The organism is Serratia sp. JSRIV004, assembly GCF_019968705.1.
GTDB lineage: Bacteria > Pseudomonadota > Gammaproteobacteria > Enterobacterales > Enterobacteriaceae > Chania > Chania fonticola_B.
Genome location: NZ_CP074140.1, coordinates 4479256 through 4535760 on the forward strand (window position 1 = coordinate 4479256; position 56505 = coordinate 4535760).

The 56505-nt window shown below is 51.6% G+C and carries 60 protein-coding genes, 1 other RNA gene and 2 pseudogenes (2 of these 63 cut by a window edge); 32 read left to right on the forward strand and 31 right to left on the reverse strand.

Annotated elements, in window-relative coordinates:
* Positions 1–2830: the 5' portion of a phosphoribosylformylglycinamidine synthase gene (gene purL / locus KGP21_RS21350; RefSeq protein WP_223501551.1), read on the reverse strand. 1064 nt of this gene lie to the left of the window's left edge; 2830 of the gene's 3894 nt are visible here — the first part of the coding sequence; its start codon is at positions 2828–2830; the stop codon falls past the left edge of the window.
* 275 nt (positions 2831–3105) lie between these two features.
* Here purL and mltF point away from each other — a divergent pair, with 275 nt between their 5' ends.
* Positions 3106–4563, forward strand: a complete 1458-nt coding sequence (gene mltF, locus KGP21_RS21355) for a membrane-bound lytic murein transglycosylase MltF (protein ID WP_037376561.1) — start codon at positions 3106–3108, stop codon at positions 4561–4563.
* 15 nt (positions 4564–4578) lie between these two features.
* Here mltF and tadA read toward each other — a convergent pair whose 3' ends face one another.
* On the reverse strand, positions 4579–5085 hold the full coding sequence (tadA, locus tag KGP21_RS21360; RefSeq protein ID WP_024484269.1) for a tRNA adenosine(34) deaminase TadA: 507 nt from the start codon (positions 5083–5085) through the stop codon (positions 4579–4581).
* Positions 5086–5413: 328 nt separating this feature from the next.
* Here tadA and yiaY point away from each other — a divergent pair, with 328 nt between their 5' ends.
* Positions 5414–6565 (forward strand): L-threonine dehydrogenase, encoded by a 1152-nt coding sequence (gene yiaY, locus KGP21_RS21365; RefSeq protein WP_059201549.1) that lies wholly within the window; start codon positions 5414–5416, stop codon positions 6563–6565.
* Between the two features lie 39 nt (positions 6566–6604).
* On the opposite strand, the gene yfhb is transcribed toward yiaY, so the two are convergent.
* Entirely contained in the window at positions 6605–7252 is a 648-nt protein-coding gene (yfhb, locus tag KGP21_RS21370) for a phosphatidylglycerophosphatase C (RefSeq protein WP_021178894.1), read from the reverse strand.
* Positions 7253–7482: 230 nt separating this feature from the next.
* Here yfhb and KGP21_RS21375 point away from each other — a divergent pair, with 230 nt between their 5' ends.
* The 4 genes and pseudogenes from KGP21_RS21375 to KGP21_RS21390 all read left to right on the forward strand — a co-directional run bounded on the left by KGP21_RS21375 (position 7483) and on the right by KGP21_RS21390 (position 9383).
* The gene (locus tag KGP21_RS21375; RefSeq protein ID WP_094982605.1) at positions 7483–8292 is read left to right on the forward strand and encodes a MurR/RpiR family transcriptional regulator; all 810 of its coding nucleotides are present in this window, start codon (positions 7483–7485) and stop codon (positions 8290–8292) included.
* Between the two features lie 100 nt (positions 8293–8392).
* Positions 8393–8726: pseudogene (locus tag KGP21_RS21380) on the forward strand (type II toxin-antitoxin system RelE/ParE family toxin).
* A 1-nt stretch (position 8727) separates the two neighbouring features.
* Entirely contained in the window at positions 8728–9045 is a 318-nt protein-coding gene (locus tag KGP21_RS21385) for a helix-turn-helix domain-containing protein (RefSeq protein ID WP_024484273.1), read from the forward strand.
* A 77-nt stretch (positions 9046–9122) separates the two neighbouring features.
* Complete coding sequence (locus tag KGP21_RS21390; protein ID WP_071683942.1) at positions 9123–9383, forward strand: YfhL family 4Fe-4S dicluster ferredoxin; 261 nt, start codon at positions 9123–9125, stop codon at positions 9381–9383.
* A 151-nt stretch (positions 9384–9534) separates the two neighbouring features.
* Here KGP21_RS21390 and acpS read toward each other — a convergent pair whose 3' ends face one another.
* The 7 genes from acpS to lepA all read right to left on the reverse strand — a co-directional run bounded on the left by acpS (position 9535) and on the right by lepA (position 16081).
* Positions 9535–9915, reverse strand: a complete 381-nt coding sequence (gene acpS, locus KGP21_RS21395) for a holo-ACP synthase (protein WP_059201551.1) — start codon at positions 9913–9915, stop codon at positions 9535–9537.
* Positions 9915–10646, reverse strand: a complete 732-nt coding sequence (pdxJ, locus tag KGP21_RS21400; protein ID WP_071683945.1) for a pyridoxine 5'-phosphate synthase — start codon at positions 10644–10646, stop codon at positions 9915–9917. The genes acpS and pdxJ overlap by 1 nt, the downstream gene beginning before the upstream one ends.
* Before the next feature lie 74 nt (positions 10647–10720).
* A complete protein-coding gene (gene recO / locus KGP21_RS21405) occupies positions 10721–11452 on the reverse strand; it encodes a DNA repair protein RecO (protein ID WP_021178899.1) in 732 nt (243 codons plus the stop codon).
* An 8-nt stretch (positions 11453–11460) separates the two neighbouring features.
* Positions 11461–12369, reverse strand: coding sequence for a GTPase Era (gene era, locus KGP21_RS21410; protein WP_094982606.1), 909 nt, complete (start codon positions 12367–12369; stop codon positions 11461–11463).
* Positions 12366–13046 (reverse strand): ribonuclease III, encoded by a 681-nt coding sequence (gene rnc, locus KGP21_RS21415; protein ID WP_021178901.1) that lies wholly within the window; start codon positions 13044–13046, stop codon positions 12366–12368. Before rnc ends, era begins: the two co-directional genes overlap by 4 nt.
* A gap of 226 nt (positions 13047–13272) precedes the next feature.
* Complete coding sequence (gene lepB, locus KGP21_RS21420) at positions 13273–14250, reverse strand: signal peptidase I (protein WP_209529348.1); 978 nt, start codon at positions 14248–14250, stop codon at positions 13273–13275.
* A 31-nt stretch (positions 14251–14281) separates the two neighbouring features.
* The gene (gene lepA / locus KGP21_RS21425) at positions 14282–16081 is read right to left on the reverse strand and encodes a translation elongation factor 4 (protein ID WP_166733180.1); all 1800 of its coding nucleotides are present in this window, start codon (positions 16079–16081) and stop codon (positions 14282–14284) included.
* A gap of 532 nt (positions 16082–16613) precedes the next feature.
* On the opposite strand from lepA, the gene KGP21_RS21430 reads away from it, so the two are divergent.
* Positions 16614–17438: a hypothetical protein gene (locus KGP21_RS21430; RefSeq protein WP_209529350.1), complete on the forward strand. Its 825-nt coding sequence runs from the start codon at positions 16614–16616 to the stop codon at positions 17436–17438.
* On the opposite strand, the gene rseC is transcribed toward KGP21_RS21430, so the two are convergent.
* From rseC to rpoE, 4 genes are read right to left on the reverse strand one after another with little or no spacing between them, the layout of a single operon-like run.
* A complete protein-coding gene (gene rseC, locus KGP21_RS21435) occupies positions 17435–17911 on the reverse strand; it encodes a SoxR-reducing system protein RseC (RefSeq protein WP_209529352.1) in 477 nt (158 codons plus the stop codon). The genes KGP21_RS21430 and rseC overlap by 4 nt on opposite strands.
* Entirely contained in the window at positions 17908–18867 is a 960-nt protein-coding gene (gene rseB, locus KGP21_RS21440; protein WP_071683948.1) for a sigma-E factor regulatory protein RseB, read from the reverse strand. The genes rseC and rseB overlap by 4 nt, the downstream gene beginning before the upstream one ends.
* Entirely contained in the window at positions 18867–19520 is a 654-nt protein-coding gene (gene rseA, locus KGP21_RS21445) for an anti-sigma-E factor RseA (RefSeq protein WP_065686636.1), read from the reverse strand. The genes rseB and rseA overlap by 1 nt, the downstream gene beginning before the upstream one ends.
* Positions 19521–19550: 30 nt before the next feature.
* The gene (rpoE, locus tag KGP21_RS21450) at positions 19551–20126 is read right to left on the reverse strand and encodes an RNA polymerase sigma factor RpoE (protein ID WP_012146382.1); all 576 of its coding nucleotides are present in this window, start codon (positions 20124–20126) and stop codon (positions 19551–19553) included.
* A gap of 213 nt (positions 20127–20339) precedes the next feature.
* Between rpoE and nadB the strand changes: the two genes are divergently transcribed.
* The gene (gene nadB / locus KGP21_RS21455) at positions 20340–21941 is read left to right on the forward strand and encodes an L-aspartate oxidase (RefSeq protein WP_021807681.1); all 1602 of its coding nucleotides are present in this window, start codon (positions 20340–20342) and stop codon (positions 21939–21941) included.
* 4 nt (positions 21942–21945) lie between these two features.
* Here nadB and KGP21_RS21460 read toward each other — a convergent pair whose 3' ends face one another.
* Positions 21946–22725 (reverse strand): tRNA1(Val) (adenine(37)-N6)-methyltransferase, encoded by a 780-nt coding sequence (locus KGP21_RS21460; RefSeq protein WP_209529354.1) that lies wholly within the window; start codon positions 22723–22725, stop codon positions 21946–21948.
* An 87-nt stretch (positions 22726–22812) separates the two neighbouring features.
* On the opposite strand from KGP21_RS21460, the gene srmB reads away from it, so the two are divergent.
* Positions 22813–24129, forward strand: a complete 1317-nt coding sequence (srmB, locus tag KGP21_RS21465) for an ATP-dependent RNA helicase SrmB (protein ID WP_021178910.1) — start codon at positions 22813–22815, stop codon at positions 24127–24129.
* 51 nt (positions 24130–24180) lie between these two features.
* Here srmB and KGP21_RS21470 read toward each other — a convergent pair whose 3' ends face one another.
* From KGP21_RS21470 to grcA, 3 genes are all read right to left on the reverse strand, one after another.
* Positions 24181–24936, reverse strand: coding sequence for an ankyrin repeat domain-containing protein (locus tag KGP21_RS21470; RefSeq protein ID WP_223536221.1), 756 nt, complete (start codon positions 24934–24936; stop codon positions 24181–24183).
* The gene (locus KGP21_RS21475) at positions 24929–25891 is read right to left on the reverse strand and encodes a phospholipase (RefSeq protein ID WP_209529360.1); all 963 of its coding nucleotides are present in this window, start codon (positions 25889–25891) and stop codon (positions 24929–24931) included. Before KGP21_RS21475 ends, KGP21_RS21470 begins: the two co-directional genes overlap by 8 nt.
* A gap of 176 nt (positions 25892–26067) precedes the next feature.
* Entirely contained in the window at positions 26068–26451 is a 384-nt protein-coding gene (gene grcA, locus KGP21_RS21480; RefSeq protein ID WP_021178913.1) for an autonomous glycyl radical cofactor GrcA, read from the reverse strand.
* 348 nt (positions 26452–26799) lie between these two features.
* Between grcA and ung the strand changes: the two genes are divergently transcribed.
* Positions 26800–27483, forward strand: coding sequence for a uracil-DNA glycosylase (ung, locus tag KGP21_RS21485; protein WP_021178914.1), 684 nt, complete (start codon positions 26800–26802; stop codon positions 27481–27483).
* Between the two features lie 52 nt (positions 27484–27535).
* Here ung and grpE read toward each other — a convergent pair whose 3' ends face one another.
* Positions 27536–28111: a nucleotide exchange factor GrpE gene (gene grpE, locus KGP21_RS21490; protein ID WP_021807677.1), complete on the reverse strand. Its 576-nt coding sequence runs from the start codon at positions 28109–28111 to the stop codon at positions 27536–27538.
* A gap of 124 nt (positions 28112–28235) precedes the next feature.
* Between grpE and nadK the strand changes: the two genes are divergently transcribed.
* The 3 genes from nadK (at position 28236) to bamE (ending at position 31304) form a co-directional block, all read left to right on the forward strand.
* Entirely contained in the window at positions 28236–29114 is an 879-nt protein-coding gene (nadK, locus tag KGP21_RS21495) for an NAD(+) kinase (RefSeq protein ID WP_021178916.1), read from the forward strand.
* 86 nt (positions 29115–29200) lie between these two features.
* The gene (recN, locus tag KGP21_RS21500; protein WP_218519014.1) at positions 29201–30862 is read left to right on the forward strand and encodes a DNA repair protein RecN; all 1662 of its coding nucleotides are present in this window, start codon (positions 29201–29203) and stop codon (positions 30860–30862) included.
* A 103-nt stretch (positions 30863–30965) separates the two neighbouring features.
* A complete protein-coding gene (bamE, locus tag KGP21_RS21505; RefSeq protein ID WP_021178918.1) occupies positions 30966–31304 on the forward strand; it encodes an outer membrane protein assembly factor BamE in 339 nt (112 codons plus the stop codon).
* 113 nt (positions 31305–31417) lie between these two features.
* Here bamE and KGP21_RS21510 read toward each other — a convergent pair whose 3' ends face one another.
* Together KGP21_RS21510 and KGP21_RS21515 are read right to left on the reverse strand one after the other, a co-directional pair.
* On the reverse strand, positions 31418–31702 hold the full coding sequence (locus tag KGP21_RS21510; protein ID WP_021807674.1) for an RnfH family protein: 285 nt from the start codon (positions 31700–31702) through the stop codon (positions 31418–31420).
* Positions 31695–32129, reverse strand: coding sequence for a type II toxin-antitoxin system RatA family toxin (locus KGP21_RS21515; protein ID WP_021178920.1), 435 nt, complete (start codon positions 32127–32129; stop codon positions 31695–31697). The genes KGP21_RS21510 and KGP21_RS21515 overlap by 8 nt, the downstream gene beginning before the upstream one ends.
* A 161-nt stretch (positions 32130–32290) precedes the next feature.
* On the opposite strand from KGP21_RS21515, the gene smpB reads away from it, so the two are divergent.
* From smpB to KGP21_RS21530, 3 genes are all read left to right on the forward strand, one after another.
* Positions 32291–32773, forward strand: coding sequence for an SsrA-binding protein SmpB (gene smpB / locus KGP21_RS21520; RefSeq protein WP_021178921.1), 483 nt, complete (start codon positions 32291–32293; stop codon positions 32771–32773).
* A gap of 48 nt (positions 32774–32821) precedes the next feature.
* Positions 32822–33185, forward strand: a transfer-messenger RNA (tmRNA) gene (gene ssrA, locus KGP21_RS21525).
* Positions 33186–33388: 203 nt separating this feature from the next.
* Positions 33389–34621: an integrase domain-containing protein gene (locus tag KGP21_RS21530; RefSeq protein WP_151426414.1), complete on the forward strand. Its 1233-nt coding sequence runs from the start codon at positions 33389–33391 to the stop codon at positions 34619–34621.
* A gap of 40 nt (positions 34622–34661) precedes the next feature.
* On the opposite strand, the gene KGP21_RS21535 is transcribed toward KGP21_RS21530, so the two are convergent.
* Positions 34662–35408 (reverse strand): hypothetical protein, encoded by a 747-nt coding sequence (locus KGP21_RS21535; protein WP_223536224.1) that lies wholly within the window; start codon positions 35406–35408, stop codon positions 34662–34664.
* A 133-nt stretch (positions 35409–35541) separates the two neighbouring features.
* On the opposite strand from KGP21_RS21535, the gene KGP21_RS21540 reads away from it, so the two are divergent.
* From KGP21_RS21540 to KGP21_RS21555, 4 genes are all read left to right on the forward strand, one after another.
* Entirely contained in the window at positions 35542–35754 is a 213-nt protein-coding gene (locus KGP21_RS21540) for an AlpA family transcriptional regulator (protein WP_151426416.1), read from the forward strand.
* A gap of 248 nt (positions 35755–36002) precedes the next feature.
* Positions 36003–36383, forward strand: coding sequence for a hypothetical protein (locus tag KGP21_RS21545; RefSeq protein ID WP_223536227.1), 381 nt, complete (start codon positions 36003–36005; stop codon positions 36381–36383).
* 520 nt (positions 36384–36903) lie between these two features.
* Positions 36904–37476, forward strand: coding sequence for a recombinase family protein (locus tag KGP21_RS21550; RefSeq protein ID WP_223536230.1), 573 nt, complete (start codon positions 36904–36906; stop codon positions 37474–37476).
* Between the two features lie 296 nt (positions 37477–37772).
* The gene (locus KGP21_RS21555; protein ID WP_223536232.1) at positions 37773–38375 is read left to right on the forward strand and encodes an inovirus Gp2 family protein; all 603 of its coding nucleotides are present in this window, start codon (positions 37773–37775) and stop codon (positions 38373–38375) included.
* 574 nt (positions 38376–38949) lie between these two features.
* Here the strand turns inward: KGP21_RS21555 and KGP21_RS21560 are convergent.
* The 9 genes from KGP21_RS21560 to KGP21_RS21600 form a co-directional block, all read right to left on the reverse strand.
* Positions 38950–40677, reverse strand: coding sequence for a UvrD-helicase domain-containing protein (locus KGP21_RS21560; RefSeq protein ID WP_223536235.1), 1728 nt, complete (start codon positions 40675–40677; stop codon positions 38950–38952).
* Positions 40674–42560 (reverse strand): ATP-dependent endonuclease, encoded by a 1887-nt coding sequence (locus KGP21_RS21565; RefSeq protein WP_223536237.1) that lies wholly within the window; start codon positions 42558–42560, stop codon positions 40674–40676. Before KGP21_RS21565 ends, KGP21_RS21560 begins: the two co-directional genes overlap by 4 nt.
* A 172-nt stretch (positions 42561–42732) precedes the next feature.
* Positions 42733–43284: a toll/interleukin-1 receptor domain-containing protein gene (locus KGP21_RS21570; RefSeq protein ID WP_121607601.1), complete on the reverse strand. Its 552-nt coding sequence runs from the start codon at positions 43282–43284 to the stop codon at positions 42733–42735.
* A 408-nt stretch (positions 43285–43692) separates the two neighbouring features.
* Positions 43693–43986, reverse strand: a complete 294-nt coding sequence (locus tag KGP21_RS29800) for a TIR domain-containing protein (protein WP_371824830.1) — start codon at positions 43984–43986, stop codon at positions 43693–43695.
* A 227-nt stretch (positions 43987–44213) separates the two neighbouring features.
* Entirely contained in the window at positions 44214–44801 is a 588-nt protein-coding gene (locus tag KGP21_RS21580) for a hypothetical protein (protein ID WP_223536240.1), read from the reverse strand.
* Between the two features lie 3 nt (positions 44802–44804).
* Positions 44805–45947 carry a toll/interleukin-1 receptor domain-containing protein gene (locus KGP21_RS21585; protein ID WP_223536243.1) on the reverse strand — a complete coding sequence of 381 codons (1143 nt, stop codon included), beginning with the start codon at positions 45945–45947 and terminating at the stop codon, positions 44805–44807.
* Positions 45948–45994: 47 nt separating this feature from the next.
* Positions 45995–46837 carry a toll/interleukin-1 receptor domain-containing protein gene (locus KGP21_RS21590; protein ID WP_223536245.1) on the reverse strand — a complete coding sequence of 281 codons (843 nt, stop codon included), beginning with the start codon at positions 46835–46837 and terminating at the stop codon, positions 45995–45997.
* A gap of 62 nt (positions 46838–46899) precedes the next feature.
* Positions 46900–48516, reverse strand: coding sequence for a CBASS cGAMP-activated phospholipase (locus KGP21_RS21595; RefSeq protein ID WP_223536247.1), 1617 nt, complete (start codon positions 48514–48516; stop codon positions 46900–46902).
* A 142-nt stretch (positions 48517–48658) separates the two neighbouring features.
* The gene (locus tag KGP21_RS21600) at positions 48659–49258 is read right to left on the reverse strand and encodes a TIR domain-containing protein (protein ID WP_121607605.1); all 600 of its coding nucleotides are present in this window, start codon (positions 49256–49258) and stop codon (positions 48659–48661) included.
* A 454-nt stretch (positions 49259–49712) separates the two neighbouring features.
* On the opposite strand from KGP21_RS21600, the gene KGP21_RS21605 reads away from it, so the two are divergent.
* The 12 genes and pseudogenes from KGP21_RS21605 to KGP21_RS21660 all read left to right on the forward strand — a co-directional run.
* Positions 49713–50588 carry a GTPase family protein gene (locus KGP21_RS21605; RefSeq protein ID WP_223536249.1) on the forward strand — a complete coding sequence of 292 codons (876 nt, stop codon included), beginning with the start codon at positions 49713–49715 and terminating at the stop codon, positions 50586–50588.
* A gap of 213 nt (positions 50589–50801) precedes the next feature.
* The gene (locus KGP21_RS21610) at positions 50802–51503 is read left to right on the forward strand and encodes a WYL domain-containing protein (protein ID WP_042526032.1); all 702 of its coding nucleotides are present in this window, start codon (positions 50802–50804) and stop codon (positions 51501–51503) included.
* Positions 51504–51508: 5 nt separating this feature from the next.
* Positions 51509–52156 carry a hypothetical protein gene (locus tag KGP21_RS21615; protein ID WP_223536251.1) on the forward strand — a complete coding sequence of 216 codons (648 nt, stop codon included), beginning with the start codon at positions 51509–51511 and terminating at the stop codon, positions 52154–52156.
* A gap of 137 nt (positions 52157–52293) precedes the next feature.
* A pseudogene (locus KGP21_RS21620) lies at positions 52294–52425 on the forward strand (DUF4339 domain-containing protein); the annotation flags it as partial.
* Between the two features lie 101 nt (positions 52426–52526).
* The gene (locus KGP21_RS21625) at positions 52527–52994 is read left to right on the forward strand and encodes a hypothetical protein (RefSeq protein ID WP_223536253.1); all 468 of its coding nucleotides are present in this window, start codon (positions 52527–52529) and stop codon (positions 52992–52994) included.
* Positions 52995–53229: 235 nt separating this feature from the next.
* Positions 53230–53676 carry an antirestriction protein gene (locus tag KGP21_RS21630; RefSeq protein WP_223536255.1) on the forward strand — a complete coding sequence of 149 codons (447 nt, stop codon included), beginning with the start codon at positions 53230–53232 and terminating at the stop codon, positions 53674–53676.
* Positions 53677–53695: 19 nt separating this feature from the next.
* A complete protein-coding gene (radC, locus tag KGP21_RS21635; RefSeq protein WP_115115199.1) occupies positions 53696–54175 on the forward strand; it encodes a DNA repair protein RadC in 480 nt (159 codons plus the stop codon).
* A 10-nt stretch (positions 54176–54185) separates the two neighbouring features.
* Positions 54186–54506, forward strand: coding sequence for a DUF5983 family protein (locus KGP21_RS21640; RefSeq protein ID WP_223536257.1), 321 nt, complete (start codon positions 54186–54188; stop codon positions 54504–54506).
* Between the two features lie 92 nt (positions 54507–54598).
* Positions 54599–54967: a type IV toxin-antitoxin system YeeU family antitoxin gene (locus tag KGP21_RS21645; protein WP_223536259.1), complete on the forward strand. Its 369-nt coding sequence runs from the start codon at positions 54599–54601 to the stop codon at positions 54965–54967.
* 60 nt (positions 54968–55027) lie between these two features.
* On the forward strand, positions 55028–55411 hold the full coding sequence (locus tag KGP21_RS21650; RefSeq protein ID WP_223536261.1) for a TA system toxin CbtA family protein: 384 nt from the start codon (positions 55028–55030) through the stop codon (positions 55409–55411).
* Entirely contained in the window at positions 55408–55629 is a 222-nt protein-coding gene (locus tag KGP21_RS21655; protein WP_050311462.1) for a DUF5983 family protein, read from the forward strand. The genes KGP21_RS21650 and KGP21_RS21655 overlap by 4 nt, the downstream gene beginning before the upstream one ends.
* A gap of 94 nt (positions 55630–55723) precedes the next feature.
* Positions 55724–56505, forward strand: the 5' portion of a protein-coding gene (locus KGP21_RS21660; RefSeq protein ID WP_223536264.1) for a DUF4942 domain-containing protein. It continues 70 nt past the right edge of the window; only the first 782 of its 852 coding nucleotides appear in the window; it begins with the start codon at positions 55724–55726; its stop codon lies off the right edge, out of view.

The following is a 56505-nucleotide window of genomic DNA, read 5'->3' on the forward strand; positions in this document are numbered from 1 at the left end:
CTTGCTGTACGGCTGCCAGTTGCGCAGCTGGCACCTGGATCACCGCACCCAGTTCCTCGTTGAACAAGGCAGCCAAGGCGTCGGAACCCAGCGCCTGAATATCGACTTCTACGCCGCAATGCCCGGCAAATGCCATCTCGGCCAAGGTGACCAACAGGCCGCCATCAGAACGGTCGTGATAGGCCAACAGCGCACGATCCGCCACCAGTTGCTGCATCGCGTTGAAGAAACCGGCCAATTGCTCCACGTTGCGAACATCGGCTGGCTTGTCGCCCAGTTGGCGATAAACCTGCGCCAACGCCGTTGCCCCCAGGGCATTGTGACCATTACCCAGGTCAATCAATAACAGTGCGCTATCACCCTTGTCGGTACGCAGTTGCGGCGTCACGGTGTGGCGCACATCTTCCACGCGAGCAAACGCGGTGATCACCAGCGACAATGGTGACGTCATTTCCCGCTGTTCATTGCCTTCCTGCCAGCGAGTTTTCATCGACATCGAGTCTTTGCCCACCGGAATGGTGATCCCCAGCGCAGGGCAAAGTTCTTCACCCACCGCCTTCACCGCTTCATACAGGCCGGCATCTTCGCCAGGGTGGCCTGCTGCGGCCATCCAGTTGGCAGAAAGTTTCACCCGCTTGAGCGAACCGATTTCCACCGCGGCCAGGTTGGTCAGCGCTTCCCCTACCGCCAGGCGGCCTGAGGCGGCAAAATCCAGCAATGCGACGGGAGCACGCTCACCGATCGACATCGCTTCCCCGTAATAGCTGTCCAGGCTGGCCGTGGTTACCGCACAGTCAGCTACCGGGATCTGCCACGGGCCAACCATCTGGTCGCGCGCAACCATGCCGGTGACGGTACGGTCGCCAATGGTGATCAGGAAGGTTTTCTCCGCCACGGCTGGCAAGTGCAGCACCCGCTTGACCGCATCGGCAATGGAGATATCAGCACGCTGCAACGCTTCGCCGCTCGCCTGTTGACGTTTCACGTCGCGGGTCATTTTTGGCGTTTTGCCCAACAGCACATCCAACGGCATGTCGATCGGCTGATTGTCAAAGTGGCGATCGTTGAGCGTCAGATGGCGTTCTTCCGTCGCTTCACCAATCACCGCAAAAGGTGCGCGCTCACGGCGGCAGATTTCCTCAAAGGTCGCCATCTGCTCAGGCGCTACTGCCATCACATAACGCTCTTGAGATTCGTTACACCACACTTCCAGCGGGCTCATGCCCGGCTCGTCGTTGAGAATGTCACGCAGTTCGAAACGGCCCCCGCGGCCACCGTCGCTAACCAGTTCCGGCATCGCGTTCGACAGGCCACCGGCCCCCACATCGTGGATAAACAGGATCGGGTTGCTATCGCCCATCTGCCAGCAGCGATCGATCACCTCTTGGCAGCGGCGTTCCATTTCCGGGTTATCACGCTGTACGGAAGCAAAATCCAGATCGGCATCAGACTGACCAGAGGCCATCGAAGAAGCCGCCCCGCCGCCCAAACCGATGTTCATCGCCGGGCCACCCAGCACCACCAGTTTGGCACCCACGGTAATCTCACCTTTTTGCACATGATCGGCGCGGATGTTGCCCAGGCCGCCTGCCAGCATGATCGGTTTGTGGTAGCCACGCAGCTCAACGCCGTTGTGGCTATTGACGCGCTCTTCATAAGTACGGAAGTAACCGACCAGCGCCGGGCGACCAAACTCGTTATTGAATGCCGCACCGCCCAATGGGCCTTCGGTCATGATATCCAGCGCGGTGACGATGCGATCCGGCTTGCCGAAATCCTGTTCCCAAGGCTGTTCGAAACCCGGAATACGCAGGTTGGAAACCGAGAACCCTACCAGGCCAGCTTTCGGCTTCGCGCCACGGCCGGTAGCGCCTTCGTCGCGGATCTCACCGCCAGAACCGGTCGCAGCTCCTGGCCAAGGCGAGATCGCCGTCGGGTGGTTATGGGTTTCCACCTTCATCAGGATGTGTGCTTCTTCCTGATGATAGTCATACAGGCCGCTTTGCGGCGCGGCAAAGAAGCGCCCTACCTGGGAACCTTCCATCACCGCTGCGTTGTCTTTATAGGCAGAAAGCACGTAGTCCGGCGTCTGCTCAAAGGTATTCTTGATCATTTTGAACAGCGACTTCGGTTGCTGTTCGCCGTCGATGACCCAGTCGGCGTTGAAAATCTTGTGGCGGCAATGTTCGGAGTTGGCCTGTGCAAACATGTACAGCTCAATATCCGTTGGGTTGCGCCCCAACTCGGTAAAGGCGGCCAGCAGGTAGTCGATCTCGTCCTGCGCCAGGGCAAGCCCCAGTTTGGTGTTGGCCTGTTCCAGCGCGCTGCGGCCCCGGGCCAGGATATCCACCGTCTGATACGGTGCGGGCTGATGATGAGAGAACAGTGTTTCCGCCTGTTGCAGCTCGCTGAATACCGTTTCCATCATGCGATCGTGCAGCAGGGAGGCAAGCTGTTGCCACTGGGCATCGGTCAAGGTCGGCGCTGTGACATAAAATGCCAGGCCGCGCTCAAGACGAACCACCTGCGTCAGGCCACAGTTATGGGCAATATCGGTGGCTTTGGAAGACCACGGCGAAATGGTGCCCGGGCGCGGCGTCACCAACAGCAGGCGGCCTTGCGGAGCATGTTCAGCGAGAGAAGGGCCGTACTTGAGCAACCGCTGCAGCTTGGCCTGCTCTTCGGCGCTTAGCGGTGCGCTGACATCGGCAAAGTGAACGTACTCGGCATAGATATCAACGATCGGCAGTTGAGCATCCTGGCAGCGGGACAGTAGTTTGGTAATACGAAAAGCCGACAAAGCGGGCGAACCACGCAGTATTTCCATAATCAAAGTTCTCTCGTCTTCGAAGCAACTGGGTTCAGCACTTCATTGGGCGCAACAGGGGGAAAACGCGCGCCATTATAGATAATCCGCGCCGCCGACGAAACCGTTTGCGTAGCTATTATTGATAAAAGCTATTCCCGCTGCCGAATTCTCATAACCTATCAATAAAGTTGCACGCTGGCGTAATGTTGCGCAAAATGCCCCGGCACTGGTGATTTAACCATGAAAAAATCCTGATTCCGGTCAATATAAAGCGTGCATCTATTTGAGATAACTATTTGAAACGCCTAAAAATAAATTACATTCTAATCGGTGTTGTGGCCCTGTTGCTGGCGCTAGCCCTGTGGCCCAATATCGCCTGGCGTGGTGGACAGGGAGGCCAACTCGAGGCGATCAAAGCGCGTGGGGAACTGCGCGTCAGCACGTTAAACTCACCGTTAACCTATTTCACTACCCCACAGGGGCCGAGTGGCCTTGACTATGAGCTGGCCAAAAGCTTTGCCAACTACCTGGGGGTCAAGCTGGTGGTGATCCCACACCAAAACATCAATGACCTGTTTGACGATCTCGATGACGACAATGCCGATATTCTCGCCGCCGGGTTAATCTACAACCGGGATCGCCTCAGCCGCGCCAGTACCGGCCCGGCGTACTATTCCGTTTCCCAGCAGTTGGTTTATCGGTTGGGTACCACGCGGCCAAAATCCTTTGCCGATATCAAAGGCAAGCTGGCGGTGGCCTCCGGTTCGGCGCACGTCAGCACGCTAAAGCAGCTAAAACAAAGCAAATACCCCGATCTCAGTTGGGAAGCGTCGAGCGATATGACGTCAAAAGAGCTGCTGGAACAGGTGGCCGATGGCAAGCTGGATTACACCATCGGCGATTCCGTGACCATTGCCCTGCTGCAGCGTATCCATCCACAGCTGGCCGTCGCTTTTGACATTACCGATGAAGAGCCAGTGACCTGGTATCTGAAGCGCAGCAATGACGATAGCCTGTACGCTGCGCTGCTGGATTTTTATAGCCAAAGGGTAGAAGACGGCACGCTGGCACGGTTGGAGGAGAAGTATCTGGGACACGTGGGCAGTTTTGACTACGTTGATACTAAAACCTTCCTGTCGGCCATCGACTCGGTATTGCCCACTTTCCGCTCGCTGTTTGAAAAGTATGCCAGCGAAATTGACTGGAAGCTGCTGGCCGCCATCGCCTATCAGGAATCTCACTGGAATCCTCAGGCGACCTCCCCCACCGGTGTCCGTGGGCTGATGATGCTGACCAGAGCCACTGCAGACGGCCTGGGCGTCACCGACAGGCTCGATCCGGAGCAGAGTATTCAAGGCGGGGCGCTCTATCTGCAGCGTCTGATGGCGAAAGTTCCCGACACGGTACCAGAAGATGAGCGGATCTGGTTCGCACTGGCCGCCTATAACATGGGCTGGGGCCATATGCTGGACGCGCGTAAACTCACCAAAAACCAGCAAGGCAACCCCGACAGTTGGGTCGACGTGAAACAGCGCCTGCCGATGCTTAGCCAGAAGCGCTACTATCCATCACTCACCTATGGCTATGCCCGTGGCCGCGAAGCCTATAACTACGTGGAAAACATCCGCCGTTATCAGGTCAGCCTGGTGGGCTATCTGTTGGAAAAAGAGAAGAAGGCGGTAGAAGCAATGAAACAGGCCGAACTGGCCAAAGGCTATCCTGCCGTGGAAGCCAAGCTGGCGCTCGCCCTGTAGTGATTCAATATGTAGTTATTGTGGGTCTTTTCCGGCCCGTTGCGCCAGCTTCAGCGCTTTTTTCTGCTCGCGACGCATGCGGAAAAAGTTGCTGAGGGTGGCGGCGCACTCTTCTGCCAGCACGCCCGAGACGATTTCTACCTGATGATTCATGCCCGGATGGCGCAGAATATCCACCAGCGAACCCACCGCTCCGGTTTTTTCATCGGCCGCGCCGTATACCAAACGACGGATGCGGCTGTGCACCATCGCCCCGGCGCACATCACGCAAGGCTCCAGCGTGACATACAGCGTGGCATTCAGCAGGCGATAATTCTGCAATACCGCTCCCCCCTGCCGCAGCGCCATGATCTCAGCATGAGCGGTGGGATCGTGGCGGCCGATCGGCCGGTTCCAACCTTCGCCAATCACCTGATTGTCCAGCACCAGCAGCGCCCCAACCGGCACCTCACCTTCTTCCTGCGCACGTTGAGCCAGGCTTAACGCCTGACGCATCCAATACTCATCACTATATTCATTCACCACATCAATCCTCGTGCGCATCGCGGCGGGCATTATACACACTAGTCCCTTTTGCCGCAGCCACTCGGCCTTGTTGATGCAAATAAGCTTGAACCGGCCACATTTGTCGATCGCTCAAAACGCCACCAACAAATCAATAACATCATATTTAATGATGATTAAATTTTATTCATTTCTTAAAATTTCAGATAAACGTTATAAACTGGTGGAAAATCAAGCTGCAGAATTAAGCAAATTTTTTCTAACTAAATTGTGATAGATCATATTCTCTTAAGCATTAGCACGATAATGTTTACCTCACGCAAAAAGCCTTTATAAGGAGTAGTTTATGGCTGCCTCAACATTCTTTATCCCTTCCATCAACATGATTGGTTCCGGCTGTCTGGAAGACGCGGCAAAAACCATGAAAGAGCATGGTCTGCATAACGCACTGATCGTGACCGACAAGGTTTTGAACGGCATTGGCGTCGTCGCTCAGGTGCAAGCCCTGTTAGCGGCACAGAACATTGAAAGCTGCGTCTATGACGGCACGCATCCCAACCCGACCACGGAAAACGTAAAACAGGGCCTGGAACTGTTGCGCGCACATCACTGTGACTGTGTCGTGTCTCTGGGTGGCGGTTCGCCGCATGACTGTGCGAAAGGGATTGCCCTGGTCGCCGCTAACGGCGGGGAAATCAAAGACTATGAAGGGGTTGATCGCTCAGCTAAGCCGCAGTTGCCGGTCGTTGCGATCAACACCACTGCGGGTACCGCTTCGGAGATGACGCGTTTTTGTATCATCACCGACGAAGCGCGCCACATCAAAATGGCGATTGTCGACAAGCACGTGACTCCGATCCTGTCGGTCAACGATCCTCACCTGATGGCTGGCATGCCAAAAGGCCTGACCGCTGCCACCGGTATGGATGCTTTGACCCACGCTATCGAAGCCTACGTCTCCAGCGCCGCCAACCCAATCACCGATGCCTGCGCGCTAAAAGCCGCCACCATGATTGCCGAGTCTTTACGTGATGCAGTCAACGACGGGCAAAACATGCAGGCGCGCGAGAACATGGCCTATGCCCAGTTCCTGGCCGGTATGGCATTTAATAACGCCTCATTGGGTTATGTGCACGCTATGGCGCACCAGTTGGGTGGCTTCTACAACCTGCCACATGGCGTGTGTAACGCCGTGCTGTTGCCGCACGTGCAAGAGTTCAATACTCAGGTTGCCGCAGGGCGTCTGAAAGACATTGCCGCCGCTATGGGCGTAAATGTTGCAGGCCTTAGCGATGAGCAAGGCGCTGCCGCTTGTATCGCCGCCATTCGCCAACTGGCGAAAGACGTGGGAATTCCTGCTGGCTTACGCGATCTGCAGGTCAAAGAAGAAGACTTTGCTACGTTAGCCACTAACGCCCTGAACGATGCCTGCGGATTTACCAATCCAATCCAGGCAAGCCACGAACAGATTGTGGCCATCTTTAAAGCAGCCATGTAACCGCTGCCAGGCTCCCTCGTTTGACTGGGGGAGCCTTATTTAATCCAACTGCTGTAACTCGCCTTCTTTACCCACCCGCCAGCGGTGTTCGCAAAAATAGAGCAAAGGGTTATCCTGCTTGCTATCGCTGTAGCCACTGAACAGTTTCAATGGCGCTCCCAGGCGCTGCTCCAGTTGCACCACCTTTTGAACGCCCAGGCAGCGCATGGGCAACACCCAGCCCCCGTAGCGACGCACAATGCTGCTCCCCACCAGCCGTACCCGTGGCAGGAACGCAGAATCCCGATAAACCTGCTCCACCAGCCGTTCCGGCGAGCCGGTGATCAACCACACTTGAGCATCCTGGGCATCCAGGTACTGGCGCAAACGCATCTGCACGACCGGAAAGGCGGTGACCTTACGGCGAAAATAGTCGACGAATTTCGCCTCGAGCGCTTTCAGCCTGGCCTCTGAACGACCAAAGGTCATTGCCCACAATAGCAGGCTCATGGGCCAGCGTGTCGCCCGCCCACCGATCAACAAACCCAATCCGATAATGGGTAACAGCGGCACCACCAGCACCAGGTTCAACGGCAGATGCCGTAGCAAAAAGCGCAGGAAACTGCCAAACATGTCTTCCTGATGCAAAGTGCCATCCAGATCGAAAAATACCACGCGCTGGGCCTGTGCAACCGGTTTGTCAGTCAAACGTTACTCCTCAGGATCGTTGACCCCATTATGCAGGTGAAAATACAACCGGCTATTATCGTAATCACTAGACCGACCAGATACAACCGACATTGGTCAACGCCACAGGCGCGTTAACTCATCAAGTCATAGTGTTGCTGCAAGCGTTTCAGCGGCCTGCTCGCAAAAATGATTGCTGCCCGTTTTGCCACCGGCATGGCAGAATGCTGGCTGGCTCAAAGGAAAAAACCATGAGTACCCTTCTTCGCATTCGTCAGATTTACCCATCGCTGGCACAAAACGATCGCAAACTGGCGGACTTTCTGTTGGATAACGCCGAACAGGCCCGCCACCTCAGCTCACAAAAGCTGGCCCAGTTGGCCGGTGTCAGCCAATCGAGCGTGGTCAAGTTCGCCCAGAAACTGGGCTACAAGGGATTTCCAGCGCTGAAGCTGGCATTGGGTGAGGTGCTGGCTCAACCGCAGGTCGCACCGGTGGTGACGGTCCATAATCACATCCTCAGCAGCGATCCGCTCAAAACCGTCGGTGAGAAATTGCTACTGGAAAAGCAGGCCGCATTACGAGCTACCCTGGATATCAACAGTGAACAGCGGCTGCTTACCGCCCTGGAGATGCTGCGCGCGGCGCGGCGGGTGATCTTGGTCGGCATCGGGGCTTCCGGGCTAGTGGCCAAAGACCTGTCGTTCAAGCTGCTAAAGATTGGCGTGATGGCGGTGGCAGAAGCGGATATGTACGTTCAACTGGCGACGATAAAGGCGCTGAGTAGGGAGGATCTGCTGCTGGCGATCTCGTTTAGCGGTGAACGGCGGGAGATCAACCTGGCTGCCGAAGAAGCGCGTGTTGCCGGAGCCAAGGTGTTGGCACTGACCAGCTTCTCACCTAATGGCCTACAGCAACGGGCCGATCACTGCCTTTATACCATTGCGCAAGAGCCCAATATCCGCAGCGCGGCAATATCTTCCAGCACCGCGCAGTTCGCCCTGACCGACCTGCTGTTTATGGCTCTGCTCCAGCACGAGCCGGTTGGACACGTGGTATGAACTAATCAAATCAACTTCTTTCGCTTTCTGAGTATAAATCGACCATTGGTCATGTTAAATTATATCCATATAGGTATAATTTGACGCATGGATAACGCGGATGAAGCCACTATATTGGGTTGGTAGCAGTAAGAAAGACCTCCAGTCATTACCCGAAGAGGTTCAGGATGTTTTCGGCTATGCTCTACACTTGGCGCAGGCAGGTGGTAAGCATTCCCAGACGAAACCCTTAAGAGGGTTTGGTGGGGCAGGAGTACTAAGACTTTCTTACTGATACTTATCGTGCAGTCTATACCGTTAAGTTTGGTGATGCCGTGTATGTTCTGCACGCATTCCAGAAAAAGTCTTCAGCCGGGATCGCCACACCGAAACCAGATATGGACAAAATCCGTGAACGACTGAAAGCCGCAGAAAATCATGCCAGAGGGACATAGTATGAGCCAAGATATCGAAGTCAGCAGCGGCAACGTTTATGCCGATATTGGCAGCGACGGCGCTGAAGAAATGCAGGTTAAAGCCCAACTTGCCAGCACAATTGGCGACATCATCAAAAGTCGCCGTCTGACACAAGAGCAGGCCGCAAAGCTCCTGGGGATGACACAGCCCAAGCTGTCTAATCTGTTGCGCGGCCAGTTCCGGGGCATCAGCGAAGCCAAAATGCTAGAATGCCTGACCCGCTTAGGGCGTGATGTACAAATTGTGGTAGGCAAGCCACGCCGGACACCCGGCAGTCTTAAAGTGGTGTTTGCCTGACAGTAATAAGCACCCCCGTTAAACCGGCTGACCGAACCAGTGCTTATTTTAAAAGATTAAATGAGTAACTTATTGATATGGCTTTATTGATTACCAAAAAATGTATCAACTGCGATATGTGCGAGCCGGAATGCCCGAACCAGGCGATTTCGATGGGGGATGAGATTTATCAGATCGATGCCAACCGCTGCACCGAATGTGTGGGGCATTACGAGACCCCAACCTGCCAGCAGGTGTGCCCGATCGATAACACCATCATTACCGATCCGCAGCACGTAGAGAACCAGGAACAGCTGTGGGACAAGTTTGTCGTGCTGCACCATGCCGATAGTTTGTGAGTCAATCGCCCCTCACCCTAACCCTCTCCCAAAGGGAGAGGGGATCGATCGAGTTCGCTGATTTTTCTGCGCAATACCCCACCATTCTTCCTTCTCGCACCCATTTCCCGAAGGTGCACAAGCCAACCAAGCGCTCCGGCCAGCTCCTTCCTTACCCCTCGATGATCACCGTAGCACAGGCATAGCGGCGTTCATCCGCCAAAGAAACGTGGATCGACTTGACCCCCATCTCCTGCGCCAGCTCGGCTGCACGTTCATGCAGCCGGATATTGGGTTTACCCAGGGCATCATTGAACACTTCGAACTGATTGAACGCCAGGCCGTTGCGGATGCCGGTGCCGAACGCCTTGGCGGCGGCCTCTTTGACCGCAAAGCGTTTCGCCAGGAAGCGTACCGGCTGCTGATGTTGTTGATACACCTCCCATTCGGCCGGGCTTAACACCCGGCGAGCCAGGCGATCGCCGCTGCGTTCCACCACCGCTTCGATACGCGCCATCTCCACGATGTCGGTTCCCAAGCCCAGTACCGCCATTAGCGACGCGCTTCCCGCATCAGCAGCTTCATGTCAGCCACCGCCGCCGGTAAACCGCTCATCACCGCCTGGCCAATAATGGCATGGCCGATATTCAGCTCATGCATCTCTGGCAGCGCGGCGATCGGCTGCACGTTATGATAGGTCAAACCGTGGCCCGCATTCACCTTCAGGCCTTTGCTGGCCGCGTAGGTAGCCGCTTTGGCAATACGCTTGAGCTCGGCTTGCACGGCCAGATCGCCCTGCGCTTCGGCATAGGCACCGGTATGGATCTCGATATAAGGTGCACCTACGGCTACCGCCGCGTCGATCTGACGGTGATCGGCATCGATAAACAACGAAACCAAAATGCCAGCCTGCGCCAGGCGTTCAACCGCCACGGCCATTTTGTCCTGCTGCCCGGCCACGTCCAGCCCGCCTTCGGTGGTCACTTCCTGACGCTTTTCCGGCACCAGACAACAAAATTGAGGTTTCAGCTCAATGGCGATATCCAGCATTTCATCGGTGACGGCCATTTCCAGGTTCATACGGGTCTGGATGGTTTGGCGCAGGATACGCACGTCGCGGTCGGTGATATGACGGCGATCTTCACGCAGGTGAACGGTGATGCCATCGGCCCCCGCCTGCTCGGCAATAAATGCCGCCTGCACCGGATCCGGGTAATTGGTGCCGCGCGCGTTACGTAACGTGGCAATATGATCGATATTGACGCCCAGCAGTAAATCAGCCATGACAACCCTCTACTAAGTCATTTTCAGTAGCAGCAGTTTACACGGGCGGGCAAAACGGCAAAAGCAGAAACCGCTTAGGCTTCGTCGACGGGGGTATCGGGTTGTTTGCGCACGAACTGGCGAAACAGTTCACGGCTCTTGAGCGGCTTACCGCCGAGATAGGGTTTTAGCGCCATGCGGGTAAAGCGCTTGGCTGCACGCAGGGTTTCTGCATCGGGGAATTGGCGTTCATCCAGGGCGCGGAGTTCACGGCCGGTAAAGCTGTAATGATCCACCACCAGGCTGGCGATAAAGCCTTTTTCTTCCCGATAGCGATAGGTCATGCCATCATCCACCGGCTCACCGCTGCCAGCACAATGGAGGAAATCCAGCCCGTAACCCAAGTGTCCTAACAGCGCCAACTCGAACTGCCGCAGGGCATGCTCCGGGGAGCTGTCTTCCGCTGCCAGGGCCTGTAAGCATTGCAGATAATCGAAGAACAATACCGAATAGTTGCCTTCCTGCTCCAGCACCCGTGACAACAGTTCATTCACGTAAAGACCGCTGTAAAGCATCATGCCGCTGAGGGGTAAACCGAGGGAGACCGCTTCGGCACCGCGCAGCGTTTTAACTTCGCCACGACCGCCCCAGCGTACTAACAGAGGAGTAAAGGGTTGCAAGCAACCCTTCAGATTGGAACGGCGACTGCGTGCGCCTTTCGCCAGCAAGCGCACCCGCCCATGACCTTCCGTGAACAGGTCCAGCATCAGGCTGGTTTCACTAAAGGGCCGCCCATGCAGGACGAAAGCGCGCTCCCAGCCATCCATAGGAGGTATTACTTCAGGTCGTCGGTATAGCCCAGGCTACGCAGCGCACGTTCGTCGTCCGCCCAGCCCGATTTCACTTTCACCCACAGCTCCAGATGCACTTTGGCTTCAAACATCTGTTCCATGTCCTGACGGGCTTCAATACCGATGGTCTTGATCTTCGATCCTTTGTTGCCGATCACCATCTTCTTCTGGCCTTCACGCTCAACCAGGATCAGACCGTGCACGTCGTAACCACCGCGCTCATTCGGTACAAACTGTTCGATCTCGACCGTCACTGAGTAAGGCAGTTCCTCACCCAGGAAACGCATCAGCTTTTCACGGATAATTTCCGACGCCATAAAGCGCTGGGAACGGTCAGTAATGTAATCGTCCGGGAAGTGGTGTTCCGCTTCCGGCAACACTTTGCGTGCGATAGCCGCGATAGTGTCCACGTTCATGCCTTTTTCGGCAGAGATCGGCACCACATCCAGGAAGTTCATCTGCTGGCTGAGGAACGCAATGTGCGGCAACAGCTTGGATTTGTCGGTAACGTTGTCGACCTTGTTGATCGCCAGCAGAACCGGGCTTTTCAGGCCGCGCAGTTTGTTGACCACCATTTCATCATCGGCAGTCCAGTTGGTGCCTTCCACGACGAAGATCACCAGCTCAACGTCGCCGATTGAGCTGCTGGCCGCGCGGTTCATCAAACGGTTGATGGCACGCTTTTCTTCGATATGCAGACCCGGGGTGTCGACGTAAATGGCCTGATAAGCGCCATCGGTATCGATACCCATAATGCGGTGACGGGTCGTCTGTGGTTTACGCGAGGTGATGGAGACTTTTTGCCCCAGCAGTTGGTTCAGCAACGTGGATTTGCCCACGTTGGGACGACCTACGATCGCAATAAAACCGCAGTATTGTTTTTCTTCGCTCATTCAAGCTCCAGCTTTTTCAGCGCTTGTTCCGCTGCCGCCTGCTCGGCTTTACGGCGGCTTGAACCGGTACCCACGACGGGCTCGCTCAAACCACTCACCTGACAGTGGATAGTAAACTCCTGATCGTGCGCCTCACCGCGAACCTGCACCACCAGATATGTTGGCAATGGCAGATGACGACCTTGTAAAAACTCCTGCAAACGGGTTTTCGGGTCTTTCTGCTTATCACCGGGGCTGATTTCGTCCAACCGGCTACGATACCAGTCCAAAATCAGGCGCTCGACGTTTTGAATATCGCTATCCAGGAACACACCGCCAATCAGTGCCTCCACCGTATCCGCCAGGATCGACTCGCGGCGGAATCCACCACTTTTCAGCTCGCCCGGCCCAAGACGCAAACATTCGCCCAGGTCGAATTCGCGCGCCATCTCCGCCAACGTATTGCCCCGCACCAGCGTGGCACGCATGCGGCTCATGTCTCCTTCGTCTACGCGAGGAAAACGCTGGTAGAGCGCATTGGCGATGACAAAACTAAGGATCGAATCACCCAGAAACTCGAGACGTTCATTGTGTTTACTGCTGGCGCTACGGTGAGTTAACGCTTGCAGTAAGAGCTCCTGCTGTTGAAAAGTGTAGCCCAGCTTCCGCTGCAGCCTGTTTATTACGATGGGGTTCATGAGTTACCAATAGATCAAGAATGCGTCAAAAACTTGCAGCATACGGAACAGGCCTGCTTTGCCAAAAGCCAATCCAAAGCTGTTTCGTTTGCAGTGGCGCCCAAAAGGGGCCAACTTTTATCGCTCGAGGGGCTATTCTACAACGAGTGGAAATATATTGCTGCGTTTATATAGACCCATTGCCTGTCAAACTGCAGCCTAATTGGCTGCAGTTTGTAAAACGCTATTAGTGAATACCACCGATACGGCTCAATCTGACGCCCGTTGGCCATTCACCTTCCTGCTTTTCAAAACTCATCCAGATCGCCGTGGCTTTACCTACCAGATTCTTCTCAGGCACGAATCCCCAATAACGGCTGTCTGCACTATTATCGCGGTTATCGCCCATCATGAAGTAATGGCCGGCGGGTACTACCCACTCGCCTAACGGCTGGCCTGGCTGCTGATAGTAAGCGCCGATCTGATCTTGTGCGCCGGGCACGGTCAGAATACGGTGAGTTACGTTGCCCAGAGTTTCCTTGCGCTCACCAAGGCGAATACCGCCCTGTGGCACGTTATCCGTCAGAGGGATCTGGAAGAAACCGTTGCTGGTTTCGCCCATGCCACTGCGGGTAAACATCTGCACAAAATCGCTCGGTTGCATATCGCTGTAGGTGACCGCCAATGCGGTATCACACGCCTGGCCACTATTACAGGACTCTTGCACCGTCACGCGCTTATTCACCGGATCATAGGTCACGCGATCGCCAGGTACGCCAATCACGCGCTTGATATAATCCAGTTTGGTGTCGCGTGGATATTTAAATACCGCAATATCACCGCGCTTGGGATGACCGGTTTCAATTAGCGTAGTCTGGGTGATCGGATCCTTTACGCCGTAGGCAAATTTTTCCACCAGAATGAAATCACCAATCAACAGCGTCGGCATCATTGAGCCTGAAGGGATCTGGAACGGTTCGTAAATAAACGAACGCACCACAAACACCAACAGCAATACCGGGAACACCGAAGCCCCGGTTTCAACCCACCCCGGCTGCCTTGCCACTTTCGCCAAGGCCGCTTCGTCGACCGTTCCGGCCGCCTGTGCATTGACCGCCGCGATTTTCGCCCGGCGTGCCGGCGCCCATTTAAAGCGCTCAAAGCACCAGATGATCCCGGTCACCAAAGTGGCAATCGCCAGGATCAAGGCAAACATATTCGCCATGCAAACTCCCTAGTTACGCGAGCTTTCGCTCTTACTTACCGTCTTTACCCACGTGCAGAATGGCCAGGAACGCTTCCTGCGGCAACTCAACGTTACCCACCTGCTTCATGCGTTTTTTACCGTCTTTCTGCTTCTGCAGCAGCTTCTTCTTACGGCTGACGTCGCCGCCGTAGCACTTGGCCAACACGTTTTTACGCAGCTGTTTCACCGTAGAACGAGCGATGATATGCGTGCCGATCGCCGCCTGGATAGCAATATCAAATTGCTGGCGTGGGATCAGCTCTTTCATTTTCTCGACCAGTTCACGGCCACGATACTGTGCGTTATCACGGTGAGTGATCAGCGCCAGCGCATCTACGCGTTCGTTGTTGATCAACACGTCAACGCGCACCATGTCCGAGGCCTGGAAACGTTTGAAGTTATAGTCCAGCGAGGCGTAACCGCGCGAGGTAGATTTCAAACGGTCAAAGAAGTCTAGCACCACTTCGGCCATTGGAATTTCGTAGGTCAGCGCCACCTGGTTACCGTGGTAAACCATGTTGGTCTGTACGCCACGCTTCTCGATACACAGCGTGATCACGTTGCCCAGATATTCCTGCGGCATCAGCATGTGACACTCTGCAATCGGCTCACGCAGTTCAGCGATGTTATTCAACGGCGGCAGCTTGGAAGGGCTGTCGACGTAAATGGTTTCATTGCCGGTGGTTTCGACTTCATACACTACCGTAGGTGCCGTAGTGATCAGCTCCAGATCGTATTCACGCTCCAGACGCTCCTGAATGATCTCCATGTGCAGCAGACCCAGGAAGCCACAGCGGAAACCAAAGCCCAACGCGGTAGAGCTTTCTGGTTCATAGAACAGGGAGGCATCGTTCAGGCTCAGCTTGCCCAGCGCATCGCGGAAGGCTTCATAATCGTCGGAACTGATCGGGAACAGGCCGGCATACACCTGTGGCTTCACTTTTTTGAAGCCTGGCAGCATTTTATCTGCCGGCTGGCGAGCCAGCGTCAAGGTATCGCCCACTGGCGCGCCGAGGATATCTTTAATAGCGCAGACCAACCAGCCCACTTCGCCACAGTTCAGCACGTCGCGATCGACACGTTTCGGGGTGAAGATCCCCAGGCGGTCGGCGTTATAAGTTTGGCCGGTGCTCATGACCTTAACTTTATCGCCCTTACGCAGGGTGCCGTTTTTCACGCGGATCAGGGAGACAACGCCAAGGTAGTTATCAAACCAGGAATCGATGATCAGCGCCTGCAACGGGGCATCCGCATCACCTTCTGGTGGCGGGATATCACGTACCAGACGCTCCAGCACGTCTGGTACGCCAACGCCGGTTTTTGCCGAGCAGCGCACCGCGTCAGTCGCATCAATGCCCACGATATCTTCGATTTCCTGTGCGGCGCGATCCGGATCGGCGGCTGGCAGGTCAATCTTGTTCAACACCGGTACCACTTCCAGATCCATGTCCAGTGCGGTATAGCAGTTGGCCAAGGTCTGGGCTTCTACGCCCTGCCCGGCATCCACCACCAGCAATGCGCCTTCACAGGCAGCCAGTGAGCGGGAAACCTCATAGGAGAAGTCAACGTGCCCAGGGGTGTCGATAAAGTTGAGGTGGTAAACCTGCCCATCATTGGCTTTATAGTCGAGCGTTACGCTCTGCGCTTTGATGGTAATACCACGCTCACGTTCCAGATCCATAGAATCCAGAACCTGTGCAGCCATTTCACGTTCGGTCAGGCCGCCGCAGATTTGGATAATACGGTCAGACAGCGTCGACTTACCGTGGTCAATATGGGCAATGATAGAAAAATTTCTTATGTGTTTCATTTAATTAGTTTTTCTGCCTTGGTATTTCTGAATTACTCGCCTATGGAACCCGCATGGACATAAAGCGACAGTGAATGGGTCGGCTATTTTTCGCCTGAATCGCAGCATTCTACATGCCACAACACTGAAAACCTAGCAATCGGTGTCGGGAAGCTATTCGATTATACGTAGTTTAGTGTTACAACGCGCCGCAGTTGATGAAAGCAGATATTAACGCGGCGAAGGCCTGATAAAAATTGTGGGTTAATTGCGCCAATCCTCTTGGCCAGACACTATTTACCCGGTGGTAATACATATTACGCGATTACGCAATAAACCCAATCTTAATTTTTTAATAAATAATATTTTTATCAATAACTTACAGTTAAATCGCAACGCAGAAGCTTTAGGATAAACCTGATATACGCTCCTTTGCCCCTCGGTTACAAGTGGCAAGAACTTTGGATAAAAACAGACTTCAGGGCACTACGACATCGGCAAGCCCACCAGAGTTCACCAGCATCTCCTCTGAACATTGATTGGAAGGTTTATCATGATCGATAAAGGGCAAATGCTGAGCCGGCACGATTTTTCCAAGGTCAACTGGGGCATTTTGGCAGCGGTAACTCTGCTGTTCACACTCGGTGCGGCGCTGTTATTAATGCCGTTATTGAGCAACATGGAAGATCCTCACGTTCTGGCCTTACTGCAAGCCGGCGCGGCTACCATTCTGTTAGGCACGACTTTGTTGGCATTGCGCCATTATCTGCGGCCAATGCTGACCTATCGCCTGTATGAGCACGGCGTGCGCGTGCTGGATCACCACAGTCATAAAGAACGGTTTATTGCGTTTGAAAAGATTGCCGATATCTACCATTCTCGCGGTAGCATGCTGCTTGGCGGGCTGAACGACAATATGGCGTTTCGCACCTCGGAGGCGGGGTTCTGGTACAGCATCAAGAGCAATATCTCTCACTCCCGGCAGCTGATTGAAACCCTGATCCAGCAACAGATCCAGCAACGCGGCCCGCTGGCATTAAATTCGCTTTATCAGGGGGAAATATTGACCTTCGGCTATCTCATTAGCGGTAGGGGCTGGCTTGGTTCGTGGCAAGAGAAGCCGACTCAAACATTACGGCTTAGCGCTACGACGCTGAGTATCGCCCAGGCGCAGGTTCAGATCGAAAAGATCCACCGGCTGGAAAGCAATCTGCAGCGAGGCACCCTTCGTTTGCTGGATCTACAAGGTAATGAGCTGTTTTCGCTGGGTTATGACTCGCTGTTCAGCGCCGATCTGTTTATTGCGCTGATGGAGCATATGATCAACAACCGCATCCCCGCCTATAACAACCCGGCGATGACGCGGCCGCCGTATTAAATCGGGGATTCGGTTTCAGTATTCAACCGCAAGGCACCGGGCGGCAAACCGATTTGTAGCACCACGGGTTGATAATTGGCCTGTTCGCCGAGGCGTTTTGCCAATGCGCGTGCGATCAGGAAAGCGAGGCAGCCCCCTAAAATCCCACCGAGTGCCGCCGCAGCGTCACTGCCCAACCACCATTGCAGCAGGCCACCGCCTAGCATCATGCCTAATAACGGGGTCAGATAGACCAGCATCGCCGAGCGCAACAGGCTGCCTTCGGCGATACCGACTTCGACGCGCTGGCCGGGTTCCAGAGGCTGGGCGATTGCCACCTGCAGGTGATGTTCACTTTCAGGCACCAGTTCGTCGAACGCGCGAGCACCGCAGCCAGAACGTGCGGTACAGCTGCCACAGCCGGCTTTAGGCTCACAACGCAGCTGTGCCACACCCTGTTGCCACGAGATCACCGTGGCCCACTCTTTCATCATTGCGGCGCTACCTTGAAAGTAATGCTGTCGGCAATGCGTTTCGCCGTTGAAGGAGGTAATTCCCCAACCACGGTAATTTCATTGCCATTACGAATTTCGGTTTGGATGGTGCGGCGGCCCTGACGATAAAACTGTTGGCTGGTATTGCTGCCCGAAGGGCTGACGTTAACCGAGAAGCTGAACAAGCCATCGCTATAAAGCCGCGATTCAACCGGCACCGCCACATTCGGTAACTTGCGGCGATTACGCGCCACCTCGTTAACGCCCGCGGGCAACCAACCGGCATTCCAGGCAAGCTTAACGTCTTCAGCCGCGGGTAAGGTCAATAGCGGTGGCAGATTGGCCTTGAGCAAAGGTTGCATGACGTTTTTCACCTGATCGCCCACCACGACCGAGATGACCCGATACTGTTCCAGCGTTTCGCCATCACGATCGAGTAAATCGACCCGCAGCGGCAGCTTGGTCTCCATATCCATCCAGACCACATAGCTGTAACGGGAGCCGTCACGAGCCACGACGCGGTAGACGTCACAAGGCCGATCGGAAATGCGGGTGCGACCAACGGAGATGAAGTCGTAGTATTTCGCCAGATAGTCAAAATCGGCAAACACGATGGCGGGCAAGGCGTCGACGATGTGATCGCCAGACAGCGTGAACGGTTCCAGACCAGGCTCAAAATAGCTGATCCCACCGCCACGTTGCAGCACTTCCCGACGAGGGCCGTCCATATGCAGCAACTGCCCAAGCGGCTGCTTATCGATCACCGCATGGCGATAGCGTAGCGACTCTATCCCCTGCTTGCTGATGCTGATATAGGCGAGTTCATAGTTGAGTGAACGGCTGGCACTGCTCATTTGTTGCAATAACGCCCCGGACGCAGGTTCCTGCGCCGAGGCGATATTTGAATTGAGCAGGCTGCCCGTTAAAAGACAAACGGAGAACCAGATTTGCTTCATTACTGCTGTTGCATTCCTAAAGACTGAGTTCCAGGAACCTGAACGGCGGCCTGCTGTGGCCTGCTTTGTTCAAGTTGCAGCTGATCGGAGTGCAAACGGCGTTGCAGCTCATAATCCTGCAGCATGGCATTGATACGCTTACGCTGTTCCTGCACCTGCTGCTGTTGACCGCTGCCGGTTGAGAAACTGTCTGCCGGGACGCCCAGGCTGACCGGGGAAGCTTGCCCCATGATTGGCAACGTATTGAACGCTGGTGCTTCAGCCGCGCCTGATTGGGCCGTTGGCTGATTGTACTGTTGCACACCCACGATCACTGCCAGAGAGACACAAGCGGCAACGCCGACTTGAGTGAGCTGACTAGCCCAAGGACGAACCTTGTGCCAGAACGGCAGTTTACCCCAGGTGTGAGGTTGCGGTTGAGATTCGGGAATTGCCGAAGGAACCAGACGAGCGGGCTCTTTTTCCAATGCGGCAGCAACACGGTCTGCGATATCGAAATGCATGACTTGCCCGATATCACCCCGTAACGTGTCACGGATTAGGTGATAGCTCTGCCAGCTTTGTTGAAGCGCCCGATCTTTACTCAATGAACTCAGCAGCTCATTGTCGAGCATTTCACCATCCATCAGAGCGGAAAGCTTTTCTTTCTGCATGCCTAAGTACCCTTCCAGTGTCCGCTATCGCTAACGTTGGATCAGCGGTTGAACTTTATTATCGATAGCCTCCCGAGCACGGAAAATACGTGAACGTACGGTTCCGACCGGGCAATCCATGATGGCGGCTATCTCTTCGTAGCTTAGACCATCCAACTCCCGCAGGGTAATCGCCATGCGAAGATCCTCTGGGAGTGACTCAATGGTACGGAAAACTATCTGTCTCAGTTCTTCTGACAACATTAAGTTCTCAGGGTTCGAAATTTCTTTCAGTGCACCCGCACTTTCGTAATTTTCGGCATCATTGGCATCCACATCGCTTGATGGTGGGCGCCGGCCCTGAGCAACCAGATAATTTTTTGCTGTATTGACAGCAATTCGATACAACCAGGTGTAAAAGGCGCTATCGCCACGGAACGACTCCAGTGCGCGATAAGCTTTAATAAACGACTCCTGCACCACATCCGGCACGTCGCCCTGTGGTACGTAGCGCGAAACGAGACTCGCCACTTTATGCTGGTAACGAATTACCAGTAAGTTAAACGATTTCTGATCGCCCTTTTGGACCCGCTCAACCAGAACCTGATCCGTTAACTGCTCGCTCATCCGAGGTAAATTCTCCCCAAATCTATCTCCACGCGTGAAATTGTACCGCCAGCCATACATTATTTTCCTGAGCAAGCACTCGCTTGGAGTTCATACGGAACGCTAAGTTCCATACCGCCATTGTTTTTTTGTTGATGTCACCTTGTCCGTGGCTTTTGCCCGGACAAGTAGGCTAACATGAATTTCACTCTTCTTCTGCACACATCATACGTTATGCAACCATCATCTGAACATGTTAGCGATGTATTGATCGTCGGTAGCGGTGCTGCTGGCCTCTCCCTGGCGTTGCGCCTGGCGCAACATTGCAAGGTTACTGTACTCAGCAAAGGTCCGCTCAATGAAGGCGCCACCTTTTATGCCCAAGGCGGGATCGCCGCGGTGTTTGATGAAACGGACAGCATCGCCTCGCACGTTGATGACACGCTGATCGCCGGAGCCGGCCTGTGTGACAAAGACGCCGTCGAGTTTATTGCCAGCAATGCGCGCCACTGCGTACAGTGGCTGATCGATCAGGGTGTGCTGTTCGACACCGAAACCAACTCCCAAGGTGAAGAACGCTATCACCTGACGCGGGAAGGCGGGCACAGCCATCGGCGCATCCTCCACGCCGCCGACGCCACCGGCAAAGAAGTAGAGACTACCCTGGTAGCGAAAGCAAGTGCTCACCCCAATATTTGCGTGATGGAGCGCCGCAACGCCGTCGACCTGATCACCTCCAACAAGATCGGCTTGCCGGGCACCAAGCGCGTAGTGGGCGCTTACGTCTGGAACCGTGAGCGGGAGCAGGTGGAAACCTACCGTGCCAAAACGGTGGTGTTAGCCACCGGCGGAGCGGCCAAGGTTTATCAATATACCACCAACCCGGACATCTCTTCGGGCGATGGTATCGCCATGGCCTGGCGCGCTGGCTGTCGTGTCGCCAATCTGGAATTCAACCAGTTTCACCCAACCTGCCTGTTCCACCCGCAGGCACGTAACTTCCTGCTGACCGAAGCGCTGCGCGGTGAAGGTGCCCATCTGAAACGCCCAGACGGCAGCCGCTTTATGCCAGACTTTGATCCGCGTGGTGAGCTGGCTCCGCGTGATATCGTCGCCCGCGCTATTGACCATGAGATGAAACGCCTGGGTGCAGACTGCATGTACCTGGATATCAGCCACAAACCGGCGGAATTTATCACCCAGCACTTCCCGATGATCCACGAAAAGCTGATGACGCTGGGCTTTGACCTGACGCAACAGCCGATCCCGATCGTCCCTGCGGCGCATTACACCTGCGGCGGCGTGATGGTCGATCAGCATGGCCGCACCGATCTGGACGGTTTGTATGCCATTGGCGAAGTGAGCTACACCGGCCTGCACGGGGCCAACCGCATGGCGTCCAACTCGCTGCTGGAATGCCTGGTTTATGGCTGGTCCGCCGCCGAAGATATTCTGACGCGCCTGCCTGCCATCAAGCTGGCCAAACAGTTACCGCAGTGGGATGAAAGCCGCGTGGATGACTCGGATGAACGCGTGGTGATCCAGCACAACTGGCACGAACTGCGGCTGTTTATGTGGGACTACGTCGGGATCGTGCGCACCACCAAACGCCTGGAGCGAGCACTACGCCGCATCAATACGTTGCAGCAGGAGATCGACGAGTATTACGCCAACTTCCGCATCTCCAACAATCTGCTGGAGCTACGTAATCTGGTGCAGGTGGCGGAACTGATTGTGCGCAGCGCGATGGAGCGCAAGGAAAGCCGTGGGCTGCATTACACGCTGGATTACCCGGACATGTTGCCGGAGCCAAAACCCACCATTCTGCAACCCTGAGGCTTCAGTAGTTCAGATAGAAATCGGTAATCAACTGGCGGAAATCGGTGGTGTAGCTGCCATCCGCCAGTTTTATTGCCAACTCCGCCTCTTCTTTTGCCACCGGTTTGCGCGCTAATGCCAGCATCAAGCGGTGCTTTGGCGTATCGGCCCGGTCGCTGATGTTCAGCCGTCGTGCGGTGTGCCAGCCACGTTGGTGGGCATTCACTTCAAAAGCTTCACCAATCTCGTAAGGCAGCACCACGCAGAAATGGCCCTCCGCAGTTATCAACCTTTCAGCGCTATCCAGCAAAGCGTCGTGAGTCAGCGTTTCCGTATAGCGGGCGTTGGTACGGGCCTGATCGCGGCAGGCAACAGAAGGCTCAAAATACGGTGGGTTGCTGACGATCAGATCGTAACAATGGGCATGCTGCTGGGCAAAATGATGGATATCCTGGCTGTGCACCTGGATCTTCTGCGGCCAAGGTGACTCAAACACGTTATCACGCGCCTGCAAGGCGGCGGCGTTATCCAGCTCAACCGCATCGATGGTGGCCTCGCCAGCCGTGCGCTGCGCCAACATCAGGGCGATCAGCCCACTGCCGCAGCCAATATCCAGCACCCGCTGCACGTTATCCACGCTAGCCCAGGCACCGAGCATAACCGCATCGGTACCTACCTTCATCGCACAACGATCGTGGCCGACAAAGAACTGTTTAAAGGTAAAACCGCCGCGGCGCGGGGTCGATTTTGTTTTATTTTGATTACTCACAATGGCCACCAGCAGACAAAACTGGCGTAGCATAAGGCAAACTGATTTAGGGTAAAAGTTAAAAAGGGTGAACCCTGCGGCCATCCCGTCTATAATCGGCGCCCCAAGTAGAGGTAGATAATGACAGCAACCAATTTTTCCGAACTCGAACTCGATGAGCGCCTGATCCTCGCTTTGCGTGATAAAGGCTACGATCGCCCCACCGCTATCCAGGCCGAGGCGATCCCGCCAGCCATGGACGGGCGCGACGTATTAGGTTCGGCACCGACCGGCACAGGCAAAACCGCCGCATTCTTGCTGCCGGTTCTGCAACATCTGCTGGATTTCCCACGCAAGAAGTCTGGCCCACCGCGCGTACTGATCCTCACCCCGACGCGTGAGCTGGCAATGCAGGTGGCCGATCAGGCTCGTGAATTGGCTGCGCATACCTCGCTGGATATCGCCACCATCACCGGCGGCGTGGCGTATATGAACCACGCCGAAGTCTTTAGCGAAAACCAGGACGTGGTGGTTGCCACCACCGGCCGCCTGCTGCAATACATCAAAGAAGAAAACTTTGACTGCCGCGCGGTAGAAACGCTGATCCTGGACGAAGCCGATCGCATGCTCGATATGGGCTTTGCGCAAGACATCGAGACCATCTCGGCCGAAACCCGCTGGCGTACCCAGACGTTGCTGTTCTCCGCAACGTTGGAAGGCGAAGCGATCCGCGAGTTTGCCGAGCGTATCCTGAAAGATCCGGTTGAGGTTGAAGCCGATCCTTCCCGCCGCGAACGTAAAAAGATCCTGCAATGGTATTACCGCGCCGATGACGTGAAGCATAAAACCGCCCTGCTGGTGCATCTGTTGCAACAGCCGGACGTGCAGAAGTCAGTGATCTTTGTACGTAAGCGTGAGCGCGTGCATGAGCTGGCCGCCTGGCTGCGTGAAGCAGGCATCAACACCTGCTATCTCGAAGGGGAAATGGTGCAGGCCAAGCGTAACGAAGCGGTAAAACGCATGATGGATGGCCGCGTCAACGTGCTGGTCGCTACCGACGTTGCAGCACGCGGGCTGGATATCCTGGATATCACCCACGTGTTCAACTTCGATATGCCGCGCACTGCCGATACCTATCTGCATCGCATTGGCCGTACTGGCCGTGCCGGGCGTAAAGGCACCGCCATTTCGCTGGTAGAAGCGCACGACCATCTGCTGCTGGGCAAAGTGGGGCGTTACCTCAATGAGCCACTGAAAGCCCGCGTGATCGACGAACTGCGTCCATCCACCAAGGTGCCTAGCGAGAAGAGCAACGGTAAGCCCTCGAAGAAGGTGCTGGCCAAGCGCATCGAAGACAAGCTGAAGAACAAAGAGAAGGCCAAGGTGAAGGTACGCCATCGCGACGCGAAAAACGTCGGTAAGCGCCGCAAGCCAAAAGCCAAACCAGACGCAGAATAATCTCTCTGCCATCAAAAAACCGCCATCACTTAGAGGGCGGTTTTTCTATTTTCAAAGCTGAGTATAGTGCTCAGCCAATTGCTGACTTTTGAGCCAGACCTCCAATTGGCGGTACTGTTCACGCAACTCGCTATTCTGCAAATGCATTGGCGTCTGGGCAAAATAATACTGGAACGTTCTCCCTTGCTGATTTTGTGCCTTGGCATCAGCCCCCGTTTGTAACAGCAGCAACGCCAACTCTGGTGCGTTGATTTTTGCGGCCAGGTGCAAGGGCGTATCCCCTACTCTGTCACTCAAGGTACTATCAGCCCCGGCATTCAACAGCATACGCACCTGCTCCTCCCGCCCCGCAAGCACGGCAGCGGCTAATGGCGTAGCACCAGTGACCAGATTACGCATATTAACCTGGGGAGCCTGTTGCAATAACAAGCGTAAATATTGCGCATCCTTAACCATCGCCGCCGTATGCAATGCCCCGTTGCCCTCCATACCAGGCTGCCCAATATCTGCTCCCGCCTGTATCAACGCCTGTACACTGCCTGGCCTCTGCTGCAGAATCGCCCACTGCAACAGTGTGATCTGCAAATCTCCCCGCACATAAAGCCGTTCAATCGTTGCTTGCTGGCTAATTTGCCAAACGTCATCTTCAGCCACCGCCTGTGATAAAGACAGGATATTGGTACCCGCAAATGGCGAAGTTTGCTGTTCCATATAGTGCTCCTTGGCTACCATCAATAACCCAGCGATCCCAAACAGGGGCACAATGAGAGCCGCTATCCCGCAGCCTCTGCACCATCTTTTAGGCATTCGCCTTGATCTCCCAAGGCTTCTGTTCCGCCATTGAACTGATTACCTTGTCGATACCATGGGCCGTCATGCTGCGATCGAAATATTTGCTCGGCCGCCAAGCATCAGTGCCGCTCAGAGTCTCATTGTTGGCAATGGTTATTTTATGCCCGATCGCATCGGGAAGCAGTGACGTCGACTCCTGCGTCCCCGTCAACATGTCGTATTGTTCGCTGTAACGACGGATCCCGCCAGCTTCTGCATCTTGCTTTGCCGCCGCGGGATTAATACCGAAACGGTTGAGAGTATGATCGGAAACCCCCACAGCGTTGAATGTTACTGCCAAAGAACCCGTTGCCAGCGCTGCCGTTGCTGCCAACCCTCCCCCCAACGAATGACCGGTGATCACCAATCCGTCACCAAACACCGCTTTGGCATTCTTGGCAATCGCCACAGCATGATTGTACTGCACATCGTCGTACCCCGTAGCCTGACGCACATTACTCAGCCAATCGCGCATGTCATTAGTACCGGCGAAGGCCAGCACATAGTGCTGCTTATTCGAATAAATACCCGCCTGTAACCCCGAGGCTGTATCCAATAAACTTGCGGGGTCAATGCCAAAACCCAGCAAATCGTTATCACTCATGCGCGAAAAACCCTCTGCACCCTGCCCCGTAAGGTTGTAGACATCCTTGGCCAATAGCGCCAAAGAGTAATCGCCCTGCTGAGACTCTTGCCCACGAGACATCTCCAGCTTTGGGGCCAAAGGTACCGCAGCAGAGAGGTCGCGAGTCAGTGAATCCAACAGGTTTTGTGCATTACGACTATTTTCAGAGGGGGGCGACACAGCAACGTTTGTCACCTGCGGCTCGTCGGTGTGGACTGGTTTTATTGCGTCTTGAGCCGGAGGTGCCGCAGCAGATACCGCGGTAATGGGCGTCAACGTCGAGATGAAACTCAAAGGCAAACTCATAAAGACTCCTTATCCATAGACAGCCCCAAATGGAACTGATTTAGCTATCGGCGAGTCCTACGAGTTCTGTAATGGGAATGATTATTTTTTGCAGCTAATGTGATCAAAATCTGTTTTCTGCCGTGAAGGCATTAAAAAAGGGAGCCGAAGCTCCCTTTTGTCTACCTAGCCGAAAATTACAGGCTTTCGGTAAAGGTACGTGCGATAACGTCACGTTGCTGTTCTGGCGTCAGTGAGTTGAAACGCACCGCATAACCAGAAACACGAATGGTCAGTTGCGGGTATTTTTCTGGGTTCTTAACGGCATCTTCCAGCGTTTCACGGCGCAGCACGTTCACGTTCAGGTGCTGACCACCTTCTACGCGCACGGTAGGTTGCATTTCCATCGGCACTTCGCGGTACTCGATCTGGCCCAGTTCGCTAACAGGCACGATCTGATCTTCCGCGTAATCCGCTTTGGCACAGACACAGCGCGCTTCTGATTTCTCTTCATCCAGCAGCCAGAAAGAGTTCACCAGTGCTTGATTGTTCGCTTTAGTGATTTGAATACCAGTAATCATTTTGTTGCCTCCGTAATAGGGCGAAAAATTTCTACGTCGCCGAAAACTCGATTGTGGTTTCCGGCCATTTGGTAAAACCAATGTTGTCTTGTTGTTCTGTATACCAGTCAAACCGGGTCAATTCTTTGACTAAAATCAATTTTTACGGGGTAGCCGAATGAGCAGCAGAGGCAAATTTATGTTTTATATCAATTTTACCTTTTTGCTCGTTAAAATTATTTTTGTAAATTTTCAAAAATATTTGTATATCTCGCTCACCATACCCATGGAAAAAGCGGGTTTCGCCGAGCGGAGGTTAACGGTAAGCTATGCACCATGAATTGCTAACAAAAACAAAGGAGAGTGCTTATGTCTACCTCCCTCACCTGGCACGACGTCATCGGCAAAGAGAAAGAGCAGCCCTACTTTCTCGATACACTCGCCTTTGTAGCTAATGAACGCCAGGCTGGTAAGACCATTTATCCACCGCAGAAAGACGTGTTTAATGCTTTCCGCTTTACCGAGTTGGCGGACGTCAAAGTGGTGATCCTGGGGCAAGATCCCTATCACGGCCCGAACCAGGCCCATGGCCTGTCGTTTTCCGTGCGCCCAGGCATCCCTGCACCGCCTTCACTGGTCAATATGTACAAAGAGCTGGTGACGGATATCCCCGGCTTTGAACGCCCGACACACGGCTGCCTGCAAAGCTGGGCCGAGCAAGGCGTACTGCTGCTCAATACCGTATTAACCGTTGAAGGTGGCCGCGCGCATTCTCACGCCAATCTGGGCTGGGAAACCTTTACCGACAAGGTCATTGCCGCGCTAAACGAAAATCGCGAGGGTGTCGTGTTCCTGCTGTGGGGGTCACACGCACAAAAGAAAGGGAGCTTTATCGATCGCCAGCGCCATCATGTGTTGAAAGCGCCGCATCCCTCCCCGCTTTCTGCCCATCGCGGTTTCCTGGGTTGCCACCACTTTTCGCAAACCAATCAATTACTGGAACAACAAGGCCTGGCACCGATTGACTGGGTGCCGCACCTGCCGCAGGAATGATCCAGCCACAAAAAAGGCACCACGAAGGTGCCTTTATCCTCAGCAGGTCTTATTAAGACTTGGCTTTGGATACCGCAACCATCGCAGGGCGCAGCAGACGGCCATTCAGCGTATAGCCTTTCTGCATCACCATCATCACATGGTTCGGCTGATGGTCGGCTGATTCCATCAGGCTCATCGCCTGGTGAACGTCTGGGTTGAATGGCACGTTGAGCTCGCCTACCACTTCGATGCCGTACTTGCGTACCGCGTCCAGCAGTGACTTCAGCGTCAGCTCAATCCCTTCGATCATCGCGACCAGTTCAGGGTTGTTCTTGTCCGCCAGCTCCAGCGCACGCTCCAGGTTGTCGATCACCGGCAGCAAATCACCGGAGAATTTTTCCAGCGCGAATTTGTGGGCCTTCTCGACATCCTGCTCGCTACGGCGACGAACGTTTTCCATTTCGGCCTTGGCACGCAGCACACTATCACGCTCGCGTTGCTGAGCTTCAGCCAGTTGGGCTTCCAACTCGGCAATGCGATCATCGCGCAGATCGGCGCCTGCCGCCATGGCTTCCTCGTGCTGTGCTTGCTGTTCCATTTCTTCCGAGGCTTGCTCGTTTGGCGTCTTCTGTTCTTTACTACTCATGAATATCTCCGCGTTTTAGCATTAATCTCGCAACTTGGCTTATTATGGGGATCAAAACCGGGGTTTCAAGTCAACCGGTCACAATGTGGGGCATAAACCGTCCCTGGTGAGGAAAATGGCAGCGATGAAGAAAAAATTTGCATCTATTGGCATTGTTGGGCACCCGCGTCACCCTTCCGCATTGGCTACTCATGAAATGCTGTTCGAATGGTTGGTTGCCCGTGGCTACAAGGTGATCCTTGAACGCCAGATTGCCCACGATTTGGGTATGAAAGACGTAGATACCGGCAGCCTGGCGGAGATTGGTCAACGGGCCGATCTTGCCGTCGTGGTGGGTGGTGACGGTAACATGCTGGGCGCAGCGCGCGTATTGGCGCGTTATGACATCAAGGTGATTGGGGTAAACCGTGGCAATCTCGGCTTCCTGACCGATCTCGACCCGGACAACGCACTCCAGCAGTTGGCGGACGTGCTGGAAGGGGAATATATCGACGAGAAGCGCTTCCTGCTGGAAACCATCGTCCATAAAGAGCACCAGCAATGCCGCGTCAGCACCGCGATTAACGAAGTGGTGTTACACCCTGGCAAGGTGGCGCACATGATCGAGTTCGAAGTCTATATTGACGATCGCTTCGCCTTCTCGCAGCGTTCCGATGGCCTGATCATCGCCACGCCAACCGGTTCCACCGCCTACTCGCTTTCCGCAGGCGGGCCCATTCTGACTCCGTCGCTGGAAGCCATCGCGCTGGTGCCAATGTTCCCGCACACGCTTTCCGCCCGGCCGCTGGTGATCAACGGTGACAGCACCATTCGCCTGAAGTTTTCCCATATCGGCAGCGATCTGGAAATCAGCTGCGACAGCCAGATCGCCCTGCCCATCCAGGAAGGCGAAGAGGTACTGATCCGCCGCAGCGACTTCCACTTAAACCTGATCCACCCCAAGGACTACAGCTATTTCAATACGTTGAGTACCAAACTGGGCTGGTCAAAAAAATTATTCTAAAAATGGCGCCAACCGCTTTACTGTATATAAAACCAGTTTATACTGTATGAAATCACAGTTATGTGTTTATGAACAGGAAGGTCCCTATGTTGGCGCAATTAACCATCAGCAATTTTGCTATCGTTCGTGAGTTGGAGATCGACTTTCAAGCGGGTATGACGGCAATCACCGGTGAAACCGGTGCCGGTAAGTCGATTGCTATTGATGCGTTAGGCCTGTGCCTCGGCAATCGCGCCGACGGCAACGTGGTACGTCTGGGGGCCTCCCGTGCCGATATCTGTGCCCGCTTCTCACTGGCAGATACCCCATCCGCCCGCGAATGGCTGGAGCAAAACCAGCTGGATGACAGCAACGAGTGCCTGCTGCGCCGCGTGATCGGGACAGATGGCCGCTCCCGTGGCTTTATCAACGGCACCGCCGTTCCCCTTTCCCAATTAAGGGAACTTGGCCAGCGCCTGATCCAGATCCATGGCCAGCATGCCCACCAATTGCTGCTAAAACCCGAACACCAAAAACAGTTGCTGGATGCCTATGCTGGCGAACCGGCCTTGCAGGCCGCCATGCACCAGGCCTACCACCAATGGCATCAAAGCTGCCGCGAACTGGCGCACCATCAGCAACAATCTCTCGAGCGCGATGCCCGCAAGCAACTGCTGCAATACCAGTTGAAAGAACTGAACGAATTCACCCCACAGGCCGGTGAGTTTGAGCAGATCGACAGCGAATACAAGCGCCTGGCCAACAGCGGCCAGTTGCTGACCCTCAGCCAGCAGGCCCTGCAACTGCTGGCCGATGACGAACAACACAACATGCTCAGCCAGCTCTACACCACCAAGCACCTGCTGATGGACCTGATCGGTATGGATGAGAAGCTAAGCGGCCTGCTTGACATGCTGGAAGAAGCCTCGATCCAAATCAGCGAAGCCAGCGATGAACTGCGCCATTACGCAGACCGCATGGATCTCGATCCCAACCGCCTGCATGAGCTGGAACAGCGCCTGTCGCGCCAAATCAGCCTGGCACGTAAGCACCATGTTTCACCGGAAGAATTACCCGGCCTGCATCAACAACTGCTGGATGAGCAACAGCTGCTTTCCCAACAGGCCAGCGATCAGCAACACCTGAGCGAAGCGGTCAACCTGCATCATCAACAGGCGCTGGCGCTGGCTGAGCAGTTGCACCAGAAGCGGCAGCACTATGCAGCCGAGTTAACTACCCTGATCACCGAAAGCATGAATGCGCTCTCGATGCCGCACGGCAAATTTAATATCGACGTCCGCTTTGAACCGGAATACCTGAGCAGCGAGGGGGCCAGCCGCGTTGAGTTCTGCGTCTCCACCAACCCGGGGCAACCGCTGCAGCCGTTGGCAAAAGTGGCCTCCGGCGGTGAGCTTTCCCGCATCGCGTTAGCCATCCAGGTCATTACCGCCCGTAAAATGGAAACCCCGGCGCTGATCTTCGATGAGGTAGACGTAGGCATCAGTGGCCCAACGGCCGCCATTGTTGGCCGCCTGCTGCGTCAGTTGGGTGAATCAACCCAGGTTATGTGCGTGACCCACCTGCCACAGGTCGCCGGTTGCGGTCATCAGCATTTATTTGTCAGTAAGCAAACCGACGGCACGGAAACCGAAACCCAGATGTCCCCCTTGGACAAACGTGCCCGTCTGCAAGAGCTGGCGCGCCTGCTCGGCGGCAGTGAAGTCACTAAAAATACGCTGGCAAACGCAAAAGAATTGCTGGCCGCATAACTTTTTTACTTTCCTGAGGTCATAATTAGGCCCTGTAAAGGTTCCCAACTGCTGCAAGGTCTATTATCATCGGCATCCTATGCCCTAAAGGAATGTGATTATTATGCGCTGTAAAATGCTGACAGCTGCCGCTGTGGTTCTTGTGATGCTGACCGCAGGCTGTTCTACTTTTGAGAAGGTGGTTTACCGGCCTGATATCAACCAGGGTAACTACCTGACACCAACCGACGTGGCAAAAATCCACAAGGGAATGACGCAACAACAGGTTGCTTACACATTGGGCACGCCAATGATGCAGGATCCGTTTGGTACCCAGACGTGGTTCTACGTGTTCCGCCAAGAGCCAGGCCATGAGAAGATCACGCAGCAAACGCTGACGTTGACGTTCGACAGCGCTGGCGTGTTGACGGATCTGCAGAATAAACCGGCACTGACCGAGTAAGCCGAGCCGGAGCTGTCATCCGGCCCATGGGGGAAGAGTGAAATCCTTCATGACAGTCGCAGGCTGCAACTCGGAAGACAACGTTCTGATGAAGATAAGGCGCATTCAGCGCCTTATTTTTTTGCCTTTTCCGCCCGCTGACGGCGCAGTTCTTTCGGATCGGCAATCAATGGCCGGTAAATCTCTACCCTGTCGCCATCATTGAGCACATCGCTCAGCTTGGCCGGTCGGCTGTAAATACCCACCTTGTTGCTGGCCAAATCGATATCGCTCCGTAGATCTAACAGCCCAGAAGCCAGGATGGCCTGCTCAACGCTGCTGCCTGCGGCCAACTTAACCTGGCGCACATACTGGCGTTCTGGCAACGCATAGACCACCTCAACGCGTATCTCAGACACTGTAGACCTCTTTGGCGCGCTGAGTGAACGCTTGCACCATGCTACCGGCCAGTTCTTTAAACACTTTACCGAAGGCCAGCTCGATCAGTTTGTTGGTGAACTCAAAATCCAGGTGCAGCTCTACCTTGCACGCCTCGGGGCTTAACGCGGTGAACTGCCAGCCGCCCATCAGCTTGCGGAACGGGCCATCGACCAGCTGCATATTGATGCTTTGGTTATCCAGCAGCGTATTGCGCGTGGTAAAGGTTTTGCTGATGCCGGCTTTTGCCACCTCTACCGCGGCGGTCATTTCATTTGGGGAAGCGGCAATCACCCGGCTGCCGGTGCATCCTGGCAGAAAATCGGGGTAAGAATGAACATCGTTAACCAACTGATACATCTGCTCAGCGCTGAATGGCACTAAGGCAGAACGACTGATCTGGGGCATATCATTTCCTGAGAGGCAAAAAACGTACAGATAATACCATTTATCTGGCGCCAAACAAAAAATCTGCTACGCGCGGCACGGATCCAAAATGCGAGAAATTGCGCAGGTGCTGAGTGGGAAAGGATTTCTTTCGCTGCGTCATCCAGTATAATGAGCGCACTATGACAAAGAAAAAAGCATACAAACCCGGTTCCGCGACCATTGCACAAAACAAGCGAGCACGTTTCGAATACTCCATCGAAGAGGAGATCGAGGCGGGTTTGGCCCTGCAAGGTTGGGAAGTAAAATCACTGCGTGCTGGCAAAGCTAACATCAGCGACAGTTATGTGATGTTCCGCGACGGTGAAGCCTATCTGTTTGGCGCCACCATTTCGCCGCTGAACGTCGCTTCAACTCATGTGGTATGCGATCCAACACGTTCCCGTAAACTCCTGCTGAAAAAACGTGAGCTAGACTCACTGATCGGCCGCGTTACCCGCGATGGTTATACCGTCGTCGCCCTCTCCATGTATTGGAAAAATGCCTGGAGCAAGGTGAAGATTGGCGTAGCCAAAGGTAAGAAAGAACACGATAAGCGCGATGACATCAAAGATCGTGAGTGGCAGACGGCGAAAGCCCGTATCATGAAGCATGCCAATCGTTAAGCCGCTGGCTTAACAGGGTAATCTTCTGTTATACTGCACAAAGTACTTGGGGCTGATTCTGGATTCGACGGGATTTGCGAAGCCCTAGGAGCATGCCGAGGGGCGGTTTGCCTCGTAAAAAGCCGCAAAAAAATAGTCGCAAACGACGAAAACTACGCACTAGCAGCTTAATACCCTGCTTAGAGCCCTCTCTCCCTAGCTTCCGCTCTTAAGACGGGGATAAAGAGAGGTCAAACCCAAAAGAGATCGCATGGAAGTCCTGCCTGGGGCTAAAGTGCTAAATCTAATCAGGCTAGTTTGTTAGTGGCGTGTCCATCCGCAGCTGACCGGCGAATGTAAAGATTGGACTAAGCATGTAGTGCCGACGGTGTAGTAATTTCGGACGGGGGTTCAAATCCCCCCAGCTCCACCAAATTCTTGGTTGATGGTTACCAGAGCCATCCAACGAAGTCCTAGAAGCCCGCATGGCGCAAGCCCTGCGGGCTTTTTTGTACCTTCAATTTGTCCCTCGAAGTCTGAAGCCACCTAATTAAATCCGAACCTTTTAGGCACCTTGTTAGGCACCTCGTAAAGCATTATTGTTTTTGAGGTGCCTAAAACTATGGAAACCCTGCAATGGCAAGACAAACCAAACCTTTATCCGTCAAGGAAATCGAATCCGCCAAACCCAAGGAAGCGGACTACGTTCTCTATGATGGCGATGGCCTCGAGCTACTCATCAAATCAAGCGGCAGTAAGATCTGGCAGTTTCGCTACATTCGCCCTGTCACTAAGAAGCGTGCGAAAAAGAGCATTGGCCCTTATCCGTCAGTCACCCTTGCCGATGCTCGAAGCTACCGGGCAGAAGCTCGTGCTCTCCTGACAAAACAGATCGATCCTCAGGAGCACCAGCAAGAACGACTCCGCAGCACTCTTGAAGCCAAAACCAATACTTTCAAACTCGTAGCCGAACGTTGGTGGAATGTGAAGAAAACCAGCGTAACAGAGGACTATGCGGTAGATATCTGGCGCTCACTTGAAAGAGATGTTTTCCCAGCGATTGGCGATATGAGCATCACTGATATTAAAGCACATACTCTGGTCCAAGCAATTCAACCTGTTCAGGCTCGCGGAGCATTGGAAACTGTCCGTCGCCTGTGCCAACGCATCAATGAGGTCATGGTTTATGCTCAAAACACAGGTCTGATTGATGCAGTCCCCAGCGTCAATATTGGTAAGGCATTCGAGAAGCCTCAGAAAAAGAACATGCCCAGCATCCGTCCGGACCAGCTACCGCAACTCATGCAGACGATGCGTACCGCCAACATTATCCTACCAACACGGTGCCTGTTCATGTGGCAACTTCTTACTATCACCCGCCCTGCCGAAGCGGCTGAAGCCCGCTGGGACGAGATAGATCTGGAAGCACGAGAATGGAAAATCCCCGCATCACGCATGAAAATGAACCGTGATCACACTGTTCCATTGTCAGATCAAGCAATGGCCGTTTTAGAAACGATGAAACCGCTATGTGTAAATCGAGAGTTTGTCTTTCCCAGTCGAATCAAACCGACTCAATCAATGAACAGTCAAACGGTGAATGCGGCACTAAAACGCGCCGGGTTAGGTGGCATACTCGTGTCTCACGGCTTGCGATCTATTGCTAGTACTGCACTCAATGAAGAAGGCTTTTCGCCTGACGTGATTGAAGCTGCACTTGCCCATGTCGATAAGAATGAGGTTCGTCGTGCGTATAACCGCAGTGATTATCTTGAGCAGCGACGACCTATGATGCAATGGTGGGCTGATTTCGTAACTAACGCTGAGGACGGGAAAGCGCACAAGGGAACGTTGCGATTGGTCGGATAACATCGCATTAACAACGCAAAAATGGAGTGCCCCCAGCGCTTCATTTTTTTTTCTTAGTCCGAACCGTATTATTAAATGCTTCTCGAAGCAGCTCATCTTTGTAGGCCCATTGTTTTAAAGTAATAACTAAATTCTCATACTTTAAGTCAATTTTTTTCCCAAGATGATTCTCACTCTCAATAAACTCCCAAAGCTTATCCGCAATCGCCCGTGCTGCAATATCTCTTTTTCGCCACCCTCCATCAGATGGTACATTTTCGTACAACAACTTTACAGCCTGCTCTTTCACTGGAATATTCAGCGCGGCCTTAGCAATACCGCCTTTGGCAGCCCCCTGTGCTCTATACCAATCAGACAATTCCATTTTTATTGTTTGGCTGAGTGTCATACACATTCCTCTCGCAACCTCAATATGACATACCGCCTTAAAAAGAGCTTCGAGTGATTCGCAATCATTTACATTGCGCAAATATATTCCTTTCTGACGCTCCCTAAGAGCACTCTCTAGCTTTCCATAAAAAGATCCGAAAGCACTAGGCCACCCATCAGTATTTTTTCGGTTGAGCCCAGGATCTAAAGAAGTGAATGAAAGTTCCACTCTGAAAAAAGGGTCCGCCGATGTGAATTCATCAGTGAGCTGTTCCAGAAAAAGCTGAATGTCAGGATTTTCGTAGTCCAGCATGGGCCACGCTGATTCCCACGGCGTATTTTGCACCCAATCTGGTATCGTTCCACGTACATCGTCGAAGCTTTTAATCAAAAAATCGTAAGTTTCTTTGAAGTTCATATTCAATAAAATCAATCAGTTAAGTTATTTGTGATTCAAATAAAAAAAAACGAGAAGGCACAGATATTTTCTAAAAACGACCACGCCCCTAATCTGCCTGCATCCAAACCAACATGATTCAGGAGAAAAAGCAATGACATCATCTAATGTTAAAGTTCTACGCTTACCCGCTGTCGCGCTCAAAACAGGTCTTTCCAGGTCCACAATCTATGACTGGATGAACCCAAAATCTCCCCGCTTTGACTCAACGTTTCCAAGACCAAGGTCTTTGGGGAGTCAGTCAGTGGGATGGCTAGAAGCTGAACTTGATGAATGGATTCTACAACGAATCCACTCTGTTCCATGAAGATTTATTTCACAGCGGGTGGATAGATTAGTGTGTATACCCTAAATAACCCGAGTTGCAGGAAGGCAGCAACTAAGCAAATCCCCAAGAGCTTACACAAGTAAGTGACAGGGGTGAGCAAAAGCAGCCGACGCACATGCAACTTGAAGTATGACGGGTATATGTCTTTTTACACTGCTATTTCGCTACTAATAGCAGAATAGCTGCCAGTTCGTAATCCCTTCGTTAAAAATTTTATTGGAGAACGCATGTCAAAAAAAGTCACCACCAACTTTAAGGATGAGTCTCTTATTGTTGATATAGATAATTTTTGTTACGTGAAAGATATTTCACGCTCTACTGGTATTGAATTAGGAATGAAAATAGTAATTCCCTTTTTTAACAAAATCACATCATGTCATTATGAAGCAAAGCAGATTGAAGAAATATTATTAAGACAATCGATAAATGAGCATATTTCACAGGTTCGCGGCACCCCTGAAATCACATATGAGGAGTTTTTTTTGACTGTTTGGAATACTCACATTAAAAGTGCGCTTTGGATACCATCGATTGAAAATTTCCAAAAAAAAAACCAACGATGGTTCGATGGGGAAATTGGAGAAAAAAAGTATAACAGAGAGACTTGAAGTCCTGGTAGATGCAAACAGAGCGAAAGCAGCCATCCACATTCATACAGACCGAATAACTGATGATAATAGCCAGTATGTTAAGGGGTATTCAAATACTATTCTCCTTAAAGAAACCTCATATGAGGGATACCACTTTGATATTAACAACATCGTAGTATTACCTATTTCTGAGCTGATAATATTCGGGGTAAAAGAGGTATTAAAAAGAAAGAATATCTATTTCCATTACCCTCATATTTGTTGGATAAACATTTACCACACCAATAATTTGGCAGTCATGCTCCCGATTATTTGTGAAGCTAACCTGCCACAGTGCACCAGAAATGAAATGAAAATCATTCTCATTAATCCATTCGCTATAGGGAGAAATAAATAATAAATGACACCTGAATTATGCAAAAACGGCAAAGTGATTAACGATGTTATCCAAATCGCAATGCCGAGTGATTCTCATTCTCTATTATGACTTTATAGTAATGATTCTATCGTGTATTACTCTCTGAAATGGGGTTAAAAAATGGTATTTCATTTTTATTTGGCTTGCTCGGATACGAAGGCAGCAAGCCATATCAGACAGGATGTTACCTTTAAGGAGATATGCAAAGAATTTCCCATTTCACCTGATAATGTGGTGATTGAGATTGTTGATGAAAAACAGTCCGTATTACATCAACGACTATTGAAAGAATTGATAAATCAGAAAGCGAACAAAGGTGACACCATCATACTGACCGGCTTAAGTAGCCTGGGAAGAAATGTTGAGGATATACTGGATATTTTATTTTTTTGTTTCAAAAAAGACATCAATATCTATTGCTACCATCCTTACACTAGAATAGAGCCCTCTGTTGAAAGCTGTATGTCTTTTCTGATATCGGTACAAACAGGGGTAGATATTCAGAGTCTTAAATCAAGCAGAAGTAAGCACCGGAGAATCAAGAAACCGCTTGGACGAAAAGAAGGTAGTCAGCATAAACTCAGTATCTACACACTCAAGTTGAGAGGGTATAAACAATCAGAGGTAGCAAAAGAATTAAGAGTCAGTTTATCGACAGTTAAACGACATTGGAATAACGAAATTTTCGGTTAATTCAGCAAGTTAATTGCAGAGTAACTTTTAAACAGTCATCGCAGGCTGGGGCTGCCCTCATCTCAATTTTAGATGTTGGATAGGTATTATAATGGCCATCTACTCTTAGTTCTAACTAATGACCATCTAAGGGTAGAATTACTTAACAAGTAATTATCAGATCACAACAGCATGGGGATACTAAGATCTGACGCCAGTATATACCTTAATCATCGGTAAGGTACAGCCCTGCCTGCGTGGCAATAACTAATACGGTTTCTGACAGACTGTAGGCCTAATCACATAGGTATATTGATATGAAATATGTACAGCTTTATCGGACGAAAATTAATGTGTTATTGAATGCCCTGACGAATAAATATCCACGAGTTACAGCGGTAAGGGTGGATTTCCACTTTCCAGGTATCGTCGATGATGGTGATAACATTTGCTGTTTCCCTAATCTGGAACCGGGAGTAATGTCGCGGATGCGCGGCTCCCTAAAGGCTAAGTTGGAAGCGGACAAGATTCGTAAGCAACGAGAAGGTAAACGTATTTATCGCTGCCCTATGTTTATTATATGGGCGAGGGAGTTTTCTGAATCAGGTAAATGCCATTACCACATCTGCCTGTTATTCAACAAGGACGCCTACTACCACCTCGGTGATTACAATCAGGAAGACAATTTGAGAGGAATGATTACAGCGGCATGGTACAGCGCTTTAGGGCTGAAACTGGACGACCACCAAGGTCTAGTGCATTTTCCAGATGGCTGCCGCTACGTGCTGGACACTAACAGCCCTGACTTCAACGAACATTACCAAGACCTGCTTGAGCGCCTGGATTACCTGAGCAAAGTCGATACTAAAGTTTTTGGGGAAGGTGATCGTAATTTTGGTTGCAGTCAAATCGATTTATAACTCGCCAGTGGCCTTCTCTGCGTGAGAAGGCCTTATTACGTCAGGGATAAGTTATATGTCCCATGATCGCACAAATTAACCGGTAATCAGTGACGTTGAAGATCTCCGGGTTATCAGCGCTTTGCTCACCGATAAAGAAGACCTGAGCTCCTTTTTATTCAATGCTTCTTTCGCTTCTTCCTACACAGTTTCTAGCTCATTCAGAAACATGGTTCGTTTGGCCTTCGACCAGTCCCCCACTCAACGTGGATTTTGTAGCTCCTTAAGGGCTTAGGTTACCCAACCTCAGACAATACGGCCTTCGTTGGACGCTTACGAACCTGTTACGACGAAGTAAAATATTTACTGGCTTTCAAAGAACGAAATTCGCCCTTACTGAAGCCATAAAAAAACTTGTTGAATGTCTCAGGGCATGAAGCGAAAGTTCGAAGTTTATCAATGCCGAAGGTAAATTAATAACATTGCCGCGTATTAATCAACGGTAAGCAAGTCAGTAGCAATTAAGAAAGCCGCCATCCAAGAGGGATGGCGGATAAAAACCTGAACATAAGTCCAGTTTTGCGTTTAATCCGGTTCAGGCAGGGGCAATGACGGCAGGTTTGATCCGCTCCTGAAAACCAGCGCTAATGAGATTCTCCTTTAATTCTTTTAGGCATGATTGTGGCACAGCCAGCCAAAATAAGTTCTTTGCCCTGGTGATTGCGACATACCCAATCCGGCCTTCTTCATCACCTGTGCCTGAAAGCAACGCTTCGATATGGGATTTCTTCGCCAGGTACATAACTGCGCCGATAGACTCCCCCTTAACCTGGTGCACCGTTTCTACCCTGAGTCCATGTGTCTGAGTGACTGCTGTACTCGCCAATGGCTGGTCCGGTAGTGATTTTTTTGTCAGTTTGGTGCCAAGCGTGCCAGCAATTTTATATCCGTATTGTTTTTCAATCTCTGCGAGCAGCGCTTTGACATTCGTTAATAACTTGGTGTGCCAGTCTGTTTTCGCTGTAAGCGCAGACGAGGGGAGTCCCACATCTGCGCTGCGACTGAAACGCCATAGTAGTCGCTTCAGCCCGCTCATTCCGTCTTCATGTGATAGCCCCTGAAGTCCTGAACTGAGCCCATGGGGGGCATTGTCCAGTAAGCCAATGATTGCCCGGCAGACCAATTTAAAGCAGCCATGGTAGTTACTATGTTGATCTCGTAACAACGATGCTTCTGCTAAGACTTTGACCATACCTTGCCCTGGCGGGGAGGCTCTACCCGCAATTACTTCAGCTCTCCTCACCCCGCGACAAAGAATTACTGAATCCTGAAGCTGCATGCCTAACTCATCGATATGGGCCTTAAATGCTTCCGTTAATTTGGGCAGTTCAGATTCCTTATATCCGATGAAAAATGCGCCACCTTGTTCGTTCTGCCGGTCGGGCTCGTCATTACGGTCGCAGAGAGAGTTGGCGATGTTAATGATTTGCGGCAGGGAACGATAGTTGCGAGTAAGCTTGTAGCCGGTCACCTCAGCACGGGCCTCGTAGCTCTTCAGGAACTCTCCGTCAGCACCAGCAAAGCCATAAATCCCCTGGTTTACATCCCCGATAAGAGTTACCTGAACCCCTGAACATATAAGTAACTCTAATATTTCCTGATGCACTGTACCCAAATCCTGGGATTCATCGATAAGGATTTGCGGGTAGCGGGCTGCCAGCGCACGCAGTACGGCTGGTTGTGAGACTAGAGTCTGATAAACCCAATACCGGCCAAGATCATGAGTGTAGGCACCTGTCTTTCCCAGTCTATTAACGATCTTTAAAACCTCACTTTTATCAAGCAGCTCCAGCTCATCCCCTTTGCTTATAACAAAGTAGAAATCTTTATTAAACATACCTACTTTTATGTCTTTTAATGGCAATGGAGGGCTGCCTTCACGCCAATATTGAAACCTGGTTAGAAAAGGCTCCGAACCGGACACCAGGTACGCAGCCTGAGTTGCGGCCATAGTCCGGTAGGCATGGGGACGTAAAATATGTTTGGTAAAAAAACCGTCAAGTGTATCGACCTCCACCCGTCGACGATTAGCATCGTCCGGCAGAGCAGTTGCGAGCTCTGCATAACCTTTATTAAAGGTATTGACCGCTACATTAGAGAAAGACAACAACACAACTCGGCCGCGACTGCTTTGCATCTTCTGTCGAATGGCTATCAGGCGACGAATAGCTGTAGCTGTCTTTCCGCTTCCTGCGCATGCAGTGACAGCAATAGACACTAGTGGTGCATCGATAATGTCTATCTGCTCATTTGATAGTTTCATGGTTTGGCCACTCCCTGACAGACATGCTGGATAGCATTTTTAAGATATTCAGGCACTTCACATTCTGGCACTTTTAAAATCTGTTCAGCTAGTGCCTGGGCGAATCGACCTTTCTGAATATTGCCGTTGCCTTTTCGCTCAAACATACCGCAGAACAACGCTTTGGCTTTTGCTGTATTGTCTGGCTGAGCATCAACTATCTTACGCAGAGCTTTTGAGATTTTTGGATGCGGGTCGGCTAATGCAGTAAGCATTGAGTCGCGGTTCGCCTCGATGAGTGCCAGATCGTATTCCAGGGTTTTCAATCCATGAAAAACCTTCACGAAATCATCCTCCAGATTCTTCATCTTGATGGTATTTGCCGATAATCGCACCTGATCTCCCAACGCTGGATACACCTCTTTCCTTTTAACTTTTTTCTTTTTCTCAGCATCGCCAGCAGGCTCTTCCCCATCAGGAGCGTCTGTTTCTTCCTGGTAGGCAGCTTCAGCAAGTATGTCGTCAATTTCCTCTTCAACTTGTTCACCCTCTGCCAGGGCTTCAACCTCTTCTTCTTCAAATGGATCTGCATCGGTTACTACAGCGACGGGAATTCGCAGCCCCTGCTCTCCAAAAAGCGGGAGGAAGGAGTCAAAATTAAGTCCCTCAACGCTAATAAGACTGACCCCATATTTCCTGAGATCAAAGTCCATCTTTTTAGCAAGCGCGTCAATCAACATGAGTTCTGCAGCACCCTCAACGAAAATCACCCGGCGAGCAAAAAACAGTTCAGCCCTAGTTACGTCCAGATACCGCTCCAGCTTTTCACGTTTTCCCTTTTCAAATGTGATATCACGTGGAAAGAAGGTCTCTACGCCAGCTTCGTTCTCGATCAGGCATACAAGAGAGTCCAGCTTTGAATTACTAGCGAAATTCGGGGAATGGCTGGTGACAAACAGTTGTACAGGCTTTTCGCCTTCACCCGTTGGAATACCTGAAAGGTACTGCAGCAGCACGCGTTGCAGTTGGGGATGCAAATGCGCTTCTGGTTCCTCAATAATCAAACTCCTGAAAGCAGAATCAGGATTTTTAGCCAGTTCACTGAGTACTACCGCCATGAAGATCAGATTATTGAAGCCCAATCCATTCTTTTCAATCTCCATGGTTTCAGCCGTCATGGTCAGTCGGGAAGAGAGGCGCTGAAAGTCAGTCACGCTGAGCCCAACGGCAAGCTCCTGCGCTAACTGATCACCCATCATGGAATCGTGTCTGGTGGATATCGCTTTATGGGTGTTTTGAATGGACTTATTCTGTTTAAGTGTTTCGTCAAGGTCCTTTAAAGCCGTGTTGATCGTATCACGGCCTGCTTCATCGGTGAGCAAATGAAGTAAACGTGCCAACTGGCTGTTACGGTTAGGACGAAGGCCCTGCGCGGCATCGCGGAGAGGCGGGAGATAAACCCCACGAAGGTTCTCCATCATATCTGAGGTTAGTGAAACTTCCGGATGATCGCCGCACCAGCGTCTGACTTTGAATCGTCCCGTCTTATCCACATCGGTGTACAGAACATGGATATGCGCCTCCATGATCTTGTCCCCATATGGCTTGAGTGCGGCTATAAAGTCAGCTTCATCTTCAAGGCTAAGATCTCGGAAGACAAAATGGAAACTGATATCGCCAGTTGGATCGCCTTCATGTGGACGATGCCTGTCAGAAATATCGAAGCGAGGATAAATCTCATCATGACCTGCAAGAAGCGTCCTAAGAGCATCGACCACTGCACTTTTCCCTACATTGTTTGGCCCAACCAAAACATTCAAACCAGGTTGAAATTTCAGCGTAGCTTCACGCAGTTTGCGAAAATTCTTTATCGTGAGCTCTGCAAGATACATAAAGGTCTTCATCCTATAATGCTGTTCTGAATAATAAATAACGAGAAGACGTAAAATCATTCCAACTTGAATGACCAGTCGATTACAATCCAAATTCAGATACTTGAGTTACTGCCATCTTATCACCACAGGCATTAGCAAATAAGCACGCCTCCAATGGGCACACCATGTCACCGAGGTGCGGTCAGTACCCCGATAGCCAGTCCCTCAACGGAACAGCTGTGTTTGCTTTTGTATCAAGCACCATCCAAAGTTCCTGTGGTTGTCCTTTCAATAAACCCCAGACGACTCTTTGATAAAGCCCTAGGTACTCCCAGCTAACCCAGCTATCATCGTTTGCAGTATCCGAGGCTGGAAATATTGCAATTTTTGAAAGCCCCTTCGCGCCATCAGCAATGCCTAACTCCCAAGGCACCCAACGGCTCTCCTTGCTATTTTTAGTAGTAAGGAGCACGAATCTTTTTGTCTGAGCAATGCGTTGTTTAAGTAAAGCTGCGGTTTCCTCGGATGTGTAAGGTGGCATTTCGGGGTCAATTTCATCGATGTACACAGAGGCTCCATGATTCTGAAGTACCTGAATCGCGCCGGGTAGAACTCCCTTGTCTTTACTTGAGTGCGATAGAAACGTACTCATCGAAGCCGTGGCTGCCAAAGATTTGAATACGTGATCGCGAGTAGCTTGAGAGCTGTTAGCGGAGATGTTTCTTAGCTCCGCGGTTGTGACATTACGAGCCATACTTCTTTCCTCAAATGATAATATCAACCAAAACGTGCACCCTATAATGATCTGGAAGACCGGACTCTCCTGCGATGTCCGACCTTCTGCCGTAGCTAAAGCAGTGAGTAGTGAGGTTCTAAGGTTTGTAATTTTTACAAGTAGTGATGGCGTCCTCGATCTAGCTTTCGATGTTGGCCTGGATGGAGGCATAAACCTCTTTGCTATAATTCCCCGCTGGAGTCATCAGCTTCGCATATCTAGATAGCCTCACTGTGTTATTTTTCAGTGTGACTGCATCGAAGGGGATAGAACCAGCGACAGAGGTTTTCTGGTAGCTATCATTAGACCATTACACAAGAAGACGGTTGATCCGAAGAGCGACAACGCCTTTTCCTGCGTTCCACCCCTAACGACCTCCTCCAGTACTCACGGACAGGTAGCGGTCTCTGAGCCCACGAGGACAACTACACATGATTTGCCTACAAGACTATCGTCGATCCATCTCTCAATCGCCGTATCACCCTTTCTTTTGAATTCCTCCCACTCATTGGCGGTGGCCAGTATTAGTTCACCACTACATATTGCGCACCTGCTGGGTGCGCTAAAAGTCGTTAGCAAAGTGGAAACTGAAGAACACATTTCGAACCATTGATAGTTCCTTCTAGGTTCATGGAGATATCGGTTATGGCTTTGCTCCTCCAAAAGAGTTTTTACTCCCATAACGAGCTCGGCGTCGCTGATTGAGTGGGATAGAAATATATCGAATTTATTGGTCTGCTGAGGCCCAGGATAGGCGTTTCTTAGTATTTCCTGAGCATTTCATCGACCACCCACTGCTCTTTTTTCTGCGGACTGAGCCTCTGACTTTGTGAAAAATGCCTTTTTTATTTTTCCTAGATCAATATCGATAACGTAGCCGATCAACCCCAATGCCGCCTTATTGCTTGTCAATTGGATTGAGAGCAGAGCGGTTTGGATAGATAACGATCAAATAAAGATGCAAAATCCACGTCTTCCAGACTGCCTCCATCGAAGTAGCCATGATCCCTTGCAAGGCTCAGTGCAGCGCCTCCAGGGGCGGCGACCGGCAGAATTATTGCGTCAGGATGAAATTGCTTAAAGAGCTCATACTCAACCTGAACTCCCTCCATACCCCCTACAAAGACTGCACCAACTAAGTCGCATCGAGACAACATTTCCTGCCGCATAAGATGTAGGCTGCCGTCTAGATCATCAGGCACTGCGTCGGTGTAAACGACATTGTCGAATCGCTCATTTTCTTCAGGGTACTGGCCTTCGAAAAATCGGCTCTGGTACAATACAACGGAGCGAGTGTAATCGACGCCCAGATCTTCGCAAATACTCCAGATCATGGGTGTTATTGCAGGGTGCCCCCCCCATACGATTTTCATTTTTCTTACGACCGCGATGGCAAACTCACGTACAGCACACTGAATCAGGAACGGATCAGCAGTTTCGTAATAATCACCGCGTCCATTGACCGGGACGCTTGCTGAAAGAAAAATAGAATCCACTTTTTACACCTCCCAATCCGCAAACTGCCAGCCGGCCTCGCATGCTTTCACCCACTTCGTTGCCTGGATGTGCGAGCCGAGCCAATCCATATGATTCAGCCACTGAGGATTTAGCCCCACATGGTCATACAGTATAGCAACTGATTCATCTGGATAGTTCATTGAGGCTTCATGCATGGTTGATGACGTCGGTACCCCGACCGTCGGGTAGACCACTATTATTCGGCCTGTGGGCAGATGAACTTTGATTTCCCTCCCCACTCCCATACCAATGACTTCACCACCTATGGCCTCAATCCCAATGCGCAAGTTGCTGACTAGGTTGATAGTCCTTACAGCATGACTTTTGCTGCGCACCGTCTCAAGCTGAAGACAAATGCGGTCGATAGCGGAATTCTCGATACGTCCTGTTCCGCCGTCCAACTCACCTTCAGCTAACTCAGCGAGGCTTGCAGTACCCAATCCACGATCCTGCTTCGTTTCAGGCCAAGCGACTCGAAGGACACTGATACCTTTCGCGAGAGCCCGCCCAAACTCAGCTGATGTCCAACGACTATTAAAATAGTCAGGAGTATCTAACATCAACAGCACGTCAGAATCGCAGAGTCTATGCCACAACATGGTCTGAAAATCCTCTGCTGGCGCAATACTATGAGTATCAAGGAATACGTCGAAATGGCGTGCTGATAGAGCATCGAACATCTGGAGCGCGGCAACTCTGGCCTCATCCCGACGGTAGCTTACGAAGACCCTTCGTTGTTTCGGAAGCAATCCAGCGCATTCAAGAAGAGCTATCGAGACACGCTTAGCACCGCCATTTGCGTAGGCCAGACAGTTTAGCGGCCGCAGCAGCTCAGGGATTTCCGCAGATACATGTCGTAGATCGGATACAACTGGAATTACAGGAGTACCGCTGCGGAGCAAACTCGGTAAGCTTGGGTGATCTACGCCCTCTCCTCCAAAAAATACAACCGCACTCGATCGCAACTGGTTTGGTGTAAACATCTCGGGAGCTACCTCCCAACTGATCTCCTGACCGAGTCGTAACCCGTACATCGCCACTGCAGTTTTAACCGCATCCTCCAAATCACGAAGTTGCGCGTCTGAAGGGGAGCCTATAACAGCAAGCTGATAGATAGGAAGCATGGATGCCCTTGTATGCAATTACAGTTATCGTCAAATGGTGTGGTTTCTCAGCTGAATCTGGGGGCCTCTAGTAGCTTCGCATCAACCCCCAGTTCCGCATAAAGTTTATCAACATGTTGGAGCCCGCTGATCCGCGTAATGGAATCGGAGCCATCCGACAGGGAGTAGGAGCTTAGCCACTTCATAAACTGTTCATAATCCAACGAGTAAGTGGACTGCGGGAGTAAGTATCTAAACTCAACGTGTTTACTATCAAACGCGGCTTTTTCTAATATCCGATAATCCTCCATACCCATCCCGTATTTGTCGAGATGCTTGCGCTCTGTCCGTTTTACATTTTGTGCAAACATAAGTTCGGAGAAAATCCAGGGAGAGGAAAGTCGCTCCGTATCCGACATGTATTCATCAATCTTGATCGAACTTTCCGTGCCTAAGAAAACGAAAAGCTCAGAGCGATGGATCATCTGCTGGAGCGCTGCATTTAGGATTAGGTGAACATTAGTTGTCGTTCTGTTCCTCAGTGCGTAGCTATAATTTTCCCAACCCGGGGGGATACAGAATTTGTTATCAATTTTCTTAAGTAATTCATCAGCATAGCCCCATACGCATGAATCGACGAAAGGCTTCAGGCCAATTTCTTCCAGGCTTAAAGCAATACGGATGGCCTGATCTTCATCGTTATGTGAGTGGGAGATGAATACGTCAATCTCCGTCTCTGGAAATACGCTTTGCTGGATTTTCTCTGCATCCAGCAGGTTGTTACCATTAAGGAGGTACTCTTCAAGCCTGATGGCAATGTTGTCTTTTTTCGCTTTGTAGGACGCGACGTCAAAATCACTCCATTCTGAAACGGACTCAACGACATTCTCAATTTTCAAGTCTAGGAACATACAACCCTCATTTATTTAAAGTAGCTTGGGATTATGTGAACTGATTTCTCGCAAAGCGCCGGTTAAAAACGCTCCCATTTATCGGCATGACGACCATCAAAAAACCTCGAGCGCACTTCTGTAAAGTGTTCTTTTCCGGCTTCATTCCCACGCGCAGCCATTTCCTGAATTGCCTCTCTGTCATCAAGCTTGATTTCGACAGGGGTTTGTTGGTTGATGCGCAAATGGCGAGTGGGTCCTAGGAAACTTTCAGCAAGTGCGAGTGCGCCGTGCTCCTGTGCAGCAAAAAATAGGTCAGCGCTATGAGGTGCCCATCCGGCTTTGCCTTTCCCCAGTTGGTCAGTAAAATCGCTTTCGCTGCTGAGCGTTCCAATGCTCAGCACATCGATACGATCCAGTGGAATTTTTAGGTATCTGACAGCTTCAGCAAGCGCAGGCAAAATAGGATTGTTTGCCCAAACCCCCCCGTCAAGGAACGTTTCGAGGGCGATTGGCCCCTCCCAGGTTGACTCGTCGAAGAATGTTGGTGCTGCTGACGAAGCCAGAGCCGCATCGACGGCAGAGATATCGCGATACGCAGTACGATCTGGACTGTGAGGTGTTACTATCGCCTCTGCTTGTCCCTGTTTCGCTCTTACAGTAGGTATGACCAAGCGACAGCATGAATTGGCAGCCAGTGTCTTTTCGCCGTACACTTCTGCAAGTAGCTGTCGTAAGGTGGTTGAATCATGTTTGGATTTGAGCCAATGTCTCAGCTTTCGATCCTTAGGAAAAATTTGGGGGCCCTTTTCTTCGTAAAAAGCCAGAATTTCACTTGGGTTCAGGCCAAGGGCTAGACCGATGGCAAGGATAGCGCCAGTCGATGTACCTGCAACCAGGTCGAAATGGGAGATGATGCCATTACCGCCGCCGGCTTTGAGCATATCGTCCCACTTGGCCAGCACAGCTGCAGTAAATGTGCCCCTCAGTCCGCCACCGTCTAAAGCCAAAATTCGGAAATTTCGGCCTCGTGTTATATTCCTTCGCGAGAGGGGCAAATTTTTGAGCTGCTCGACGATCAGATCGACAACCAAATCAACATTAGTGCCAAGCGCAATGACCTCGTTAGCCTCTTGACTCAGTCCGTTTTTTAGGCGTTTTATTAGCGACGGATCTTCATTGAGATAGCCAGCAATCGCGCCGCCAAACCCGGCTGCGACGAACCCAGGCTTTCCAAGCTCCAGCATGGTGTCTAATTCATTGGGCACACCCGCATTCGCTTTATTGACATCCCACCAGGCGCCACCGACACAAACAATCGCATCAGAGCGATCGGCCATCCAATCACGCATGGGTGTCAAACCATTTATCGGATTTCCATCTGCGGACTCTGCCGGAACTATCTCGACAGCCGCATATATTCGTTGATCATCGATTTCAGCAGCATACTGAGCTGTAGCGAAGCTTTTTGCTCGTACCAGAGTGAGCGCACATTTGTCCCCACCTGCATCAATAAAACCTTCTGCTGCCTTCTTTAGAGGAGCGTTAAAAGAAGGGTGACTGCCATGTACTATCGTTCCCCCTTCTGCGAAGATCTTTGCCGCAAACTTGCCCACAAAATGGGCAATATCTTCGTTATGCTCTTTGTTAGATCCGGATAGATGGATTCGCACGCCCGCCAGGCGTTGTTTAACTGCCATTCTAAGCACCCATATTTATCTAGAGGCATGATTGTCTACTCTAAGCCGAACAGCTTGGTCAGAATACGGCGTCGCATATCAGTCCGTTCGCAGATAGCTCACCGGCAAAATGAAAACGTTCAGACGTAAGAGCTCGTGTTGACTAGCGGCCAGCAAGTGCGGCGGCTGTTTCAATCCACCCAGATATGTTTTCTCTGCCGTTTTGAGCTGCGTAATCATATCTTAGGGAATGATCTGAAATTCTCGTTACAGCCGAGGTTGTGGGGGCTGCAAACAACAGATCGGATGCAGGAATAGCTGAGGTGTAGTCCTCATACCTTACCCATTTACCGTTTTTAATTTCAGCAAAATAAATTTGTCCGTTCGAACAGTAAACTCCGACTTCGGAAAGTGGATCGATTCCTTTTTTCCCCAAAACCTGCGCATTGTTTTTTACGCCATGAATGTCAACTGTCAGCAGGCCATTTCCCTTTAAAACGCTGCGTACAATTTCATATCGGACCCAACGCCTGCTAGCAGTGTATTGACCAGCCAAAATACACGTAACCGATGTATTTTTTAGCCCCTCGCGCAGAAAATTCTTCAGGATGTTGTCACCTTCTTTCTGTGATGCTTCGAAAACGCTAGCATCATAGAATCCCACTGATTCTTTATCTTTGCCCACAACCCAGCTGTTTCTGACATTCCACGCACGCCATACATCTTCTTGATAGTGGAATGAAAAGAACGTTTTTCTCGGCATACCTTGCCTCCTTCCGTATGAATTTCTACCTACTTATTCCTAGCATCCGTTGCTGATGGCCAATAAACATACTGTGAGGCACCGTAAGGATGCTGCCCGATATCGACGAACACTTAGGGTTTCTAGGCTATCACCAAACATCCTCCTGCAACATCACTCTAGCACGTAATAATGGCGAATAGCCGGCCTCATCAAGTGTATTCTTGCGGAGTTGCGGCAATCATCACATCACATGACTCTGGCACAATATTCGTAACTAGTAAGCGCATACCCTAAATCACTTCAAATTATAATTATCAGGGTGCGAATGACTATATCTGGCACATAGCGGAAGTCCGTACTACACGAAATAATCATGCTGATCAAAATAATTTCAGATAGATATTATCTCAGTGAATCCCCCGCATCCTGACAGGATAGCGGGGATTTTTGTTTTTCACACTGAGATCTCCATATGCAAAAAACTGAAGGCCTCAAGGCCATTGAGAAGCCACTTGCCTCTCTGCCCCACACCATCCGCAACCATATTCTTGAACGTCTTCGCAGTCTTACACAATACGAGCCGGTAATCGGCATTATGGGTAAAACTGGTGCTGGTAAAAGTAGTCTCTGCAATGCCCTTTTCCAGGGGGAGGTTACGCCGGTCAGTGATGTTGAGGCTTGCACTCGTGATGCGCTGCGTTTCCGACTGCAATGCAGCAATCACAGCATCATGCTGGTTGATTTGCCTGGGGTTGGCGAAAGTGAGCAACGGGACAGCGAATATGAATCTCTGTACCGCCGTATCCTGCCTGAGCTGGATTTAATCCTGTGGGTCATCAAAGCCGATGATCGTGCTTTCTCCATCGATGAACGTTTTTACCGGCGAGTGATGACTGGCTACCAACAACGGGTACTCTTTGTCGTTAACCAGGCTGACAAAAGCGAGCCATGTCATGAATGGAACGCCACCAGCAATGCACCATCACCGCACCAGTTAATTAATATCGTGTCCAAGCGGGACTCCATTCGCCAGCTGTTTTCACCGAGCCATCCGGTGTGCGCCGTTTCAGCCAGAACAGGCTGGAATCTGCCATCAATGGTAGAAACCATGATGTGCTGCCTGCCTGACCGTGCCACCAGCCCTCTGGCGACGCAACTGCACGGGAGGTTATGCAGTGAACCGGTAAAAAAGCAGGCGCGTGAGGGCTTTGGTCATGCGGTTGGAGAAGTGTTTGATTCTGCGGAAGTGGCATCATTTGTTCCCACACCACTAAAAGCGGTTATTCGTACTATCCGTGAGGCCGTGATATCCGTTGCCCGTGCCGTGTGGGACTGGATTTTCTTCTAACTCTGGCTCACCTGCGGTTATAGCCGGGACATACCCTGTCCGTTCTGATGCTTTATAAGCCATCGAATTTGGTATGTTTTCTCTCTAAGCCCCGTCACGGTTGACTTCGGCAACAGTAAAAAATACGTCTTCTCGTGTCCATTCCCTGTCCCACCCCCTCGTTAAAATAACTTTTTTATTTTCAGCTAATTATCTCACTGGAGAACCTGTCTCATGACTCAGGCTGAACGCCGTCATGACCGGCTTGCCGTCAGGCTGTCGTTAATTATCAGCCGTCTGGTGGCGGGCGAAACGCTAGATTTGCGAACGTTGGCAACTGAATTTGGCGTGTCGGTTCGTACCCTGCGCCGGGACTTTCGGGAACGGCTGATGTATCTGGATCTAGAGTATCGCAAGGGTCAGTGTCGCTTGCTGTCCGGCGGCCGCCAGAGAGAGCTGGCTGTGATGACATTTGCCCGCCAGTCGGGCGTTGAAGCACTGTTTCCTGGTATGGATAACCATCTGGTCGCTTCACTGTTGAGCGGTCCTGGTGAGTCTCCCTGCCTTATCTGGCAGGGAGTGGCCCAAGCGTCATCCCCAGACTTGGGCGTGTTCACACGACTGGTGAGCGCGGTATCGGAACACCGGAAGGTGACACTACTGGGAAGCGGTTGTCGCTGCACAGACCTTGCTCCCTATCGCTTGGTTCTGCGTGAGGGAGAATGGTATCTGACGGGTGAGCATCAGGCCCGGATTGCCGTTTTTCCCCTGACCGATATTCGGGCGGTCACGCTCCACAACGGCAGCTTCGCTCCAGATATAGCGATGCGCGACATCCTTTCTCACCCGGATTTTCTTCAGGCTTTACCCCACTTTCGCTTTTTCCATTCATTGCTTGTCACAACTGACGACGGGCTTATACCTCAGAAGGAATAATCACAATGAAATTGCTTACCACTACAGTGCTGGCCGCCAGTTTTTGCCTTGGTGCTGTTTTTCCGGCTGACGCTGGAAACACTGTCGGCACAGTCAAAGCCTGGCAATACATGCAGGCTGACGGTTGGAAATCCGCCGATGGCATGGACGACAATAAGCTGCACAACATGCTCTATCAAGCCAGCGTGATTGATAACTACCCGTGGACGAGACAGTTTCTGCTACGTGTCCGTGGCGGCGGTGCCATTTTCCTGGCTGACAAGAAAACCCACACCATTCGCCAACTAAAACTGAATCCTGTCGGTGAAACCTACAACGATATTGAAACGGTTTATCAGGGAGAAGATAAAGGTGAAGGGTGCTATTTTGCCATTATTGATAGCCAGTCCTCTGTTCGGGATAAGGCTATTGATGACCTTATTTACCCCACATGGCCAGCAGTTCACGATACTGATGATGTTCTTAAGGCTAAAATTGCAAACGTCAGGCAGCAAATAGCCGCGAAAGTCGTCATGGTCATGCCGGATAACTGTGTGAATAAACAGCAACAAGCGGCGCTGGCGGCTAAACGCTCAGAAGAGGATCGGAAACTGCAGCAATGGGTAGCGCAACAAAGCCTGGCGGAATTGTGTCGTCGGACGGGCAACTGCTGAGACAGTACCCGAAAGAAGAGTAAATAGACCAGTAACGTCTTCGGACCGGGCTTCAGATAGCTATCCCACTGAGTAATTTCTCCGGGCGACACCGGGGTTTCACAGATAAGGAAATCATGTTTTCGCAAAGCCGGGGGGATACTGCGGCTTTTGGCAAGCTGGCCTGGCTGGTCTCATTTTATCTGTGGCGGAGGGTTAAAACGTTTGGGCAGAAACCCACGTATTTCTGGGCCTGGTTGGTGATGTTGGTACTGATCATTCTGACCTGATGTTGATTAACGTCTGACAAGAATATATCAGAGGATACATGGGCTTATTACAAATAATGCAGATTGCAAAAAATTCAATTTACTGATTTAAGGACAGAATTATGCGTCTACCTCACGCAGTGCTGATGGTGTCAACTCTGGTGTCAGCAACAACCGTTCAGGCCATACCGAATATGTGGACCAGTGGTTTTGGTCAGGGTGTAACAGAATACCTGATCACCAATTCGGAAAATGTCGTTTTTAACCTTAACTGCACTATGAACCCAGATGAGCAAAATATCTTGCAACATCACGTGCTCATTGAGCTGCCTGACGGTACTGGTGCAGATTCACGCGATGATAAAACTGCAATAACGGTTGTGACCGATGACCAACAGTTTCCGTTACCCTCTTCGCTGGGGTGGCGAAATGGGGACAACGCCTGGATCCAGTTTATTGATGCCCTTGGTCACGCCGCAACGTTCGATGTTTATGTTAATGATAAAAAAGTAGGGAGCTTTACTCCCGGTATTAAGAATACGAAAAAAGAGCTGGATGACCTTAGCGGGTGCAGGAATACCGCTGGTTAACTTTCTTTATCAGCAACCAATCGATCATCTTACGGGCCATGCCACCTTCGGGAAGCATGGCCTTTCGTTTTTAATCTCCGAATAAGGATTTTGTAGTGTTACGCCAGCCAGACCTCGCGTGAGCCGTCACCATAAGCGCTCACTGACTTTTATTACCTCCCTCCAACGTACAGGCCCCTCGGTTTTTCCGGTGGGGCCTGTTTTGTTATTTATTTCATTTATAAGGATATTTTTCATGAATACACATTCTACCCCGCCTACGGCCTCCTCTCAGACAAACACACTGACCGCCACTGCTGTGCCAAACCGCCAGCGCCTCCGTTTCTGGCCACAGCACTTTGGAAACGTACCGCAATGGCTCATTCTGGAGCCTCATGTCTTTGGCTGGCTGGATCGCCTGTGTGCCGACTATCACGGGGGTTCCTGGGATTTTTACACGCTCAGTAACGGCGGGGCCTTTATGGCTCCAGAAGGCGATGAGCGGTGGTCACTGTTTAACGGTATGAATGGTAACGGTGCCGAGATGAGTGCTGAGGCCGTAGGGATCACCGCCTGCCTGATGGCCTTCAGCCACCACGCTTGCCGCACTGAGAGCGAAGCGATGACCGAACATTTCTACCGCCTGCGGGAATACGCACTGCATCACCCCGACAGCCGCGCCATTTTCTCCCTGATTGACTGAGCAACAAGGTACTCTCACCATGAAGATAACGTTATCCCCAACTGCGGCTGAAATGTCACCTGGCGAACAACGTACCATCCGACGCGCCCTGAACCTGCTGGCAAAACAGTTGCGGGAGCCCGGAGTGGCGTTCACCTCCACCAGCGTGACCCGCGACTGGTTGCGCCTGCATCTGACCGGGCTGGAGCGTGAAATATTCGTCGTGCTGTGGCTCGACAATCAAAACCGTCTGCTAGCTCAGGAGACGTTGTTTACCGGCACCATCAACAGTACCACCGTTCACCCCCGTGAGTTGGTAAAGTCTGCCATGAAGCACAATGCGGCGAGTGCCGTACTGGCGCACAATCATCCGTCCCAGTTGGCCGAGCCCAGTCAGGCTGATCGACAAATCACCGACAGGATAAAGACGGCCCTTGAATTGGTTGATGTGAGAGTGGTGGATCACCTGGTTGTGGGTGGGCTCGATATCGTGTCATTTGCCGAACGTGGCTGGCTGTGAGGAGGACAAAATGATCACCACTACACCGCTTTTGCGTTTTGGTCTGCAATACAGTTCGGCCCATATCACCGAAGACGACAACGTAGTGCTGTACCGGATTTCTCATTGTCACGAAGAGTTTAGTGACGGTGAGTGGATCTCGTTCTCGGGCACTGGCTATCTGCTGAGGTTGGATGCGTGGACCCACCCGATATTGCAACTCAAACGGTTGGGACTCTCCAAACCTTGTCGCCGTCTGGTCACTACCATGATGAAACGCTATCAACTGACCTACCTACATATTGATGCGCTGGGTGAGGTCTTACCCGGTTTTACCACCTTCAGTTGGTAATGACTCGCCACACCAAAGCCTGTCTCATTCTCTCAACCACGACACACACCAGCCTTATTGCGGGACAGTGTCTATTTCAAGGAAACTTAACGATGACCGATAGTAAACCTGATACCCCCTCCCAGGGGGCTGATATCACCCCACCAGCCTGGGGACTAAAACGTATCATCACCCCTCAGGTTGGTGCTCGCCTGGTACAGCAAGGCCACCAACTGCATTACCTGGCAGACCGTGCCGATATCGTGGGGAAGTTCAGTGATGCCGAGTTGCGTCATCTCGACCAGGTATTCCCGTTATGGCTTCAGCAGTTGGAGTCGATGCTGATGTCTGCTGAACTCAATCCCCGACAACAACACTGCGTCACACTCCATGCGAGCGGACTGACACTCGAAGCCGATACGTTGGGCTCCTGCGGGTACGTGTATATATCTATCTATCCAACATCAGCTACAACTGCATAAAACGGCCTTCCCTCACCCAAGTATTCACGCTTTTTCCAACCTTCTATCAGGATAACAATCATGCAAACTGTATTGGTTACCTCGAAACGGGCGGCACCGTCTTGCCCATCACCCATCGCGATCTGGCAGGTATTGATGACCCATCTATTGCAACAACACTATGGTCTGACACTGGAAGATACCGCCTTTAGTCACGAGGGTGTGATCCAAGAGCATCTTAATGCAGGGATTTCCCTGGCGGATGCGCTGAATTTTATCGTGGAAAAATATGAACTGGTCCGTATTGATCGCACCGGTTTTAGTATCCGTGAACAATCACCGTTTATTACGCCTATCGATATTCTCCGGGCCCGACAGGCTACCGGTCTGATGAAACGCCGAGGTTACAAGGCCATCACTCATATCACCAACGGTAAAAACCAACGACAGGGGGCACATCCGTGAAGATCGACCTGAATGTTGAAGTCGACAGTATCCAGGTACTGGGGCTGAACATGGGGAAGATAGCCGTTGCTGTTGATGGTATCGAGCTGGATGCGTTGATCAAGGCGGTCAATAACCACGGCTATTCCCTGCAAAAAGCCAGTGAACCTGAATACGATAATGTTGTATCGCCTTGCTCATTAACCCTTCAAGCCATGAAAAATCAGCCAACGCAATAACTCCCGTAACGCACGATCCCTTCACAAGCATCAACGCTACCCACTGGGTGGCGTCTTGTTTTTATCCCTATCTTAAATAAAAGAAAACAAAATTATGTCGACACTTATTCATGCTGAACCCGAAGTTTTAACCGGCCATACCGAAGTGATTTGTTCAACCAATATTGAACGTATAGTTGTTGGGCGTAATGCCGCTCTGGCGCAAATTGAGTCTATTATCCACCAACTTGAAGATATCTCGACCATGACCAACAGTATTGGCGGTGGAGTGGCAAGAGACTGGGCTATGCGTCAGGACTTCCGCTGCGGCTGCTGGCTGATGGAAAAAACAGAAACAGCCATGCCAGTGATCACCCGCAATCTTGATCGCGATATATGGCGAGATCTGATGAAGCGCTCCGGCATGCTCGCGATCATGGATGCTCAGGCCCGTGACCAGTGGTACAGAAACCTGGAAGGGGATACTATCCCAGCCATCAGCGAAGAGAGCATTTACAGCACGTTTGAGCAGTTGCATCGTGATAAGGGAGAAGTGTTTGAAAGAGGGGTGATCAACGTCTTCAAGTCGCTCTCCTGGGATTACAAAAGCAACCATCCCTGCAAATTTGGCAAGAAGGTGATCGTCAACAGTTTGGTGAGTTACAACCAATGGGGATTTACGCTTAACCACAGTTACCGGCGGGATCAATTAGCGGATCTGGAAAGGATGTTGTTCCTGCTGGAGGGCAAGGCGATCCCGGATAATCGGAGGGATGTCACCGCTCGGCTGTATGAGCATATCAGCGCCCACCGGCAAAGGGCGGAAGTTTATGAAGATGAGTATTTTACGATAAAATACTTCATGAAAGGATCGGCGCATCTGACATTTAAGAAACC

Excerpts from the sequence above, each read along its gene's own strand:
- KGP21_RS29800 (WP_371824830.1), bottom strand. The coding sequence starts at position 43,986 with ATGGGAGTAAAAACTCTTTTGGAGGAGCAAAGCCATAACCGATATCTC.
- KGP21_RS21535 (WP_223536224.1), bottom strand. The coding sequence starts at position 35,408 with ATGAACTTCAAAGAAACTTACGATTTTTTGATTAAAAGCTTCGACGAT.
- nadK (WP_021178916.1), top strand. The coding sequence starts at position 28,236 with ATGAAGAAAAAATTTGCATCTATTGGCATTGTTGGGCACCCGCGTCAC.
- KGP21_RS21475 (WP_209529360.1), bottom strand. The coding sequence starts at position 25,891 with ATGAGTTTGCCTTTGAGTTTCATCTCGACGTTGACGCCCATTACCGCG.
- KGP21_RS21610 (WP_042526032.1), top strand. The coding sequence starts at position 50,802 with ATGACTCAGGCTGAACGCCGTCATGACCGGCTTGCCGTCAGGCTGTCG.
- KGP21_RS21600 (WP_121607605.1), bottom strand. The coding sequence starts at position 49,258 with ATGCCGAGAAAAACGTTCTTTTCATTCCACTATCAAGAAGATGTATGG.
- srmB (WP_021178910.1), top strand. The coding sequence starts at position 22,813 with ATGACAGCAACCAATTTTTCCGAACTCGAACTCGATGAGCGCCTGATC.
- rseA (WP_065686636.1), bottom strand. The coding sequence starts at position 19,520 with ATGCAGAAAGAAAAGCTTTCCGCTCTGATGGATGGTGAAATGCTCGAC.
- KGP21_RS21590 (WP_223536245.1), bottom strand. The coding sequence starts at position 46,837 with ATGTTCCTAGACTTGAAAATTGAGAATGTCGTTGAGTCCGTTTCAGAA.
- grcA (WP_021178913.1), bottom strand. The coding sequence starts at position 26,451 with ATGATTACTGGTATTCAAATCACTAAAGCGAACAATCAAGCACTGGTG.
- KGP21_RS21625 (WP_223536253.1), top strand. The coding sequence starts at position 52,527 with ATGCGTCTACCTCACGCAGTGCTGATGGTGTCAACTCTGGTGTCAGCA.
- KGP21_RS21570 (WP_121607601.1), bottom strand. The coding sequence starts at position 43,284 with ATGGCTCGTAATGTCACAACCGCGGAGCTAAGAAACATCTCCGCTAAC.
- KGP21_RS21645 (WP_223536259.1), top strand. The coding sequence starts at position 54,599 with ATGACCGATAGTAAACCTGATACCCCCTCCCAGGGGGCTGATATCACC.
- recN (WP_218519014.1), top strand. The coding sequence starts at position 29,201 with ATGTTGGCGCAATTAACCATCAGCAATTTTGCTATCGTTCGTGAGTTG.
- grpE (WP_021807677.1), bottom strand. The coding sequence starts at position 28,111 with ATGAGTAGTAAAGAACAGAAGACGCCAAACGAGCAAGCCTCGGAAGAA.
- radC (WP_115115199.1), top strand. The coding sequence starts at position 53,696 with ATGAAGATAACGTTATCCCCAACTGCGGCTGAAATGTCACCTGGCGAA.
- KGP21_RS21640 (WP_223536257.1), top strand. The coding sequence starts at position 54,186 with ATGATCACCACTACACCGCTTTTGCGTTTTGGTCTGCAATACAGTTCG.
- pdxJ (WP_071683945.1), bottom strand. The coding sequence starts at position 10,646 with ATGGCTGATTTACTGCTGGGCGTCAATATCGATCATATTGCCACGTTA.
- lepB (WP_209529348.1), bottom strand. The coding sequence starts at position 14,250 with ATGGCGAATATGTTTGCCTTGATCCTGGCGATTGCCACTTTGGTGACC.
- KGP21_RS21430 (WP_209529350.1), top strand. The coding sequence starts at position 16,614 with ATGATCGATAAAGGGCAAATGCTGAGCCGGCACGATTTTTCCAAGGTC.
- lepA (WP_166733180.1), bottom strand. The coding sequence starts at position 16,081 with ATGAAACACATAAGAAATTTTTCTATCATTGCCCATATTGACCACGGT.
- KGP21_RS21530 (WP_151426414.1), top strand. The coding sequence starts at position 33,389 with ATGGCAAGACAAACCAAACCTTTATCCGTCAAGGAAATCGAATCCGCC.
- KGP21_RS21390 (WP_071683942.1), top strand. The coding sequence starts at position 9,123 with ATGGCTTTATTGATTACCAAAAAATGTATCAACTGCGATATGTGCGAG.
- rseC (WP_209529352.1), bottom strand. The coding sequence starts at position 17,911 with ATGATGAAAGAGTGGGCCACGGTGATCTCGTGGCAACAGGGTGTGGCA.
- KGP21_RS21565 (WP_223536237.1), bottom strand. The coding sequence starts at position 42,560 with ATGAAGACCTTTATGTATCTTGCAGAGCTCACGATAAAGAATTTTCGC.
- nadB (WP_021807681.1), top strand. The coding sequence starts at position 20,340 with ATGCAACCATCATCTGAACATGTTAGCGATGTATTGATCGTCGGTAGC.
- KGP21_RS21605 (WP_223536249.1), top strand. The coding sequence starts at position 49,713 with ATGCAAAAAACTGAAGGCCTCAAGGCCATTGAGAAGCCACTTGCCTCT.
- KGP21_RS21585 (WP_223536243.1), bottom strand. The coding sequence starts at position 45,947 with ATGCTTCCTATCTATCAGCTTGCTGTTATAGGCTCCCCTTCAGACGCG.
- era (WP_094982606.1), bottom strand. The coding sequence starts at position 12,369 with ATGAGCGAAGAAAAACAATACTGCGGTTTTATTGCGATCGTAGGTCGT.
- rpoE (WP_012146382.1), bottom strand. The coding sequence starts at position 20,126 with ATGAGCGAGCAGTTAACGGATCAGGTTCTGGTTGAGCGGGTCCAAAAG.
- KGP21_RS21550 (WP_223536230.1), top strand. The coding sequence starts at position 36,904 with ATGGTATTTCATTTTTATTTGGCTTGCTCGGATACGAAGGCAGCAAGC.
- acpS (WP_059201551.1), bottom strand. The coding sequence starts at position 9,915 with ATGGCGGTACTGGGCTTGGGAACCGACATCGTGGAGATGGCGCGTATC.
- KGP21_RS21515 (WP_021178920.1), bottom strand. The coding sequence starts at position 32,129 with ATGCCCCAGATCAGTCGTTCTGCCTTAGTGCCATTCAGCGCTGAGCAG.
- KGP21_RS21615 (WP_223536251.1), top strand. The coding sequence starts at position 51,509 with ATGAAATTGCTTACCACTACAGTGCTGGCCGCCAGTTTTTGCCTTGGT.
- KGP21_RS21460 (WP_209529354.1), bottom strand. The coding sequence starts at position 22,725 with ATGCTACGCCAGTTTTGTCTGCTGGTGGCCATTGTGAGTAATCAAAAT.
- bamE (WP_021178918.1), top strand. The coding sequence starts at position 30,966 with ATGCGCTGTAAAATGCTGACAGCTGCCGCTGTGGTTCTTGTGATGCTG.
- rseB (WP_071683948.1), bottom strand. The coding sequence starts at position 18,867 with ATGAAGCAAATCTGGTTCTCCGTTTGTCTTTTAACGGGCAGCCTGCTC.
- KGP21_RS21555 (WP_223536232.1), top strand. The coding sequence starts at position 37,773 with ATGAAATATGTACAGCTTTATCGGACGAAAATTAATGTGTTATTGAAT.
- KGP21_RS21560 (WP_223536235.1), bottom strand. The coding sequence starts at position 40,677 with ATGAAACTATCAAATGAGCAGATAGACATTATCGATGCACCACTAGTG.
- KGP21_RS21545 (WP_223536227.1), top strand. The coding sequence starts at position 36,003 with ATGTCAAAAAAAGTCACCACCAACTTTAAGGATGAGTCTCTTATTGTT.
- KGP21_RS21540 (WP_151426416.1), top strand. The coding sequence starts at position 35,542 with ATGACATCATCTAATGTTAAAGTTCTACGCTTACCCGCTGTCGCGCTC.
- KGP21_RS21470 (WP_223536221.1), bottom strand. The coding sequence starts at position 24,936 with ATGCCTAAAAGATGGTGCAGAGGCTGCGGGATAGCGGCTCTCATTGTG.
- KGP21_RS21385 (WP_024484273.1), top strand. The coding sequence starts at position 8,728 with ATGAGCCAAGATATCGAAGTCAGCAGCGGCAACGTTTATGCCGATATT.
- KGP21_RS21375 (WP_094982605.1), top strand. The coding sequence starts at position 7,483 with ATGAGTACCCTTCTTCGCATTCGTCAGATTTACCCATCGCTGGCACAA.
- ung (WP_021178914.1), top strand. The coding sequence starts at position 26,800 with ATGTCTACCTCCCTCACCTGGCACGACGTCATCGGCAAAGAGAAAGAG.
- KGP21_RS21650 (WP_223536261.1), top strand. The coding sequence starts at position 55,028 with ATGCAAACTGTATTGGTTACCTCGAAACGGGCGGCACCGTCTTGCCCA.
- smpB (WP_021178921.1), top strand. The coding sequence starts at position 32,291 with ATGACAAAGAAAAAAGCATACAAACCCGGTTCCGCGACCATTGCACAA.
- recO (WP_021178899.1), bottom strand. The coding sequence starts at position 11,452 with ATGGATGGCTGGGAGCGCGCTTTCGTCCTGCATGGGCGGCCCTTTAGT.
- KGP21_RS21595 (WP_223536247.1), bottom strand. The coding sequence starts at position 48,516 with ATGGCAGTTAAACAACGCCTGGCGGGCGTGCGAATCCATCTATCCGGA.
- rnc (WP_021178901.1), bottom strand. The coding sequence starts at position 13,046 with ATGAACCCCATCGTAATAAACAGGCTGCAGCGGAAGCTGGGCTACACT.
- yiaY (WP_059201549.1), top strand. The coding sequence starts at position 5,414 with ATGGCTGCCTCAACATTCTTTATCCCTTCCATCAACATGATTGGTTCC.
- KGP21_RS21630 (WP_223536255.1), top strand. The coding sequence starts at position 53,230 with ATGAATACACATTCTACCCCGCCTACGGCCTCCTCTCAGACAAACACA.